The organism is Empedobacter sp. UBA1574, assembly GCF_002322895.1.
Taxonomy (GTDB): Bacteria; Bacteroidota; Bacteroidia; order Flavobacteriales; family Weeksellaceae; genus Empedobacter; species Empedobacter falsenii_B.
In genome coordinates this window covers 133,038-190,708 of sequence record NZ_DCOI01000018.1, presented here as the reverse complement: position 1 = coordinate 190,708, position 57,671 = coordinate 133,038, and the positions used below count along the sequence as shown (strand labels likewise).

53 protein-coding genes and 5 tRNA genes (2 of these 58 cut by a window edge) are annotated in these 57,671 nt (G+C 32.2%); 29 read left to right on the top strand and 29 right to left on the bottom strand.

Annotation, left to right across the window (positions count from 1 at the left end; translation table 11 throughout):
- The 4 genes in view from B3578_RS04900 to leuB are tightly spaced (at most 12 nt apart) and all read left to right on the top strand, a layout consistent with a single transcriptional unit that may run on beyond the window.
- Nucleotides 1-396, top strand: the end of a protein-coding gene (locus B3578_RS04900) for a 2-isopropylmalate synthase (protein WP_221855341.1). Its footprint begins 780 nt before the window's first position; only the last 396 of its 1,176 coding nucleotides appear in the window; its start codon lies off the left edge, out of view; it ends in the stop codon at nucleotides 394-396.
- Nucleotides 393-1,778, top strand: a complete 1,386-nt coding sequence (leuC, locus tag B3578_RS04895; protein WP_291047151.1) for a 3-isopropylmalate dehydratase large subunit — start codon at nucleotides 393-395, stop codon at nucleotides 1,776-1,778. Before B3578_RS04900 ends, leuC begins: the two co-directional genes overlap by 4 nt.
- 12 nt (nucleotides 1,779-1,790) lie before the next feature.
- Complete coding sequence (gene leuD, locus B3578_RS04890) at nucleotides 1,791-2,393, top strand: 3-isopropylmalate dehydratase small subunit (protein WP_219034380.1); 603 nt, start codon at nucleotides 1,791-1,793, stop codon at nucleotides 2,391-2,393.
- Nucleotides 2,380-3,504, top strand: coding sequence for a 3-isopropylmalate dehydrogenase (leuB, locus tag B3578_RS04885; protein ID WP_286494786.1), 1,125 nt, complete (start codon nucleotides 2,380-2,382; stop codon nucleotides 3,502-3,504). The genes leuD and leuB overlap by 14 nt, the downstream gene beginning before the upstream one ends.
- 82 nt (nucleotides 3,505-3,586) lie before the next feature.
- Here the strand turns inward: leuB and groL are convergent, their stop codons facing one another.
- The 9 genes from groL to miaB all read right to left on the bottom strand — a co-directional run bounded on the left by groL (nucleotide 3,587) and on the right by miaB (nucleotide 13,625).
- Complete coding sequence (groL, locus tag B3578_RS04880) at nucleotides 3,587-5,212, bottom strand: chaperonin GroEL (RefSeq protein ID WP_125349630.1); 1,626 nt, start codon at nucleotides 5,210-5,212, stop codon at nucleotides 3,587-3,589.
- 103 nt (nucleotides 5,213-5,315) lie between these two features.
- On the bottom strand, nucleotides 5,316-5,594 hold the full coding sequence (locus B3578_RS04875) for a co-chaperone GroES (protein WP_125349629.1): 279 nt from the start codon (nucleotides 5,592-5,594) through the stop codon (nucleotides 5,316-5,318).
- 155 nt (nucleotides 5,595-5,749) lie between these two features.
- Nucleotides 5,750-8,068, bottom strand: coding sequence for a zinc-dependent metalloprotease (locus tag B3578_RS04870; RefSeq protein ID WP_291047150.1), 2,319 nt, complete (start codon nucleotides 8,066-8,068; stop codon nucleotides 5,750-5,752).
- A gap of 2 nt (nucleotides 8,069-8,070) precedes the next feature.
- Entirely contained in the window at nucleotides 8,071-8,496 is a 426-nt protein-coding gene (locus tag B3578_RS04865; RefSeq protein WP_125349627.1) for a hypothetical protein, read from the bottom strand.
- Nucleotides 8,497-8,587: 91 nt separating this feature from the next.
- Nucleotides 8,588-8,938 (bottom strand): preprotein translocase subunit SecG, encoded by a 351-nt coding sequence (secG, locus tag B3578_RS04860; protein WP_038332909.1) that lies wholly within the window; start codon nucleotides 8,936-8,938, stop codon nucleotides 8,588-8,590.
- 4 nt (nucleotides 8,939-8,942) lie between these two features.
- The gene (locus B3578_RS04855) at nucleotides 8,943-10,154 is read right to left on the bottom strand and encodes a tetratricopeptide repeat protein (protein WP_219034382.1); all 1,212 of its coding nucleotides are present in this window, start codon (nucleotides 10,152-10,154) and stop codon (nucleotides 8,943-8,945) included.
- Between the two features lie 23 nt (nucleotides 10,155-10,177).
- On the bottom strand, nucleotides 10,178-10,687 hold the full coding sequence (locus B3578_RS04850; protein ID WP_125349625.1) for an LptE family protein: 510 nt from the start codon (nucleotides 10,685-10,687) through the stop codon (nucleotides 10,178-10,180).
- A gap of 1 nt (nucleotide 10,688) precedes the next feature.
- Nucleotides 10,689-11,960 (bottom strand): sigma-54 interaction domain-containing protein, encoded by a 1,272-nt coding sequence (locus B3578_RS04845; RefSeq protein WP_291047149.1) that lies wholly within the window; start codon nucleotides 11,958-11,960, stop codon nucleotides 10,689-10,691.
- 219 nt (nucleotides 11,961-12,179) lie between these two features.
- Entirely contained in the window at nucleotides 12,180-13,625 is a 1,446-nt protein-coding gene (gene miaB, locus B3578_RS04840; protein WP_125349623.1) for a tRNA (N6-isopentenyl adenosine(37)-C2)-methylthiotransferase MiaB, read from the bottom strand.
- Nucleotides 13,626-13,747: 122 nt separating this feature from the next.
- Between miaB and B3578_RS04835 the strand changes: the two genes are divergently transcribed.
- The 9 genes from B3578_RS04835 to B3578_RS04795 all read left to right on the top strand — a co-directional run bounded on the left by B3578_RS04835 (nucleotide 13,748) and on the right by B3578_RS04795 (nucleotide 25,001).
- Complete coding sequence (locus B3578_RS04835) at nucleotides 13,748-14,542, top strand: hypothetical protein (RefSeq protein ID WP_125349622.1); 795 nt, start codon at nucleotides 13,748-13,750, stop codon at nucleotides 14,540-14,542.
- Nucleotides 14,543-14,627: 85 nt separating this feature from the next.
- A complete protein-coding gene (topA, locus tag B3578_RS04830; RefSeq protein WP_125349621.1) occupies nucleotides 14,628-17,162 on the top strand; it encodes a type I DNA topoisomerase in 2,535 nt (844 codons plus the stop codon).
- 2 nt (nucleotides 17,163-17,164) lie between these two features.
- Complete coding sequence (locus B3578_RS04825) at nucleotides 17,165-18,316, top strand: arginase family protein (protein ID WP_291047148.1); 1,152 nt, start codon at nucleotides 17,165-17,167, stop codon at nucleotides 18,314-18,316.
- 108 nt (nucleotides 18,317-18,424) lie between these two features.
- Nucleotides 18,425-19,864 carry a gliding motility lipoprotein GldK gene (gene gldK, locus B3578_RS04820; protein ID WP_185144160.1) on the top strand — a complete coding sequence of 480 codons (1,440 nt, stop codon included), beginning with the start codon at nucleotides 18,425-18,427 and terminating at the stop codon, nucleotides 19,862-19,864.
- Between the two features lie 36 nt (nucleotides 19,865-19,900).
- On the top strand, nucleotides 19,901-20,572 hold the full coding sequence (gene gldL / locus B3578_RS04815) for a gliding motility protein GldL (protein WP_125349619.1): 672 nt from the start codon (nucleotides 19,901-19,903) through the stop codon (nucleotides 20,570-20,572).
- 51 nt (nucleotides 20,573-20,623) lie between these two features.
- Nucleotides 20,624-22,192 carry a GldM family protein gene (locus B3578_RS04810; protein WP_219034384.1) on the top strand — a complete coding sequence of 523 codons (1,569 nt, stop codon included), beginning with the start codon at nucleotides 20,624-20,626 and terminating at the stop codon, nucleotides 22,190-22,192.
- A 23-nt stretch (nucleotides 22,193-22,215) separates the two neighbouring features.
- On the top strand, nucleotides 22,216-23,118 hold the full coding sequence (gene gldN, locus B3578_RS04805) for a gliding motility protein GldN (protein WP_257468103.1): 903 nt from the start codon (nucleotides 22,216-22,218) through the stop codon (nucleotides 23,116-23,118).
- Between the two features lie 351 nt (nucleotides 23,119-23,469).
- Complete coding sequence (locus B3578_RS04800) at nucleotides 23,470-24,528, top strand: NAD(P)/FAD-dependent oxidoreductase (RefSeq protein WP_291047147.1); 1,059 nt, start codon at nucleotides 23,470-23,472, stop codon at nucleotides 24,526-24,528.
- An 11-nt stretch (nucleotides 24,529-24,539) separates the two neighbouring features.
- A complete protein-coding gene (locus B3578_RS04795; protein WP_115001691.1) occupies nucleotides 24,540-25,001 on the top strand; it encodes a hypothetical protein in 462 nt (153 codons plus the stop codon).
- Between the two features lie 6 nt (nucleotides 25,002-25,007).
- Here the strand turns inward: B3578_RS04795 and B3578_RS04790 are convergent, their stop codons facing one another.
- Nucleotides 25,008-25,229 (bottom strand): hypothetical protein, encoded by a 222-nt coding sequence (locus B3578_RS04790; protein WP_115001689.1) that lies wholly within the window; start codon nucleotides 25,227-25,229, stop codon nucleotides 25,008-25,010.
- A gap of 18 nt (nucleotides 25,230-25,247) precedes the next feature.
- On the bottom strand, nucleotides 25,248-25,568 hold the full coding sequence (locus tag B3578_RS04785; protein ID WP_115002126.1) for a hypothetical protein: 321 nt from the start codon (nucleotides 25,566-25,568) through the stop codon (nucleotides 25,248-25,250).
- Between the two features lie 107 nt (nucleotides 25,569-25,675).
- On the opposite strand from B3578_RS04785, the gene B3578_RS04780 reads away from it, so the two are divergent.
- The 4 genes from B3578_RS04780 to B3578_RS04765 all read left to right on the top strand — a co-directional run bounded on the left by B3578_RS04780 (nucleotide 25,676) and on the right by B3578_RS04765 (nucleotide 28,496).
- Nucleotides 25,676-27,592 (top strand): ABC-F family ATP-binding cassette domain-containing protein, encoded by a 1,917-nt coding sequence (locus B3578_RS04780; RefSeq protein ID WP_180905128.1) that lies wholly within the window; start codon nucleotides 25,676-25,678, stop codon nucleotides 27,590-27,592.
- A gap of 74 nt (nucleotides 27,593-27,666) precedes the next feature.
- The gene (locus B3578_RS04775) at nucleotides 27,667-28,146 is read left to right on the top strand and encodes a DNA-deoxyinosine glycosylase (protein WP_115001685.1); all 480 of its coding nucleotides are present in this window, start codon (nucleotides 27,667-27,669) and stop codon (nucleotides 28,144-28,146) included.
- 169 nt (nucleotides 28,147-28,315) lie between these two features.
- Nucleotides 28,316-28,388, top strand: a tRNA-Gly gene (locus B3578_RS04770).
- Nucleotides 28,389-28,412: 24 nt separating this feature from the next.
- A tRNA-Leu gene (locus tag B3578_RS04765) sits at nucleotides 28,413-28,496 on the top strand.
- Between the two features lie 123 nt (nucleotides 28,497-28,619).
- Here B3578_RS04765 and rho read toward each other — a convergent pair.
- The gene (gene rho, locus B3578_RS04760) at nucleotides 28,620-30,257 is read right to left on the bottom strand and encodes a transcription termination factor Rho (protein WP_115001683.1); all 1,638 of its coding nucleotides are present in this window, start codon (nucleotides 30,255-30,257) and stop codon (nucleotides 28,620-28,622) included.
- A gap of 175 nt (nucleotides 30,258-30,432) precedes the next feature.
- On the opposite strand from rho, the gene B3578_RS04755 reads away from it, so the two are divergent.
- From B3578_RS04755 to B3578_RS04740, 4 genes are all read left to right on the top strand, one after another.
- Nucleotides 30,433-30,846: a DUF4293 domain-containing protein gene (locus B3578_RS04755; RefSeq protein WP_038332961.1), complete on the top strand. Its 414-nt coding sequence runs from the start codon at nucleotides 30,433-30,435 to the stop codon at nucleotides 30,844-30,846.
- A gap of 262 nt (nucleotides 30,847-31,108) precedes the next feature.
- On the top strand, nucleotides 31,109-33,295 hold the full coding sequence (locus tag B3578_RS04750) for a glutamine synthetase III (RefSeq protein WP_291047146.1): 2,187 nt from the start codon (nucleotides 31,109-31,111) through the stop codon (nucleotides 33,293-33,295).
- Nucleotides 33,296-33,401: 106 nt separating this feature from the next.
- Entirely contained in the window at nucleotides 33,402-34,493 is a 1,092-nt protein-coding gene (gene prfA, locus B3578_RS04745; protein ID WP_115001678.1) for a peptide chain release factor 1, read from the top strand.
- Between the two features lie 89 nt (nucleotides 34,494-34,582).
- Nucleotides 34,583-35,233: a phosphoribosylanthranilate isomerase gene (locus B3578_RS04740; protein ID WP_291047145.1), complete on the top strand. Its 651-nt coding sequence runs from the start codon at nucleotides 34,583-34,585 to the stop codon at nucleotides 35,231-35,233.
- A 49-nt stretch (nucleotides 35,234-35,282) separates the two neighbouring features.
- Here the strand turns inward: B3578_RS04740 and B3578_RS04735 are convergent, their stop codons facing one another.
- Entirely contained in the window at nucleotides 35,283-35,693 is a 411-nt protein-coding gene (locus tag B3578_RS04735) for a hypothetical protein (protein WP_286494769.1), read from the bottom strand.
- A 29-nt stretch (nucleotides 35,694-35,722) separates the two neighbouring features.
- Nucleotides 35,723-36,202, bottom strand: a complete 480-nt coding sequence (locus B3578_RS04730; protein WP_291047144.1) for a WapI family immunity protein — start codon at nucleotides 36,200-36,202, stop codon at nucleotides 35,723-35,725.
- Nucleotides 36,203-36,554: 352 nt separating this feature from the next.
- Here B3578_RS04730 and B3578_RS04725 point away from each other — a divergent pair, with 352 nt between their 5' ends.
- Nucleotides 36,555-37,238: a DUF6261 family protein gene (locus tag B3578_RS04725; RefSeq protein ID WP_286494767.1), complete on the top strand. Its 684-nt coding sequence runs from the start codon at nucleotides 36,555-36,557 to the stop codon at nucleotides 37,236-37,238.
- 149 nt (nucleotides 37,239-37,387) lie between these two features.
- Nucleotides 37,388-38,494, top strand: a complete 1,107-nt coding sequence (locus B3578_RS04720; protein ID WP_221854136.1) for a TlpA disulfide reductase family protein — start codon at nucleotides 37,388-37,390, stop codon at nucleotides 38,492-38,494.
- A gap of 74 nt (nucleotides 38,495-38,568) precedes the next feature.
- Here B3578_RS04720 and B3578_RS04715 read toward each other — a convergent pair whose 3' ends face one another.
- Genes B3578_RS04715 through B3578_RS04700 form a run of 4 tightly spaced genes read right to left on the bottom strand, consistent with a single transcriptional unit; the run spans nucleotide 38,569 to nucleotide 43,281 of the window.
- Nucleotides 38,569-40,140, bottom strand: a complete 1,572-nt coding sequence (locus tag B3578_RS04715; protein ID WP_219033731.1) for a DHA2 family efflux MFS transporter permease subunit — start codon at nucleotides 40,138-40,140, stop codon at nucleotides 38,569-38,571.
- Nucleotides 40,141-40,161: 21 nt separating this feature from the next.
- The gene (locus tag B3578_RS04710; protein ID WP_038332984.1) at nucleotides 40,162-41,355 is read right to left on the bottom strand and encodes an HlyD family secretion protein; all 1,194 of its coding nucleotides are present in this window, start codon (nucleotides 41,353-41,355) and stop codon (nucleotides 40,162-40,164) included.
- An 11-nt stretch (nucleotides 41,356-41,366) separates the two neighbouring features.
- Entirely contained in the window at nucleotides 41,367-42,662 is a 1,296-nt protein-coding gene (locus B3578_RS04705; protein ID WP_286494765.1) for a TolC family protein, read from the bottom strand.
- Nucleotides 42,652-43,281, bottom strand: a complete 630-nt coding sequence (locus B3578_RS04700; RefSeq protein WP_280062831.1) for a TetR/AcrR family transcriptional regulator — start codon at nucleotides 43,279-43,281, stop codon at nucleotides 42,652-42,654. Before B3578_RS04700 ends, B3578_RS04705 begins: the two co-directional genes overlap by 11 nt.
- A 105-nt stretch (nucleotides 43,282-43,386) precedes the next feature.
- Between B3578_RS04700 and B3578_RS04695 the strand changes: the two genes are divergently transcribed.
- From B3578_RS04695 to B3578_RS04685, 3 genes are all read left to right on the top strand, one after another.
- A complete protein-coding gene (locus B3578_RS04695) occupies nucleotides 43,387-44,658 on the top strand; it encodes a DUF2851 family protein (protein WP_125349609.1) in 1,272 nt (423 codons plus the stop codon).
- Nucleotides 44,659-44,880, top strand: coding sequence for a PspC family transcriptional regulator (locus B3578_RS04690; RefSeq protein ID WP_125349608.1), 222 nt, complete (start codon nucleotides 44,659-44,661; stop codon nucleotides 44,878-44,880).
- A 133-nt stretch (nucleotides 44,881-45,013) separates the two neighbouring features.
- Entirely contained in the window at nucleotides 45,014-46,213 is a 1,200-nt protein-coding gene (locus B3578_RS04685) for a helix-hairpin-helix domain-containing protein (protein ID WP_286494764.1), read from the top strand.
- An 85-nt stretch (nucleotides 46,214-46,298) separates the two neighbouring features.
- Here B3578_RS04685 and B3578_RS04680 read toward each other — a convergent pair whose 3' ends face one another.
- The 6 genes from B3578_RS04680 to B3578_RS04655 all read right to left on the bottom strand — a co-directional run bounded on the left by B3578_RS04680 (nucleotide 46,299) and on the right by B3578_RS04655 (nucleotide 54,675).
- Nucleotides 46,299-49,211: a M16 family metallopeptidase gene (locus B3578_RS04680; protein ID WP_291047143.1), complete on the bottom strand. Its 2,913-nt coding sequence runs from the start codon at nucleotides 49,209-49,211 to the stop codon at nucleotides 46,299-46,301.
- A 71-nt stretch (nucleotides 49,212-49,282) separates the two neighbouring features.
- Entirely contained in the window at nucleotides 49,283-49,660 is a 378-nt protein-coding gene (gene crcB, locus B3578_RS04675) for a fluoride efflux transporter CrcB (RefSeq protein WP_125349605.1), read from the bottom strand.
- Nucleotides 49,660-49,866 carry a hypothetical protein gene (locus tag B3578_RS04670; protein ID WP_125349604.1) on the bottom strand — a complete coding sequence of 69 codons (207 nt, stop codon included), beginning with the start codon at nucleotides 49,864-49,866 and terminating at the stop codon, nucleotides 49,660-49,662. The genes crcB and B3578_RS04670 overlap by 1 nt, the downstream gene beginning before the upstream one ends.
- Before the next feature lie 70 nt (nucleotides 49,867-49,936).
- Complete coding sequence (locus B3578_RS04665) at nucleotides 49,937-51,505, bottom strand: NAD(P)/FAD-dependent oxidoreductase (protein WP_291047142.1); 1,569 nt, start codon at nucleotides 51,503-51,505, stop codon at nucleotides 49,937-49,939.
- Nucleotides 51,506-51,618: 113 nt separating this feature from the next.
- Nucleotides 51,619-52,812: an aminopeptidase C gene (locus B3578_RS04660; protein ID WP_221854144.1), complete on the bottom strand. Its 1,194-nt coding sequence runs from the start codon at nucleotides 52,810-52,812 to the stop codon at nucleotides 51,619-51,621.
- Nucleotides 52,813-53,046: 234 nt separating this feature from the next.
- Complete coding sequence (locus B3578_RS04655) at nucleotides 53,047-54,675, bottom strand: hypothetical protein (protein WP_291047141.1); 1,629 nt, start codon at nucleotides 54,673-54,675, stop codon at nucleotides 53,047-53,049.
- A gap of 108 nt (nucleotides 54,676-54,783) precedes the next feature.
- Between B3578_RS04655 and B3578_RS04650 the strand changes: the two genes are divergently transcribed.
- On the top strand, nucleotides 54,784-55,095 hold the full coding sequence (locus B3578_RS04650) for a DUF3817 domain-containing protein (protein ID WP_125350851.1): 312 nt from the start codon (nucleotides 54,784-54,786) through the stop codon (nucleotides 55,093-55,095).
- A gap of 119 nt (nucleotides 55,096-55,214) precedes the next feature.
- Here the strand turns inward: B3578_RS04650 and B3578_RS04645 are convergent.
- The 3 genes from B3578_RS04645 to B3578_RS04635 all read right to left on the bottom strand — a co-directional run bounded on the left by B3578_RS04645 (nucleotide 55,215) and on the right by B3578_RS04635 (nucleotide 55,502).
- Nucleotides 55,215-55,287: transfer RNA gene (locus tag B3578_RS04645), tRNA-Gly, on the bottom strand.
- Between the two features lie 26 nt (nucleotides 55,288-55,313).
- Nucleotides 55,314-55,397 (bottom strand) — tRNA-Leu (locus tag B3578_RS04640).
- Between the two features lie 32 nt (nucleotides 55,398-55,429).
- Nucleotides 55,430-55,502 (bottom strand) — tRNA-Gly (locus B3578_RS04635).
- Nucleotides 55,503-55,644: 142 nt separating this feature from the next.
- Here B3578_RS04635 and B3578_RS04630 point away from each other — a divergent pair.
- On the top strand, nucleotides 55,645-56,019 hold the full coding sequence (locus B3578_RS04630; protein WP_125350484.1) for a hypothetical protein: 375 nt from the start codon (nucleotides 55,645-55,647) through the stop codon (nucleotides 56,017-56,019).
- 3 nt (nucleotides 56,020-56,022) lie between these two features.
- Nucleotides 56,023-56,739, top strand: coding sequence for a DUF2071 domain-containing protein (locus B3578_RS04625; RefSeq protein ID WP_291047140.1), 717 nt, complete (start codon nucleotides 56,023-56,025; stop codon nucleotides 56,737-56,739).
- 1 nt (nucleotide 56,740) lies between these two features.
- On the opposite strand, the gene cobC is transcribed toward B3578_RS04625, so the two are convergent.
- Nucleotides 56,741-57,301 (bottom strand): alpha-ribazole phosphatase, encoded by a 561-nt coding sequence (cobC, locus tag B3578_RS04620; protein ID WP_291047139.1) that lies wholly within the window; start codon nucleotides 57,299-57,301, stop codon nucleotides 56,741-56,743.
- Nucleotides 57,286-57,671, bottom strand: the 3' end of a protein-coding gene (locus tag B3578_RS04615; RefSeq protein ID WP_221854148.1) for an adenosylcobinamide-GDP ribazoletransferase. It continues 391 nt past the right edge of the window; 386 of the gene's 777 nt are visible here — the last part of the coding sequence; its start codon lies off the right edge, out of view — the gene reads right to left on this strand; the stop codon is at nucleotides 57,286-57,288. The genes cobC and B3578_RS04615 overlap by 16 nt, the downstream gene beginning before the upstream one ends.

The following is a 57,671-nucleotide window of genomic DNA, read 5'->3' as shown; positions in this document are numbered from 1 at the left end:
ATCAATGCTCAAATGTTAACAGAATTAAGTCAATTAACTTCTGAAACAATGGGAATGATGGTTCAACCAAACAAAGCAATTGTAGGATCGAATGCTTTTGCGCACAGTTCTGGAATTCATCAAGATGGTGTGATTAAAAACCGTGAAACATACGAAATTATCAATCCAGCAGATGTTGGAGTTAATGAATCCTCTATTATTTTGACAGCTCGTAGCGGGCGTTCGGCGTTAGCTTATCGTCTAAAAGATATCGGTTTCGATACATCTAAAAATGAATTAGATATTTTATATGAACAATTTTTAGAAATTGCAGATTTGAAGAAAGAAGTTGTTCGTGAAGATTTACTTGGATTAATGCATCAGTTTAATCAAACATCACAGAGAAAATTCGCATGAGAACATTATTCGATAAAGTGTGGGATGCCCATGTTGTCAGCCAAGTAGAAAATGGACCACAAGTGATTTATATTGATAAACATTTAATTCACGAAGTAACAAGTCCACAAGCTTTTGCAGAATTAGAAGCGAGAAATATTCCAATTTTTCGACCAAATCAAATTGTTGCAACTGCGGATCACAATGTACCAACGATTAATCAAGATAAGCCAGTTCGAGATCCATTATCAAAACAACAATTAGAGCAATTAGCGATTAATTGCGAAAAAAATAATATTACTTTTTATGGTTTAGGTCATCCGTATCAAGGAATTGTTCACATTATTGCGCCAGAATTGGGTGTTACGCAACCAGGAATGAGCATGGTTTGTGGCGATAGTCACACATCTACGCATGGAGCTTTTGGAGCAATTGCTTTCGGAATTGGAACAAGTCAAGTTGCACAGGTTTTTGCTAGTCAATGTTTGTTGATGAATAAACCAAAATCGATGCGAATTACAGTTAATGGAAAACTGAATCCAAATGTTCAACCAAAAGATGTGATTTTATATATCATTTCTAAAGTGGGAACAAATGCAGGAACTGGTTATTTCTGTGAATACGCTGGAGATGTTTTCGAGAATATGTCGATGGAAGGTCGAATGACAGTTTGTAATATGTCGATAGAAATGGGCGCTCGTGGTGGAATGATTGCACCAGATGAAACAACTTTTGCTTATTTAAAAGATAAACCATTTGCACCGAAAGGAGAAGATTGGGAGCAAAAAGTAGCATATTGGAAAACTTTACCAAGTGATACTGATGCAATTTTTGATGAAGAAATAGAATTTGACGCTGCGGATATTTATCCAATGATTACGTTTGGTACGAATCCAGGAATGGGAATTTCGGTGAAAGATATCATTCCATCAAAAGATTCATTAAGCGATAATGAAAAAGAATCGTTTGAAAAAGCGTTGAAATATATGGGATTCCAAGATAATCAATCGATTATCAATCATCCAATTGATTATGTGTTTATCGGAAGTTGTACCAATGCGAGAATCGAAGATTTGCGTGAAGTGGCAAATTATGTAAAAGGAAAACAGCGCAATGAAAATGTAACAGCGTGGATTGTTCCAGGATCGAAACAAGTAGAAAAACAAGCGATAGAAGAGGGTTTGGATAAAATTTTTGAAGCCTCTGGATTCAGATTGCGCGAACCAGGTTGTTCGGCTTGTTTGGCGATGAACGACGATAAAGTTCCAGAAGGAAAATATTGTGTTTCGACTTCGAATAGAAATTTTGAAGGACGTCAAGGTCCAAATTCTCGTACATTATTAGCAAGTCCTTTGATTGCTGCTGCTGCTGCAATTCACGGAAAAATTGTTGATATCAATTAAAATTTACTCAAAATGGATTCAATCAATCAATTAAAATCATCGGCTGTTCCGATTAAAATAGAAAATATAGATACCGATCAAATTATTCCAGCTCGTTTTTTGAAAGCGATTAGTAGAGAAGGTTTTGGAGATAATTTATTCAGAGATTGGCGATTTAATCAAGATAATCAATCAATTGATAATTTCCCGCTGAATGATTCAAAATATGCTGGAAAAATATTAGTTGCAGGTAAAAATTTTGGTTGTGGAAGTAGCCGAGAACACGCTGCTTGGGCAATCAAAGATTACGGATTTGATGTGGTAATTAGTAGTTATTTTGCAGATATTTTCAAAGGAAATGCATTGAATAACGGAATTTTACCAATCGTTGTTTCAGATGAAATTTTAAATCAAATCTTTGAGATCATCGATCAAAATCCTTCAACAGAATTTGAAGTTAATTTAGAAAATCAAACCTTAAAAATTCAAGATCAAACCATCAACTTTGATGTTGATTCTTATAAAAAAATCTGTTTATTAAATGGATATGATGACATTGATTTTTTAATCAGTCAAAAAGATAAAATAGAAACTTACGAACAAAACCATAAATCTTTACAACATGAAAACGCATAAAATTGCAGTACTTTCTGGCGATGGAATAGGACCAGAAGTCGTTTCGGAAACAATAAAAGTTCTGAAAGTCGTTGAACAAATTTTTAAATATAATTTCGAATTTGAGGAAGCTTTGATTGGTGCAATTGCGATTGACGAAACGGGAAATCCTTTGCCTGATGCGACATTGCAATTATGTAAAGATGCAGATGCGGTTTTGTTTGGTTCTATTGGTGATCCAAAATATGACAATAATCCGAACGCTAAAGTTCGTCCCGAACAAGGTTTGTTAAAGCTAAGAAAGGAACTTGGTTTATTTGCAAATATCCGTCCAATCAAGGCTTACGAATCTTTGTTGGGGAAAAGTCCATTGAAACGTTCGCACATCGAAGGAACAGATATGGTTATTTTTCGTGAATTGATTAATGGAATTTATTTCGGAGAAAAATTTACAGCACAAGATGGTTCTCATGCGTATGATACGTGTTCGTACAACAGAAAAGACATTGAGCAAATTACACATTTAGCTTTTCAGGAAGCAATGAAGCGTCGCAAAAAAGTAACGTTGGTAGACAAGGCAAATGTGTTGGATACCTCTCGTTTATGGCGAAAAGTTGCGATGGATATTAGCCAAAAATATCCTGAAGTTGAATTAGATTTCTTGTTTGTTGATAACGCAGCGATGCAATTAATTATCAATCCAAAACAATTTGATGTGATTTTGACAGAGAATATGTTTGGTGATATTATTTCGGACGAAGGAAGTGTAATTGGAGGAAGTATAGGTTTGTTGCCTTCGGCTTCTATTGGTACAGAAAATGCATTGTTCGAGCCTATTCATGGTTCGTATCCACAAGCAAAAGGAAAAGGAATTGCAAATCCGATGGCTTCTATTTTGAGTGCCGCAATGATGTTGCGTTATTTGGGATTGGAAGAAGGAGCAAAAGCAATAGAAAATGCGGTGGGAAATGCGATTAATAATTTGATTGTAACTTCAGATTTAGATGAAACGAGCGATTATTCGACGTCTGTTGTAGCAAATTATATTGCGAAGATATTATTGAGCGATCATGATCATCATTCATATTTTAATTTTGAAAATGTATTGATGGGGAAATCGACGATTATATAGTTTTTATTATTTATGACTTAATGAAAAAGCCATTCAGAGTTCTGAATGGCTTTTTCTATTGTATATTTTTATGAGTTGATGATTACATCATTCCTGGCATTCCACCTCCCATTGGTGGCATAGCTGGCTCATCTTTTTTAATTTCTGTAACAACCGCCTCAGTAGTAATTAACATACCTGCAACAGAAGCAGCGTTTTCTAATGCAACACGAGCGACTTTAGTTGGATCAATAACTCCAGCCTCGATCATGTTTACATATTCGTCAGTTTTTGCATTGTATCCGAAATCTCCATTTCCTTCTTTTACTTTTGCAACAACTACAGAACCTTCACCACCAGCGTTGTGAACGATTTGGCGTAATGGTTCTTCAACTGCACGCGTTACTATTTTAACACCTGTAGCTTCGTCAGCATTTGTAGTATCGATTGTTAAGTTAGATAAAGCTCTAACAAAAGCAACACCACCACCAGCAACGATACCTTCTTCTACAGCAGCACGAGTTGCGTGTAAAGCATCATCAACACGGTCTTTAATTTCTTTCATTTCAACCTCTGAAGCAGCACCAACGTATAATACAGCAACACCTCCAGCTAATTTAGCTAAACGCTCTTGTAATTTTTCGCGGTCATAGTCAGAAGTAGTTGTTTCTACTTGTGCTTTAATTTGGTTAACACGAGATTTGATTTGCTCTGCATCACCAGCACCATTAACAATAGTTGTATTGTCTTTGTCGATAACTACTCTTTCAGCAGTACCTAACATTTCTAAAGTAGCAGTTTCTAACGTAATTCCTTGCTCTTCAGAAATAACTGTACCTCCTGTTAAGATTGCTATATCTTGTAACATCGCTTTTCTACGATCTCCAAATCCTGGTGCTTTAACAGCAGCAATTTTTAAAGAACCTCTTAAACGGTTCACTACTAAAGTAGCTAAAGCTTGACCTTCAACTTCTTCAGAAATAATTAAGAATGGACGTCCTGATTGAGCAACTGGTTCTAATAAAGGTAAGATTTCTTGTAAGTTAGAGATTTTTTTCTCACATAATAAGATGTAAGGATTCTCTAATTCAGCAATCATTTTATCTGCGTTTGTAACGAAGTAAGGAGATTGATATCCACGATCGAATTGCATTCCCTCTACAACGTCAACGTAAGTTTCTGTTCCTTTTGCTTCTTCAACAGTAATTACTCCTTCTTTTCCAACTTTAGAAAAAGCTTCTGCGATTAATGATCCAATAGTATCATCGTTATTTGCAGAGATAGAAGCAACTTGTTTAATTTTTTCTGATGAATCACCAACTTCTTGAGATTGCTCTCTTAAGTTAGCAACGATTCCAGAAACAGCTTTATCAATACCACGTTTTAAGTCCATTGGGTTCGCACCTGCAGCAACGTTTTTCAAACCTTCGCGAACGATAGCTTGAGCTAAAACTGTAGCAGTTGTAGTACCATCACCTGCAACGTCGTTTGTTTTAGAAGCAACTTCTTTTACCATTTGAGCACCTAAGTTTTCGATTGGATCTTCCAATTCGATTTCTTTTGCTACAGAAACTCCGTCTTTTGTTACATGTGGAGCACCGAAAGATTTTTCTAAAACTACGTTACGACCTTTTGGTCCTAATGTTACTTTAACTGCATTTGCTAATGCATCAACACCTCTTTTTAAAGCGTCTCTTGATTCAATGTCGAATTTAATATCTTTTGCCATTTTTTTTATAAGTTTTGTTGTCTTAAGTCTTAAGTCGAATATAATTAAAAATAAAAAAATAAGTTACTTTGTACTTAATACATTTTACTAATTACAACTAAATTTAGATGATTGCCAAAATATCAGCTTCACGCATGATTAAATAGTCCTTTCCTTCTAATTTTAATTCAGTTCCTGAATATTTTCCGTAAAGAACTTTGTCTCCAATTGCAACAGTTATTGGTTCATCTTTTTTACCATTACCAACTGCTACAACGATTCCTTCTTGAGGTTTCTCTTTTGCTGAATCTGGGATAATAATTCCTGATGCTGTTTTAGTTTCTGCAGGAGCAGGCTCAATAACCACTCGATCTGCTAATGGTTTAATGTTTAATTGTGACATATTTGTATTTTTATTTTAATAATTGATGGTTTTAAATAAACGAAAAACGTGCCAACACACAATTTCTGCCATTATGGATAAGTTAATTTCACTCCTTAAAACAAAAATGCCAAGTTGTATGACAACTTGGCATTTAAAGTGATTTTTATGAATAATTATTTTTTGATAATCACTTTTTTCGTGAATTGTTCGTTACCTGCTTCAATCGAAACAATGTAAACACCATTTGATAAACTAGATAAATTAACTTGTTGAGATTTCGAAGAATTCAATTTGTTTGAGTAAACTGTTCTTCCTGCTAAATCTGTCACCGTAATTTTACCTGTTGTAAATGAGTTTGTAAAATCTAAATTGATTATTCCATTTGAAGGATTTGGAGAAATCGTACCTAAATCTTTTCCTTTTATATCATTTGTAGTTAAAGAACTTTCTATAGAAAAATCAGTAGAGTTAACAGCTAAGAAAACGTTATCAATAGCTTTAATCATAATTCTCGCTTTATTAGTAATTCCTAATCCTGCAGGAACTGTGAATGTATAAGAACCGTTGTTCGGAACTGATTCAGCTAAAACATAATCAAATGTTTTTCCTCCATCAACCGATAATAAAATTTTTACATTTTGTGTGTCAATACCGTTTGCATCAGTTCCTGCAACATTCCAAGTAATTGTAGCAGTGTTATCTTGTTTCCAATTTTCTGCAATTGATTGCGAAGTCACTTTGAATGGACCAAAATTTAGAAAGTTTAACTGAACATTTTGTCGAGCGGTTAATCCAACTTCAGAATTATTGTCACGAACTGTTACAGAGAAATTCATTGTACGAGGAACTGAAGGAATGACTTCCCAATTGTTTTTATCGTAATTTGAAACGTTTGACAGATATAGATTTGTTTGAAATACTAATTCATTTGAAATAATTTTTTCTAAACGAGGAAAATAGCGAATTCCAACTTTTTGTGGAGAGAATGATCTGAAATTTGGGCCTTGAGAATTAGAGGAAATAGGAGGAAGTGATTTAATAGAAGTTTCAGAAACTTCAGGATTCATCTGCTCCCAAGAATATGTTAATTGATCATTATTTGAGTCAGTGGCTAATGTTTCTAAAGCAAATGCAGTTGAAATTGGAATGTTATATTTTGTTTTCAAGTTAGAAGCTATAATAGGTGCAGCATTAGTTGTTGTAACGAATTGTCCACAATTCACATAATTTAGCACTTTTGCCATTTCTTCTAAACTTTTTGTATGGAAATATGCATCACTTTGATTTTGTACGTTTGGTGAACAGATACCAGTGTAAGCCATAATTGTAGAACCACTTCCAGGTTCAACAGAACTGTTAAGTGTACGATTACAATTGTTGTTTTGTGTATGGTAGGCACCTAATTGATGACCAATTTCGTGGGCAGTATAATCAATATCAAAAGCATCCCCAATAGGAACTATTGTACCAGTCACTCCTCCTGCTTTTGCTCTATCATTACAAACTGCTGGCGTATTGGCTAATCCATTTGAATTATTATCATTCACTTGAAAAAATAAATGACCAATATCGTAGTTAGCAACTCCAATAACATTATTTGTAACAGTAATATTTTCCTCAAGATTGTAATTTGCTGCAGAATTAGAATTAATATTAGGGTCTTGGAAAGAATCAGAATCAATAAAAAATAATTGATCAGTATTTGGAATTAATTCTAAAAAAACACCAACATCATTTTTTAAAACGCCATTAATTCGTGTGAGTGATAAATTGACTGCAGCTAATATTGACGCTTTCTTTTGAGCTTCTGTACCAGATGATAAATTAGCTTGTTTGATTACAAAATCTGAATACTCAGTCGTTGTTGTAATGGCTAATCTAAATTTTCTTAAACTTCCATTTTGAGTTGCTGTTCGAGAAGATTGTTTAATAGTTTCAAAATTCAAATTATCTATCCCAAGAGCACTTTCAGAAGGTTCTGTAGCACATTTGAAAGAATTTGTATTAACTAAATCTTTTTTATCATACACAATATATGACGCTTTATTTTTGGTGTAAGCGTCTATTAACACTGTTTTATTGCCGTTTGAAACTAAACCATACAAACCAAATTGAGGAGATAAACTAAAATTGATTTTCTCTGTCAAATCATTTGTATTGTATCCAGAAAAAGATTTTATATCTGGGTATTTAGTTTGTAATTCAGGAGATAAATTTGAGGTTTCTACAATACGATATGTATTAAACTTTCCGTTCTCAGTTGGAAATTTTAATAAAAAATTTTGTTGATTCGTATTGTTTAAATAGTTCACCAAATTATCATAAGCTAAGTCTAATTTAACCGATTTAGTTGGTATATGTGCTCTTGGATTTAATTGCTCTTTAGAAATATTTCCTTTCGCATTGGTAGTTTTCCAAAAGTTTTGTTGAGCAAATAAGTTTGTGCTAAATGCAAGACAAATAAGTAAATATTTAGATGTATATTTTTCCATTTTTATTTAGTTTTTACTAAAATCTTCTCTACAGATTTAGGTACAATCATCATCAATAAATTTGAAGAATCTTGTGTTTGATTAATTCCTTTTATAGGTGTTAAATGTAAATTATAAATCTTTTCATTACCAGTAATAGAATCAATATTATATGAATTAATATGTTTTTGAGGAATCAAAATTATTTGATTTTGTTCATAATCAATAACGAAACGAGGTAATGATTTATTGTAATCTTTTGGTAATGTGGCATACATGTTGTTTAATTCAGTTTCATTTTTGAAGAAATGTGTTCCTGATAATTCATATTGCGCAGAAAAAGTTGTGAGTAATTGATAATTTTCTTTTGGAATTTTCTGATATACTTTTTGACCAACACAGCTTATAAAAGTAAGTAAGATGGTTATAAATGAAACGAATGTTTTCATAATTTAGGTTTTGATAAATTTAAAGATAATATTAATCAATCAACAAAAAAAGCCTCACAATTTGTGAGGCTTGTATATTTTCTTATCAAAATTACTTCGCTGGTTGAGCTGGTAATTGATTTTGACTTGCTCCGTTTGCAGCAGGTTGCGTTGGTAAATTATTAGCTGGTGCCGTAACATTTGGCTTAATTGGTTTTATCGCATTTGGATTTTCATGCGAAGCACTTGCTCCAATAATCAATACGATTACAGCGATAAATAATCCCCAAGTTGTGTTGTCTAAGAATTTATTCGTTCTTTGAACTCCAAACATTTGGCTTCCTCCGCCACCTCCGAAAGTAGAAGATAATCCTCCTCCTTTAGGGTTTTGAGATAATACGATTAGTACTAATAATACACATAAAATCATGATAATAATCATGAAAAACTGAAATAGTCCCATTTTATTATTTAGAGTTTTTTAAATTTTCAATTTCTTTAATTCGATTTGCAAATAAACTATTTTTTTCTGGATATTTCAAAATTAATATCTTATAAGCTTTAATTGCCTTATCATATTTTTTTTGCTCAATATAAATTTGAGCCAAAGTTTCGGTCATCAAATCCGAATATTCTTCCGTATTCTGAACGAAATTTGATGGTGTGTTAACTGGTGTAATATCCGTTTTTTTCATCGGAACGATTTTCGGATTTTTTTCCAAAAAGTCATCAATCAACTTATATTTTATTTCTCTTTCTGCAATTTCTTGCTCTTCCTCAATCTCTTGTTGAGTTTTTGATTGAGAAGGAACTTTCTTCAACCAATCCGAAAAAGAGAACGTCGAATCATCCGAATTATTTTCAATGATTTCTACTTTTTCTTCAATCGTTTCAGGTTCAGATTCTTCAATTACCTCCGCATTTTCAGACAATCCTTCTATAATTTCTTCTTCCTGATTATCTTCAATTGTTTCAATTACCTGCTGAGGTTCAGATTCAATAATTTCAATTCCAGAAGTTTGTTGAACAGCATTTTCGATATCATTCTCAGAAGTTAAATTTTCTTCTTTCGAATTATTTTCTACCACAACTTTATTCGTGATTTCAGCAACTTCGTTCAATTCTTCATCCGAAATAATATCAACAACATGATCTGTTCTCAATTCAGATTCTTCTGTATCATTTTCGATCATTTCGTCTACAATATCTTCATTGATTTCTTCTGAATTAGTTTCAGAAACAACTTCAATTTCTTGGTTTAATTCTTCTTCTTTTTCTTCAATGATTTCATCAATAACTTCAACTGTTTCGTTATTGTTTTCGATGATTTCAGAAGTAGAATTTTCTAAAATTGGTTCAGAAATAATTTCGTTTTCAACTAATTCTTCCATTATTTCTTCTTCCATTTCAGGAGAAATAGTTTCAGTTTTTGTTTGAATTTCTTTTTGAATTGGTTCTGAATTGATGTAATGATACAAATCGACACGATTGCTACTGTGAATTGAAGTTTTGTTCAAATAATCCTCAAAAGAAGGATGATTTTCCTTTTTTAAACCATAAAGTAATAAAGCGCGCAATGTGTAGAAATACGGATATTTTTCTACCTCTTTTTTAAGAAGTGGAATGTCCGATTTCTCAACTTCGTACGGATGTGCTACTAAATATTCAATTCTGGTCATTGCTCAAATATAAGGTTATTTTTTTACCAATCCATCGCAATAGACGCAAAAACTTGGTCGCGAATATCATCAATAATTAAAGGAACAATTGACGATTCTACAGCGCTTAACATTGCATTTCCGTCATATAATTGGAAAGCAGAAAATGTTCTGTCATAACTTTTTGATTCGTCTTTATTGTTGATGTATCGAACTTTTACATAAATCGTCAAACGGTTTTTTGCCGCAATATCATTTGATTGAATTGCTTCTGGAACAACATCGTATCCCGTAATTTCACCTTCGATAATTAAGTCAGAATTTTCATTCGAATTTAACTTTAACTTCGTTCTACTTCTAAAAATATCTTGAATCGCAATCGTTAAATCTTGACTCAAAGTAGGATTTTGTTGAGGTGCGTAATTCGGAAAAGTTGCCACATAAATTGTGTTCCAATCTGGTTGAATTGCTGCTCCCGAAAGTGAATATTTTATACATCCTGTTAAACTAAAAATAGCAAAAATACTAAGGACGAATAGTTTTATTTTGTTCATATTACAAATGATATTGTTTGATTTTTCGGTACAATGTTCGCTCAGAAATTCCCAATTCGTCAGACGCCATTTTACGTTTTCCTTTGTGTTTTTCCAACGCCAATTTTATCATTTCCTTTTCATTATCTTGCAACGAAAGAGATTCTGGTTCTTCGATTGGACTTACATCATATACATCGTTCGAATAATCGTATTGCGATTGTTGATAATTTGGTGTAATTGGAGCAGATTTCGTTGGAACCAAATTATATTGACTTGGCACAAAATCTTCTTCTGGTTCGTTTTGATCTTGATAAACGCGCTGAATCAATTCTTGTGTATTGCCATTAAAATCTTCAACATCTTTGTGTTTGATTAAATCTAATGTTAAAGCACGTAAATCGTTCAAATCTTTTTTCATGTCCAATAAAACTTTGAACAATAATTCACGTTCCATAAAATCAGAAGAACTTCCATCTTTCGATTTATTTGTTACCGTCAACATTGTTGAATTATTGGGTAATAATTCCATGATTTTTTCTAACGAAATCACACGGTCTTTTTCCACAACAGAAACTTGTTCAGCAAAATTTCTTAATTGACGCACATTTCCCGGCCAAGGATAATTCGCAATATAATTTTGGGCTTCTGGAGAAAGCTCAATATGCGGCATTCTGTATTTATTTGCAAAATCTGAAGCAAATTTTCGGAACAATAAATTAATATCTTCCTTACGCTCGCGCAAAGCAGGAATATCAATTTGAACTGTATTTAATCGATAATATAAATCTTCACGAAATTTACCTTTTTCAACAGCTTCTTTCAATTTTACATTCGTTGCAGCAACAACACGAACATTTGTTTTTTGAAGTTCCGAAGAACCAACTTTCATAAATTCACCCGACTCTAAAATACGCAATAAACGCACTTGTGTAGCTAAAGGCAATTCACCAACTTCATCTAAGAAAATAGTTCCACCATCTGCTACTTCAAAATAACCTTTACGTGTTTGTGTAGCGCCTGTAAAAGCACCTTTTTCGTGTCCAAATAATTCAGAATCGATTGTTCCTTCTGGAATCGCACCACAGTTCACTGCAATATAATTGTTGTGTTTGCGTGCAGATTGATTGTGAATAATTTTCGGAATAAATTCTTTACCTACACCACTTTCTCCGATAACAAGAACAGAAATGTCTGTAGGTGCAACCTGAATCGCCTTTTCTAAAGCACGATTCAAGGCTATATTATTTCCAATGATTCCAAAACGTTGTTTGATAGTTTGTAAAGAATCCATTTTTTTATTTTTTAGGTTTTTGAAAAATGATCTATCAAATTTCAATTATTGTCTTATTAAAACCGTCATTTCGAGTAAAATTCTTTAGAATTTTGTATCGAGAAAAAGGTTTTAAACTATTAAAATTCTATTCTCGATACAATTTTTAATCATTTCATTTATAAAAATCACTCGAATTGACGAATTTTATTTTTAGTATACAATTGACGGATTGATTGTTTATCCTTCTATCATTTCACCAATCAAAGTAGCCGTTGTACAGCTATTTGCTTTTACGTTTACAAAATCTCCTATTTTAGTTCCTTCTACTTTAGGGAAAACTAAAACCGCGTTTTGTGTATTACGTCCGTACCAGAAATTTTCGTCACGTTTAGAGTTTCCTTCAATCAAAACTTCATGAGTTTTTCCAACATAACTATTCATACGCTCTGCAGAGTGTTTTTGTTGCATTTCGATGATTTCTTGTAAACGACGTTTTTTATCTTCTGGTAAAACATCATCAGGCATTTTTTTGTGCGCTGGCGTTCCTGGACGCTCAGAATAAGCGAACATATAACCGAAATCATATTTCACATATTCCATTAACGATAATGTATCTTGATGTTCTTCTTCTGTTTCGCCACAGAAACCTGCAATCATATCGTGAGATAAAGCACAATCTGGAACGATACGTCGAATTTTATCAATCAATTCGAAATATTCTTCACGAGTATGTTGACGATTCATACGTGCTAAGACAGTAGTAGAACCCGATTGAACAGGTAAGTGAATGTATTTACAAATATTTTTGTGTTTCGCCATCATTTGCAATACGCCTTCTTCCATATCTTGTGGATTAGAAGTTGAAAAACGTAAACGAATGTTAGGAAACTGCGTAGCAACCATGTCTAATAATTGAGCAAAATCTACAGCAGTCGCTTTCTGAATATCAGTTGCATTTTTGAAATCTTTTTTTGGTCCTCCACCATACCATAAATATGAATCGACATTTTGACCTAAAAGTGTAATTTCTTTGTAACCAGATTCTGCTAATTCTTTACATTCATTCAAGATTGAGTGAGGATCACGAGAACGCTCACGACCACGCGTAAAAGGAACAACACAGAATGTACACATGTTATCACAGCCACGAGTAATCGTAACAAAGGCTGTAACGCCATTTCCACCTAAACGAACAGGAGAAATTTCGGCATATGTTTCTTCTTTTGATAATTGTACGTTTACCGCATCACGACCATCTTCTACATCGTTGATTAAGTTTGGTAAATCGCGGTAAGCATCTGGTCCTACAACGATATCTACTAAATGTTCTTCTTCTAAGAATTTATGTTTCAAACGTTCCGCCATACAACCTAAAACTCCAATTTTAAGACTTGGATTTTGTTTTTTGATTGCGTTTAAAGTTCCTAAACGTTTACGAACTGTTTGTTCCGCTTTTTCACGAATAGAACAAGTGTTTAAAAGAATTAAATCTGCTTCGTCAACTTTTTGAGTGGTTTGATAACCTTCGTTATTTAGAATAGATGCAACAATTTCACTATCCGAGAAATTCATTTGACATCCGTAACTTTCTAAGAATAATTTCTTTGTTGCATTACGAGTAGGAGCAGTCATCAAAGCCTCTCCTTGTCTTGCTTCATCTATATGTTTTTCTTCTGTATGCATTCTAAAATGGATATTTTATCGTGCAAAAATAATAAATCTATGTGACATATTGGCAGTAAAATTTTCTTTTGCATTTTATTAACATTTTGTAGATTTGAGGAAATCTAAAAAAATATAAAACTATGGATGATAGAATTAGACAAAGAATAGAAGAAATTAAACAACGAGGAGTAAATATAAACGTTGGCGATATTTTTTCAAAATCATGGGAAATTTTTTCAGGAATCGCTTTATATGCAATTCTTGCAATTGTAATAACATTCGCAATTAGTTTCATGATTAATTTCTTCTTAGGATTAATCATTTCAGCACCAACTATGGTTATTAATGATCCATCTGATTTAAATGAAGTGTTTGCAGAAGCATCATCTCCTTTAGCGTGGGTGAGTAATATTGTTAGTATTGTAGTTGCAGCAGCTTTAGCACCGATTACAGTAAGTATTTTGACAATGGCTAAAAAATTTAATAAACATCAAAATCCTGATTTTTCAGATTTGTTTGTTCATTATAAAGATGGAAAATTTGGTGTGATTTTTACAACATATTTAGCTGTTCAATTTTTAGGATTCATAGGTATTTTATTATGTATTGTACCTGGATTTATTTTCTATGTTACATCAATACTAGCAATTCCTTTTGTATTGTTTACAAGTTTTACTACAACGGAAGCTATAAAATCAAGTGTAAGTATTTTATTTAAAAACTTCGGATCAGCATTTGTTTTTTGTTTGGCTTGTTTTGGAGTTGCAATTTTAGGCGTACTTGCTTGTGGAGTTGGATTATTAGTAGCAATGCCTCTAATTTATATTGCTACATATGTTTTATATGAAACAGTTATAGGAACAGAAGACAATGAACAATCAGAAATAGACCAAATAGGAACAGATATTTACAAGGATAATCCTTACATGAAATAGACAAAATTATGAAGCAGTTGAAAATCATTTTTGGCTGCTTCATTTTTTTGTTATTAATTTTGCAGAAATTTTTTAAGAAAACAATATGTCTAAAAATCTCGTTATTGTTGAGTCCCCAGCAAAAGCTAAAACCATTCAAGGTTTTTTAGGTGATGATTTTATCGTGGAATCAAGTTTTGGTCACGTGGTCGATTTACCAAAGAAAGGAATGGGAATCGAAATCGAGAATCATTATAAGCCAATATACGAAGTAACACCTGATAAAAAGGAGGTTGTAAGTAAACTGAAAAAATTGTCTTCGAAAGCCCAAACAATTTGGTTAGCATCCGATGAGGACCGCGAAGGAGAAGCAATTTCTTGGCATTTGTATCACGTTCTTGGATTAGAAAAGAAAGATACAAAACGTATTGTTTTTAATGAAATTACAAAAAAAGCGATTCAACGTGCGGTAGAAAATCCACGTCAAATTGATGAGAATTTGGTTGATGCACAACAAGCTCGTCGTGTTTTGGACAGATTAGTTGGTTTCGAAATGTCGCCAATTTTATGGAAAAAAATCAAACCAGGCTTATCTGCAGGTCGTGTTCAATCAGTTTCTGTTCGATTAATTGTTGAACGTGAAAAAGAAATTCAAAATTTTGTTCCAGTTTCGTCATATAAATTCATTGCAATTTTCGAAACAAATGAGGGAAGAACATTAAAAGCAGTTTTAACAAAAGAATTTTCTACGTTAAAAGAAGCCGAAGATTTCTTAGAAACATGTGTTGGAGCAGATTTTAAAGTAAATGATTTACAAAAGAAACCAGCAAAGCGTACACCTTCAGCACCATTTACAACATCAACTTTGCAACAAGAAGCATCTCGTAAATTAGGTTTTTCAGTTTCAAGAACGATGCGTGTCGCACAACAATTATACGAATCTGGACATATCACATATATGAGAACAGATAGTGTGAATTTGTCTGATGATGCATTAACAGCAGTAAAAGCTGAGATAGAATCTGCTTACGGAAACAAATATGTTGAGATAAGAAAATATAAAAACAAAAATTCATCTGCACAAGAAGCGCACGAAGCGATTCGTCCAACGCATTTCGAAAATCATTCAATAAATGCAGACGATTCTATGCGAAAATTGTACGAATTAATTTGGAAACGTACAGTTGCTTCTCAAATGGCAAATGCAGAATTGGAACGAACTATTATTGATATTGATAACAACAAAAACAACTTTATTTTCCAAGCGAAAGGAGAAGTAATTGTGTTTGATGGTTTCTTAAAAGTATATCAAGAATCGTTTGACGACGAAGATGCTGATGATGATAAAGTATTATTACCAAGTGTAAAAGTAAATGAGCAATTGAAAGCAGATGAAATAAACGGTACTGAACGTTTTTCTCGTCCTTCGGCTCGTTATACAGAAGCATCTTTGGTAAAAAAATTAGAAGAATTAGGAATTGGTCGTCCATCAACTTATGCGCCAACGATTTCTACAATCCAGAATAGAGGCTATGTGGAAGTTGGGGAATTGGATGGTCAAGAACGAAAATATAATACCTTAACGCTAATCGATAATCAAATCAAAAAAGTTCAACAAAAAGAAATTTTTGGAGCTGATCGTCGCAAATTAATGCCAACTGATATCGGAATTGTGGTAAATGATTTCTTGGTTGATTATTTTACGAATGTGATGGATTACGATTTTACAGCGCGTGTCGAAAATAGTTTTGATGATATTGCGGAAGGTAAATTGAATTGGACAAAAATGATTGATGAATTTTATACGAAATTTCATCATGTTGTAGAAGATGTTCAAGAAAATGCTGATCGTGCAACTGGAGAACGCGAATTAGGAATTGATCCTGTATCGGGTAAAAAAGTGCATGCACGTATTGGACGTTTTGGGCCAATGATTCAGATTGGTGAAGCAGAAGATGAAGAAAAACCTCGCTTTGCAAGTCTTCAAAAACATCAATCTATTCATAATATTACCTTAGAAGAGGCAATGAAATTGTTCGAATTACCAAAAACTTTAGGTGAGTATAAAGCGCACGAAGTAGAAGTGAATATTGGACGTTTTGGACCTTATGTGAAATTTGATGATAAATATATTTCGATTCCGAAAGAGGAAGATCCAATGGATTTATCATTTGATCGTGCAGTAGAATTAATCGAAGAAAAATTAAAAGCTGATGCACCGATTGCACAATACGAAGGGTATGATGTAACAAAAGGAAAAGGACGTTTTGGACCATTTATCAAATGGAATGAATGGTTTATTAATGTTCCGAAAAAATACGATTTCGATCATTTATCTCAAGCTGATATTATCGAATTGATTGAAGATAAAAAACGTAAAGAATCTGAACGTGTTGTTCGCGAATGGTCAGAACAGGAAATTCGATTAGAGAAAGCGCGTTGGGGACGTTATAATTTGATTCAAGGAAAAATAAAAGTTGAGTTATCGAAAGAGACGAATCCAGAAGCGTTGACTTTGGCTGAGGTTGAAAAATTAATAGAAGCTGCGAAACCTAAAAAGAAAGCAGTGACTAAAAAAGCGCCTGCAAAAAAGACAACTGCGAAGAAAACGACAACTAAAAAAACAACGACTAAAAAGTAATAATGTACAACGACTTTTTAAAACCCGTTTCTGAAGAATTACAAGATTTTGCTAAATCTTGTAATTCTTTTGCGTTAGGACAAGCTATAAAATTTCGCGAAGATGTTATCGAAAGCGATGAAAAATCGAACGATAAAATTGCGATTATTGGTGTGACAGAATCTCGTTCGAAACAAAAAGATTTGATCGAAGATGTAGATTTTAGCCTTGTTCGTACACAATTGTACGAATTGCAAATGGGAAATTGGTCGATAGATTTGTACGATTTTGGCGATGTTGTTTATTATGATGATAAAGCCGAAACCGAAAAAGTTTTTAGAGAAGTTACCAACGGATTAATTCGTGATGGATATGTTGTTGTTATTTTGGGTGGAAACCCAAGTTTAGGTTATCAACAATATCGTGCTTATGACGAAATTGTTGATAAAGTTTATTACTTAACAATCGATCATAAATTACGATTAGGAAAAGATGAAGCACAAACAACAGAAAATAATTATTTAACAAAAATTATTTCGAATGAGCCTTTCAATTTATTGGATTATACGAATATCGGTTTTCAAACGTATTTTGTTGCTCAAGAAAAATTAGATTTGTTAGATCAGTTAAATTTTGATGCTGTTCGTTTGGGTGTGATTTCTGAAAATGTAAAAGAAATAGAACCTTATTCGAGAGATGCAAATGCGGCTTTGCTTAATTTATCGAGTTTACAAGGTTCGGATTTCTCTTCTTCAAAAAATATGACGCCAAATGGATTTACTTCACGAGAAATTTGTGCGTTAACAAGATATTTAGGTTTCAGCAATAAATTGACTTCACTTTACGTTTGTGATTATATCGAGAATTATAAAAAATTAGATCATCTATTAATTTCGCAGATGATTTGGTATTTTATTGATGGAAAAAATCACCGTCCAGAGATAAAAAGTTTTGACGATACACAATATTTTGAAAAAATTTTTGTTCCTACAGAAGGATACAATTATATTTTTTACCGAAATGTATTAACCAATCAATTGTGGATAGAAGTTGATAACACTGTTGATGGAGAGCGAAAATTTGAAATTATTCCGTGTTCAGAAAAAGATTATGAGCAAGCCTTGAATGGAGAAATACCGAATAGGTGGTGGAAATATTTCAAAAAATTTTATTAAAAAATAAAGAACAATTTTAAAAATCAATTAATAAATTGCCTTAATTTGTAGCCTTATTAATTGAGAACTAAAAGTATAAAACCTGTATAAAAATAAATCTATAACAGAATGAATAGAATTTTGGTAAGTGCATTGTTGCTATCTCTTTCTTTATCATCATGTAAAATGTTGAAGAACAGAGGGAGTAGTGATAGAAATGATGGACAAATAGTTTCGAAAACATCTTCGGCTTGGACGCCAGTTCGTCCAAAAGGAATGGTTCCGATTCCGAGTGGATCGTTTGTTTTAGGACAAACCGATTACGATTTTACAAAAACAAATGATGCTCCAGTAAAAACGGTTACTGTTACAGGTTTCTTTATGGATGATACAGAGATTACAAACTCTGAGTATCAGTATTTTGTAAATTATGTAAAAGATTCTATCGCTCGTACTGCTTTGGCAAACAAGGCAGAAACTTTAGGTTTTGACCCTATGAATCCAAATAATGGAGCAGGAGGTATTGGTGATTATGCATATATTTCTGGTTCACAAGATGGACAAGGGACGCCATATGATGAATATATTAAAAACAGTAATACAGGTCGTGATGGTCAATCTTTAGATGGTAAGAAATTAAATTGGAAACAGCGTTTGGAGTGGGATAAATACAAATATCCAGATGTAGATTATGCTGAGGTTATGGAAGGATTATATTATCCTCCAGAAGAGCGTATGAATGGAGAAAGACGTATTGATACGCGTAAATTAAACTATTCTTATGTGACAGTTGATCAAACTGCTGCAGCAAAAAAACGTGGTACTTTCCGTGTAGATTTTCGTAAAGAATTTAGTTTAAACATTTATCCTGATACAACAGTTTGGGTAAGAGATTTCAACTATTCGTACAATGATCCAATGCACCAAGACTATTTTTGGCATAAAGCTTATGCAAATTATCCTGTTGTAGGTGTTAACTGGAATCAAGCAACAGCTTTTTGTGATTTCCGCACAAGATATCATAACACAGCATTGAATAATAAAAAGAAAAGAGGAAGTCAAGTAAAAGTTATTAGTTACCGTTTACCAACAGAAATTGAGTGGGAATACGCAGCGAAAGGTGGTTTAGAAAATGCACCTTATCCTTGGGGAGGTCCTTATTTAACAGATGATAGAGGTTGTTATCTAGCGAACTTCAAACCAAAACGTGGAGATTATTTAGAAATCAACGATGGCAAGAAAACTGGTTACATGTATACGGCTCCTATAAAAACATTCCGTGCGAATGGATATGGTCTTTATGACATGGCTGGTAACGTAGCTGAATGGACAAGTTCTCCGTATAACAGATCATCTTATACAATGTCTTCATCACTTAATCCGTCAATTACAATGTCTGGAGAAGTAAATAGAAGTGTAAGAGGAGGATCTTGGAAAGATGTTGGATATTTATTAATGACTTCAGCAAGAGATTGGGAACACAAAGATTCTGCAAGAAGTTTCATCGGATTCCGTACAGTTCAATCTTTCCCAGAAGGATCAAAAGTAAATTTTAGAAAAACCAAATAACCTAATTAATAAAACAATTTAATAAAAAGCACTCTTATGGCAGTACAAGCTTCAAAACAAGAACGTCTTACAAATTTTTTGTATAATTTCTTTGCCGCAGTAGTAATTATCGGGGCATTATGTAAAATTACGCACACGAATTTAGGACCAATATCAGCCAATTTAATCTTAACAATCGGATTAGTAGCTGAAGCATTCGTCTTCTTTTATTCAGCATTTTTCGATAAACCTCAAGGAAGCTATGAATGGGAAAAAGCTTATCCAGAATTATTAAATGGAGAACCAGTACAAAGAAAAACTGCTGCTGTTGCAACTGCAGGAAATAATTTAACTGCTGAGTTAGACAAAGTATTAGCAGATGCAAAATTAGATAAAGAAGTTTTCGAAAGATTACGTGGTTCTTTAGATAAATTTGGTTCAGCTGTTAACGAATTAAACACAACAACATCAGCTGTCGCTTCAACAGAACAATATAGCAACGAAATTGCAAAAGCATCAACTAACATCAGCCAATTAAATGCTGTATATGCTGAGCAAATTGTAAATAGCCAAAAACAAGTAGAATTAAATAAACAATTTATCGAAGAAATGCAAAAATCTTCAGGTAGTTCAGAGCAATTCTTGAAAGAAATGCAAGAGCTTTCTGCTAACATTAATGCATTAAACAAAGTATACGGAGGTATGCTTTCTGCAATGAAAAACAACTAATACATTGCTCCGATAAATTAAACTAATTATTCATTAATTCTATAAATTATTATGGCAGGAGGTGGTAGACTAACCGGACGTCAGAAGATGATTAACCTGATGTATCTCGTGTTCATTGCAATGATGGCTTTGAACGTGGATCGTGAGGTGTTGAGATCTTTCGAAACGATAAATACTTCTTTAGAGTCAACAACGACTTTAACGAAAACAAATAACGATACCTTCTATGGTCAAATTGATCTAAAAGCGAAGGATGATCCAACTTATGCAAAAACTCAAGCTGAGGCTGCAGAAGTTAAAAAGCAAACAAATGATTTTGTTGCTTATATCGATGGATTGAAAAAAGAATTAGCTGGTGCTGATTTTATTTCTGGATCAGAAGATACAGATTACAATGCATTGTCTAATACAGAGCCTGTTGTATCTTTATTCTTTAAAGGAAAAGGAGGTGACAAAGGAAATGAGAAAGCACAAGAGTTTACAAACAAAATTGATGGTTTCAGAAATTTCTTAATGACTTTTGCAAAACAAAGTCCTGATGCTAAAAATGCGGAAGCTCGTATCAACGAATTTTTTGGAACAACTCCAAAATCGAAGAAACAAAGTTGGATGCAAGAAAAATTCTATGATCAACCAATGGTTGCTTCTTTAACGAATTTATCGAAAATGCAAATGGATGCTCGTACAGAAGAAGGTAACTTAGTGAGAGCATTATTATCTGGTAAATTAGAAGAAAAAATCGAATTGGATGCTTTCCAAGGTTTATTCTTATCTCCAGGTGTTGTTAAAGTCGGAGATGAAGCTGTTCTTAATGTAGTTTTAGGAGCTTACGATAATTCAATCAAAGGTTCTGTTTCTACAAGTGTTGGTTCTGCTACTGTTGTTGATGGTAAAGCATCTATTAAGCTGAATACATCTGCAGTTGGTATGCATCAATTAACAGGTAACATTACATACGTATCGAATGGAAAAACGAAAACGGTAGCCATAGCACCTTCAACTTATCAAGTTGTTGCACAAACATTAGATAAAAAAGCTGCTGAGATTATTGAAAAAGATCCAACAGGAGGTTCTATTGTTGCAGATAATTTACGTGTAGTTTATCGTGGAGTATCTAATCCAATTTCAGCAACAATTAACGGTGCAAACGGACCTGTTAGTTTAAGTGCTTCTTCTGGAAGTCCTTCTGGAGCGGGAGCTAACAAATGGAATTATACGCCTGGAGGAGGAAACGAAGTGGTGTTTACGGCATCTGCAAGAGCAAGTTCTGGTAAAACATTATCAGTTCGTGAAACATTCCGTATCAAACCAGTTCCACCAGCACGTGGTGTTATTTTAGGAAATACAAGTCCAGCTATTCCAGATAATGGAATTGCAGCGCAAACAATTCGTGTAGATTGGCCAGATTTCTTATTCCCAATTTCAGGTGAAGTAACATCTTTCAATGTTAAAGTTCCTGGTCAGGCAACGGCTCGTGTTTCTGGAAATAAAATGTCAGGAGCAGCTGGAGTTATTTCGAAAGCGAAAAAAGGTGATATTATTGGTGTTTTCGATATTAAATATCGTACAAATTCAGGAGCAACTGGAGAAGCATCATCTATCGCAATTCAAGTACAATAATTTAAAAAGTAAAAATTTAAAATATGAAGTATCTTTTGTTTGGTTTAATGAGTTTTTTCTCAACTCTTACAATGGCGCAAAATGTTCTTAACGCTGTTTCGCCAGAACAGTTAAGAAAAGACCGCGAAAATAAAACAAGAGTTGATGAAGCTGGAGATACAGTAAGTACGGCTCAAGATCCTATGAAATATGGTTTTATCGAAGATAAAGATGTTTTATGGTCGAAAGTTGTATGGGAAGTAATTGATTTGAATGAGCGTCTAAATCAACCTTATTATAGATCTGGTGATGAGTTAGTGCAAAATTCTAAATCATTATACGATGTATTGGTTGACGGAGTTCGTAGCAAAAAGATTAGAGAAGTTTACGATGATGAGTACTTTCAAACTAAAATGAGTTATGAGCAAATTATGGCTCGTAATGAGAAGAAAGATACACAGCAGTATTACTACGATATGAAAGCTGCTGGAGAAACTCCTGACGAAGCTGCTATTTTTAATTATAAAATTAAATCTGACGATATCAAAATGGTAAAAACGAAAGGTCTTTGGTATATCGACCGTCGTTTAGGAGAATTAAAATATCGTTTGTTAGGTTTAGCAATTATGGGGCCTGATGCGCAATCGTTAGGAACAGAATTTGCTGACGGAGCTTACGTAGATTTATTTTGGATTTGGTATCCTGATGCTCGTAATGTTTTGGTGAATGCAACAGTATTTAATCCAAGTAATTCAAATTCGGCAATTACATACGATGAGATGTTAAATGCACGCAGATTTAGTTCTGTTATTTATAAAGCTCAAACAATGTATGGAACGAAAATGATTGATGATTACATTCCAAATGATGCGAAAGGTCAATTAGAAGAACATCATAAAATTAGAAATTCTATTATTCAGTCAGAAGCTGATATGTGGAATTACTAATCAGAATACAATAAAAAAACTCCAATCATTTGATTGGAGTTTTTTTTATTTAAATTAGGTCGATTAAAAACATAATGATGAAAAGTATTATTTTACTACAACACTATTTGTTTCAATTAATAGTTTTGGACAAGCAAAAACTCTTTCTAATTCTATTAAAAAATCAACAACTAAATTAGACGAAAGCGAAAAAAGAATCACCTTAAGAGACTTTGTAGAGAATATCTATATTAATGCTCTAAATACTTTTGAAGGAGAAAAAATAGTTTAATTTTTCTACAATGTTTTTTTTCAGAATTTAGTTAATCCTTAAAATCTAAAATAGATACCTTTGTAAGCAAATTTTAGAAATTGAAAAAAGTAGAATATATCATCGTTGGTCAAGGTGTTGCAGGGAGTTGTATGGCGATGAAATTGTTGCAGGAAAAGAAATCTTTTGTGGTGATTGATAATCATTTTCACAAAGCATCGGCGATTGCTGCTGGAATTTTTAATCCTGTTGTGCTAAAACGTATTTCAATTGTTTGGAATGCGACAAAACAAATTGAAAGATTGCGCGAAGTTTTTGGTGATTTCGAACAATTATTAAACAAAAAATATATCTACAATTTTCCAGTTTATAGAATTTTTAATGACGAACAAGAGAAAAAAACGTGGTTGAAAAAAGCGACAACTCATCCAGATTTGATTGATTATTTAGCAACTGATACAGAACAATTGAATGATTTTTCTTCAATAAATTCTCCGATAGGTTCTGGCGAAGTTTTGCATACAGGCCGTGTTGATTTGACAAATCTTTTGGCTGATTTTAAAAATTATTTAGTCAAAAATGATTTGTTTCTTGATGAAACTTTTGATTTTAATGAATTAAAATTAGAGGATAATCAAACGAGCTATAAAAAAATCGAAGCAACTAAAATAATTTTTGCCGAAGGTTATAATATTTTGAACAATCCTTATTTCAAAAATTTACCTATAATTGGTGTAAAAGGCGAAGTGTTGAGAATTAAAACAGAAGCTAATTTACCTGAAGCAGTTGTGAAAGGAAAAGAATTTTTGATGCCTTTAGAAAATAATCAATATTTTGTAGGCGCAACTTACGATCGTGATCATGTGAATTATGAAAATACTGAGGATGCAAAACAATATTTGGTTGAAGGTGTTCAGAATTTTTTTAAAGATGATTTTGAAGTTGTGGAACAACATGCGTCAATTCGTCCAACGGTTGTGGATCGTCGTCCAATTATAGGAGCGCATCCAACGCATCAACAATTGATTTGTCTAAATGGAATGGGAACGCGTGGGACAATGTTAGCGCCTGTGATGGTGGATGATTTGTACGATTTTTTAGAAAATAATCAACTAATTGACAAAGAAGCGAACATTGCACGTTTCTATGATCGATTTTAAACCTATTTTGAATGAAAAAATTTGACATAAAAATATTTGCAATTCAACTTGTAGCAAGCGTTTTGTTATTTTTAGGAATTCAACAATTTTACGTCTTGGCTGAATTAGATTTGATTGAATTAATTCATTCAATGGGAAAAGATAATTTTGCCTTTTTGGTTAGAAAAAGTGACGAATTCGGAATCAGCGAAAAACTGAAACATTTAGCTACAATGAAAACAATTTTGAGTTTTGTAGGTATTGTTTTGGCGTATATTTTATGTTCAGTAATTAATCATAAACGCAATTACGATTGGAAAATGTCTGTAATTATAGTAGTATTGTGTTTTTTAGTTTTTCAATTCAGATTAATGAACCTTCCAATTAATTTTATTGCAACCAAAAATCTCGCATTGGCTTATTTTGTGCCAGCAACTTTTTCGATTTTAATCAGTTTTGTATTGTATTTTTTGAGTTATCGTTTAAAACCTTAAAAAAAATCAATGCAAAATTCTACAATTAGCATTAATATTTTTAGCTTCTTTTATAAAAGTTAAAGCTAATTGTTCATCGTTAACATCAATTGTTATTGAATGTCCATCTAATAATTTGTCAACATTACTTTTAGCAACTTTTAATGATATTTTTAGTAAGTCAATTTGTAGATGTGTTAAAGTGACTTTTTGAAATCCTTCATTCCAGCCATCAAATATTATCTTCATAAGTGATTTTAAATATTGTTAAAAATAGAAATGAATACTTGTTTTAAGTTCTAATGCTTTATGAAATATATTAATAATATTTTCACATTCAGGATATGTTTTCTTCAATTGATTATAAGTGTTTTCAATTAAAACTAAATTATTAATTTTTTCGTCTTCATAATCGTCAATTATTGAATTACAAGTTTGATTAATTAAATCAAAAACACCTTTCTTCCATAAAATATTAAATTCTGATTCATTTAACCTAATTTCGATTAATTCGTTTGGAGAAGCTGTATCATAATCTAATTTTAATTCAGCTTCTTTATTAATAGGAACAATAATAATTTTACTCATAATCATTAATTGAAAGGTGATTGTTATTTTTAAAACACTTTCACAATATACTACTTATAGTTTTGAGATAAGTTTTCATCTAACAAAAAACATTGTATTTTTGCAAAATGTTATTAGTACAAAATTTAGGAGTTTATTTTGCGGGTAGATATTTATTCGAAAACGTTTCGTTCCGCATCAACAAAGGAAACCGTGTTGGTTTGGTAGGGAAAAATGGAGCAGGAAAATCTACTTTGCTTAAAATTTTAGCCAAAAGTCAGCAATCTTCAGAAGGTGAAGTTGTTTACGAAGGCGACGTTACAATCGGATATTTATCGCAAGATATTGATTTTGTACAAGGAAGAACGGTTTGGCAAGAAGCGGATTCTGCTTTTGAGCAATTGGTTGAAATTCAAGAACGTATTGATTTTGTAAACAAAGAATTAGCTGAAAGAACAGATTACGAATCGGACGAATATGGAAAATTAATTGAAGATATTTCTCATTTAACAGAACGTTTCGGACTTTTAGGTGGTTACACAAAAGATGCTGAAATCGAACAAATTTTAATTGGTTTAGGATTCAAAAATTCAGATTTTCATCGCCCAACAGAAGAATTTTCTGGAGGTTGGAGAATGCGAATTGAATTGGCAAAACTATTGTTGCAAAAACATGATGTAATGCTTTTAGATGAGCCTACCAACCATTTGGATATCGATTCGATTGTTTGGTTAGAAGATTTCTTGAAAGATTATCCTGGAGCTGTTGTGTTGGTTTCGCACGACCGTCAATTTTTGGATAACGTAACTAATCGTACAATCGAAATTGCAAATCGCCACATTTCTGATTTTAAAGCGAATTATACGCGTTATTTAGAATTGCGTGAAGATCGTCGCGAAAAATTAGAGCAAGCACAGAAGAATCAAGAGCAAATGATTAAGCACACGGAAGATTTAATTTCAAAATTCCGTGCAAAAGCTAATAAAGCTTCGATGGCGCAATCATTAATCAAAAAATTAGATAAAATAGAACGCATCGAAATTGAAAATGATGATGTAACGAAAATGAATATCCGTTTTGTGGATGCTGTTCAGCCAGGTAAAATTATTTTCGAGTTAGATGATGTAGGTGTTGCTTTTGGTGATCATCAAGTTTTTGATCATGTTTCTTTTTATGTTAATCGAGGAGAAAAAGTAGCTTTTGTTGGTCAAAATGGTCAAGGAAAAACGACTTTATCGCGTGCGATTATCAACGAACAAGAGCATTCAGGCAAAATAAAACATGGACATAATGTAGAAATCGGATATTTTGCCCAAAATCAAGCACATGTTTTGAATGATAAATTAACGGTTTTAGAAGAAGCAGAAAATTCTGCAACAGAAGAAACACGTAAACATGTTCGCGATTATTTAGGTGCATTTATGTTTGGTGGTGATGCTGTTGAGAAAAAAGTTTCGGTTCTTTCGGGAGGTGAGCGAAATCGTTTGGCGTTGTGTAAATTATTGTTACGTCCATTCAATGTATTAATCATGGATGAGCCAACGAACCACTTGGATATTGTATCAAAAGAATTGTTGAAAAAAGCTTTACAAAAATATTCTGGAACTTTGATTTTAGTATCTCATGACCGTGAATTTTTAGAAGGTTTAGTAGATAAAGTGTTCGATTTCCGTAATGGTCAAGTGAAAGAATATCTTTCTGGAATTGATGATTATTTGGCGCAAATAAAAGCGGGAAGTTTCCGTGAAGTGGAGAAAGGAAATAGTTTGGCTGCACGAAAAGAAGAGAAACCGATTGAGGTTAAAATAGAACAAGCGAAAAGAGTTTTATCTTTTGAGGAAGAGAAAGAGCAAAAACGTCTTAAAAATAGATTGTCAAGAATAGAAACGGAGATTTCTGATTTAGAGACGAAGATTGCCGATTTAGAAAATAAGTTGCATGCAGGTTCGCAAACGCAACAAGAATTAGATAAATACTCGAATCTGAAAAATGATTTAGACAAAAAAATGTTAGAGTGGGAGGAGGTTTCTGAACAAATTATCTAATGATAGAAATAGAAAAAAAAGTGCTACAAACTGTAGCACTTTTTTTGTACATTATATTTTTAGAATAAAACAAAATGCATAAACAATCATTTGCTGCAATTATATCAGAACTACCAAAAACATTAATTCTTGGCTCTTTACCTGGTGATTTATCGTTAGAAGTCAATCAATATTATGGACATCCGCGTAATCGATTTTGGAAAATGATGTTTGAGATTTTTGAGACAGAATTTTCAGAAGATTATGAAATAAGAAAACAACTTATTTTACAGAATAAGTTTGCGCTTTGGGATGTTGCACATTCTGCTGACAGAAAGGGAAGCATGGATGTGGATATGAAAAATGTTTTGCCAAATCAGATTGATGAATTGTTGAATGAATATCCTACAATTGATAAAATAATTTTCAATGGAAAGAAATCAGAACAATTATTTTGGAAATATTTTGATGAAAAAACATCTATTGAGTATATTTCTTTGCCAAGTACAAGTCCAGCTAATGCTCAATTTTCTTACGAACGATTGCTTAAAATCTGGAAAAATGCAATTATTTAAGATGAATTTTTAATGTTCAAAATAATTTAATCAAAAAAAAGTAAAATTATTTTAGTACTTAAAAATATTATGATGAGAAACTTAGCTTTTAATGTAAAATAATTATGAAAAAAATGTTTCCTAAAAGTTTTGTAATTAAAAAAGCTGTTCTATATTTGCACTCACAATCGCGGGAATAGCTCAATTGGTAGAGCGTCAGCCTTCCAAGCTGAATGTTGCGGGTTCGAGTCCCGTTTCCCGCTCTAACTTCTTTCTTAGAAGTGGATGCCTTGGTGGTGGAATTGGTAGACACGCAGGACTTAAAATCCTGTGTCCATTAGGACGTGCGGGTTCAAGTCCCGCCTGAGGTACAACAAAGCTCAAGAATTTATTTTCTTGAGCTTTTTTTGTTATATATTTTTTTCATAAAATAGATTTAAAAAAAACCACCTAAACAACTTTAGATGGTTTTTAAAATTATAAGTTGTAATAAATTACTTATTCATTGAGATTAAAAACTCTTCGTTAGAGCGTGTATGTTTGATACGATCGTGTAAGAATTCCATCGCTTCTACAGGATTCATATCCGATAAATGGTTGCGAAGAACCCACATTAATTGTTGTGTTTTGTCGTCTAATAACAAATCGTCTTTACGCGTAGAAGAACTTACTAAGTCAATTGCAGGGAAAATACGTTTGTTCGAAATCTTACGATCCAATTGTAACTCCATATTACCTGTTCCTTTAAATTCTTCGAAAATAACTTCATCCATTTTAGAACCTGTATCAATCAATGCAGTTGCAATAATTGTTAAAGAACCTCCATTTTCGATGTTACGAGCAGCTCCAAAGAAACGTTTTGGTTTGTGTAATGCATTTGCATCAACACCACCCGATAACACTTTACCAGAAGCTGGCGAAACTGTATTGTAAGCACGAGCCAAACGCGTAATAGAATCTAAAAGAATCACAACATCGTGTCCACATTCTACCATACGTTTTGCCTTCTCTAAAACGATATTTGCAACTTTTACATGGCGATTTGCTTCCTCATCAAACGTAGATGCAATAACCTCTCCGTTTACCGAACGTTTCATATCTGTTACCTCTTCCGGACGCTCATCGATTAATAAAACAATCAAATAAACTTCTGGATGATTTTGCGCAATTCCATTCGCAATATCTTTCAATAACGTTGTTTTACCCGTTTTTGGTGGCGCCACAATCATCCCACGTTGACCTTTACCTATTGGTGTAAATAAGTCAATTACGCGATTTGATAAAGATTTAGAATTACTTAAATTGAATTTCTCGTTAGGGAAAAGTGGAGTTAAATGCTCAAAAGCGATACGATCACGTACATAATCTGGCGTACGACCGTTGATTTCTTTAATTTTGATTAAAGGAAAATATTTTTCACCTTCTTTTGGAGGACGAACCTCTCCTGTAATTGTATCTCCCGTTTTTAATCCAAATAATCTAATTTGAGATTGAGAAACATACACATCATCAGGCGAAGACAAATAATTAAAATCAGAAGAACGTAAAAAACCATAATTATTATCTGGTAAAATCTCTAAAACACCTTCAGTTTCAATAATTCCGTCAAATTCATAATTCGCAGCGCGATATTTATTTTTTTGATTTTGATTATTGTGGTGATTATTTTGTTGAGATTGATCGTTTTGATTACGATTATCAGATTGATTATTTTTCTTCTGATTATTTTGATTATTCTTTTTCAGATCTTGGCTTTTGTTCGCTCGTTCCTGAAATTTATTAACGCGAGGATTATTTTCTTCCTTTTTTTCTGTTTCGGTAGAAGTATTTTCAACTTTTTCAGTTTTTACTTCTTCTGCAACAGCCTCTTTTTGTTGAACTTCTCCTTCCGAATTTTGAACTCGTTTGCGTTTCGGTTTCTTATCTTCTGTAGGTAGATTTTCAGCTTTATCTTTTTTAGCAGGTTTTGTTTCAGCTTTTTCTTCAACCTTTGGTTGGCTGTTGATAAAACCTAAAACTGCGTCTAACAATTCGCCTTTTTTTAATTTCTTATACCCATCGATTTTCAGTTGCTCTGCAACTTGTTGTAAATCTGGTAATTTGAATGATTTTAATTCTTCGATATCAAACATAATCCTATAATGAAGGTATTAATGTGTTTATATTTTTTTTATTCAATAAAGTAATTGGGAATCATAACAATAGAATTGTTATAAAGCGTATAAATTTGAGATTTATTAATGCAATAGTACGAATAATTATAAAAACTCAAAAAGTTTTTTTACATTTGTATTCGAAATTTAAGAAATGATTCAAAGAAAGCAAAGTATATATTTATTCTTAAGTGGAATAATTTCGAGTATATTCGCCATGAATTTTGATAAGCTGTTTGATATTCCATTAAATTGGTTACAAAATCCGGAGAAAGGAGATTACATTTTTTCGTTAGCCTTTTTCTCATCAGCTTTAATTTCATTTTTAACCATTATGTTTTTCAAAAAACGTAAGTTACAGATTAGCTTAGGATGGTTAAACATTATTTTGAATGTTTTATTAATTGGTTCTTTTGTATATTGTCTATTAACATTACCTGGAGAAGGAAATTCTGAGAAAGGTATTTGGGCATTAGTTCCTTTAGCTTCGATTGTGCTTCTGTCAATTGCCAATCGTTTGATTAAGAAGGATGATGATCTTGTAAAATCAGTAGACCGTTTCAGATAGACCAAAAACTTTTTATATTATGAGTGTCTAAAAGCAGTTTCAAGCAATTGAAACTGCTTTTTTCGTTTAAATAAGTTTATTCGAATGTTAAATAAAAATTAATTTTACACTGATGTTTTGAAAATCTAAACTAAAATAAAGGGGTATTGAATTTATTTGTAATGAAATTATAATTTAACCCCTAAAAAAATAGGGGTGTTTTTATTTTATGTTTAATTTTTATTTATTTTTGCATCATAAAACAACACAAAGTAATTTTCTTATGACATCATTTCGTTTTGAAGCACTAAAAGCCGCAAGCAATCGCAAACCGGTAGCTGTTCCTGAATTAGGGAAAAAATCAGAAATTTTTGGAAGCAATGTTTTCAATGACAAAGCAATGCGTCAACATTTAACTTCAGAAGCTTATAAAGCCGTTCGTTCTGCAATGGATTATGGTACTAAAATCGACCGTAAAATGGCAGATTTTGTTGCTTTAGGAATGAAAGAATGGGCGATGAGCAAAGGTGTAACACATTATACACACTGGTTTCAGCCATTAACAGGAACAACAGCAGAAAAACATGATGCTTTTTTCGAAACTTCATTTGATGGAGCAGATCCTGTAGAAAAATTTAGTGGATCATTATTAGTTCAACAAGAGCCAGATGCATCTTCTTTTCCAAATGGAGGAATTCGTAATACATTCGAAGCACGTGGATATACAGCTTGGGATCCAACCTCACCAGCATTTATTTTTGGAACAACTTTATGCATTCCGACAGTATTTGTTTCGTACACAGGAGAAGCTCTAGATAATAAAACACCTTTGTTAAGAGCGCTTTTATCAATTGATGAAGCAGCTACAGAAGTAGCGAAGTTCTTCGATAAAAATGTGAAGAAAGTAACTCCGACTTTAGGTTGGGAACAAGAATATTTTTTAATTGATGATGCTTTAGCGGCTTCTCGTCCAGATATTTTACAAACTGGTAGAACGTTGTTAGGACATGTTTCTGCAAAAGGTCAACAATTAGAAGATCATTATTTTGGTTCGATTCCTACGCGTGTTTTAAATTATATGCGCGATTTAGAAAACGAATGTATGTTGTTGGGAATTCCTGTAAAAACTCGTCACAACGAAGTAGCACCTAATCAATTTGAGTTAGCGCCAATTTTCGAGGAAACGAATTTAGCAGTTGACCACAACTCATTGTTAATGGATGTGATGCAAAAAGTTGGTGAGCGTCATCATTTTAAAGTATTATTCCACGAAAAACCATTCAAAGGAGTTAACGGATCTGGAAAACACAATAACTGGTCGTTAGCAACAGATACTGGAGTTAATTTATTAGCGCCAGGAAAAACACCAAACAGCAATTTACAGTTTTTAACGTTCTTTATTAATACCATCAAAGCAGTTTCAATTTATGAGGAATTGTTACGTGCTTCTATCGCTTCTGCTTCTAATGACCACCGTTTAGGAGCGAATGAAGCGCCACCAGCAATTATTTCGATCTTTATTGGTCAACAATTGACAAAAGTATTGGAAGAATTAGAAGGTGTTTCGACAGGGAAATTATCTCCTGAAGAAAAAACTGATTTAAAATTAAACGTTGTTGGAAAAATTCCAGATGTTTTATTAGACAATACAGATAGAAACAGAACTTCTCCATTTGCTTTTACAGGAAATAAATTCGAGTTCCGTGCTGTAGGATCGACTGCAAACTGTGCAAATGCAATGACAACGTTGAATGCAATTGTAGCAAAACAATTGATCGATTTCAAAAAAGAAGTTGATGCGTTGATTGAAACAGGTTTGAAAAAAGATGAAGCAATTTTCAATGTTTTACGTGAATATATTAAAGAAACAAAGAATATATTATTCGAAGGTGACGGATACAGCAAAGAATGGGAAGAAGAAGCGGCTCGTAGAGGATTGTCAAATCACAAAACAACTCCATCTGCTTTAAAAGCAAAAGTTTCTCAAAAATCATTGGATTTATTCTCGGAACTTAATGTAATGAACAACACAGAAGTTGAAGCGCGTTACGAAATCGAATTAGAAGATTACATCAAGAAAATTCAGATTGAAGGTCGTGTTTTAGGTGATATTGTGAGAAATCATATTATTCCGACAGCTTTCAAATATCAAAACATATTGATCAAAAACATTAAAGGATTCAAAGATATTTTTGGAGATGATTATGAAGAATATGCAGGCGAGCAATTAATTATTTTGAAGAAAATTTCGATGCATGTAAACGAATTAAACGCAAAATTGCACTTAATGATGGATGCACGTAAAGAAGCAAATGTGGTTGAATCTTTAGAAGAAAGAGCACATGCTTATTGTAACAAAGTAAAACCATATTATGATGAAATTCGTTACCATGCTGATAAGTTAGAATTAATGGTCGATAACGAATTCTGGGTTTTAACAAAATACAGAGAATTATTATTTACGAGATAATATTTTTAACAATAAATTACAAAACCGATGAGAAATCATCGGTTTTTTTTATTCAAATTTTCTGAATCCCTTGAGTTATTGTATCTTTGCAATCCAATAAAAGTATATGGCAGATTTAGGTCTATTAGATAAATTAAGAGCAATCAAACAACGTTTCGATGAGGTGGCAGATTTAATCATCCAACCAGATATCGTAACAGATCAAACTCGTTATGCGAAATTAAACAAAGAATATTCTGATTTGAAAGACTTTGTTGAAATGCAAAAACAATACGAAAACTTAATCAATGTAATTGAGGAAGCAGACGAAATTATTCAAGATGGTTCTGATGCTGAAATGGTTGAGTTAGCTAAAATAGAAAAAGACGAAGCAATCAATGCGATTCCACCTTTAGAGGAAGAAATCAAAATGATGTTGATTCCAAAAGATCCAGAAGATGAGAAAAACATCATTGTCGAGTTACGTTCTGGAACAGGAGGAGATGAGGCAGCGATTTTCGTAGAAGATATTTACCGTATGTATTCGATGTATTTCAAAGAAAAAGGATGGAAACACGAAGTATTAAATACTTCTGAAGCATCTGGAAAAGGATACAAAGAGTTGGTAATGCAAGTAGAAGGAAATGCAGTGTACGGAACAATGAAATACGAATCAGGTGTTCACCGTGTACAACGTGTTCCTGAAACAGAATCGCAAGGACGTGTGCATACATCGGCGATTACGGTTGCGGTTTTACCAGAAGCAGAGGAGGTTGATGTAGTGATTAATCCAGCAGATTTGGAGTATCAAACAGCTCGTTCATCTGGTGCGGGAGGACAAAATGTAAATAAAGTTGAAACGAAAGTTCAATTAACGCACAAACCTTCTGGAATTGTAATTGTTTGTCAAGAAGCGCGTTCTCAACATAAGAACCGTGAAAAAGCCTTACAATTATTACGTACAAAATTGTATGAAATCGAGTTCGAGAAAAAACATTCAGAACGTTCTGCTCAACGTAAATCATTAGTTTCGACTGGTGACCGTTCTGCTAAAATTCGTACATACAACTATCCGCAAGGACGTGTAACAGATCACCGTATCAACAAATCAATTTATAATTTGGATAACTTTATGAATGGAGATATTCAAGAAATGATTGATGCATTGAAAATGGCAGAAAATGCAGAAAAATTAAAAGGTTCGGAAGAAGATTTCTAAAATCAATTCTAAATCTTAGACCATACAAAACACTTCAAGAAATTGAGGTGTTTTTTTATATATTTATAGTATTAAGAATAAAACAAATGATGAAAACAAGAGTTAAAATTTGTTGTATTAGTAGCAAAGAAGAAGCACAACAAGCGATAAAATATGGAGCGAGTGGATTAGGTTTAGTTGGTAATATGCCAAGCGGACCAGGTATTATTGGTGATGATTTAATCAAAGATATTACACAAATTATCCCGCCAACATTAGCTTCGTTTTTATTAACAAGTGAAACAACAGCAGAAACAATTATTCAACATTATAAAAAAGTTTATACGAATACAATTCAGTTAGTTGATGAGCTGAAAAACGAAGAATATCAAATTTTGAGAAACGAATTACCTTGGGTAAAATTGGTACAAGTGATTCATGTAATTGATGAAAATTCGGTAACTGAAGCGATAGAGAAATCTCAGTTTGTAGATGCTATTTTATTAGATAGCGGAAATCCTAACTTACAAGTAAAAGAACTGGGAGGGACAGGGCGCACGCACAATTGGGCGATTAGCAAAAAAATTAGAGAAGAAATTAACATTCCTCTATTTTTGGCTGGCGGTCTTCATCCTGATAATATTCGTGAAGCGATTGATGTTGTTCAGCCTTTTGGCGTAGATATTTGTAGCGGTGTAAGAACTGATGGAAAATTAGACGAAAAGAAATTAGACGCTTTTTTTAGAGCGGTTAATGGTTAGAAAAATAAAATCCTTGTCAAAGTTTTGAATCTTGACAAGGATTTTTTTTCTAATTTTCTTTGTCGCTTGAGTCTAAAAGGAATTTGTAAACCGTTTTATCTCCATTACTAGTTATTCTTATAATATTGATAGTATCTTTTCTTTTTTTACTATGGAATTTAATATCTCCAATTCTCAAATTGTAAAATCTCATTGAATCGGATAAATCATTATGATTTAATAATTTTCTTTCATTTAATTTTTTTAAGCTCGATGATTGAATATAAATTGAATCATTTGGATTTACATTTCCTATTTTAATCTGTTTGATTAAGTACGTACAAAATACATTTAATTTTAAATCATTTTTGTCAGAAATTTCTTTATATGAGTGAGAATGTGGAGCTCCTGTAATTGCTAAAAAGCAAGAGTTTAAAGTTAAAATAATTAAAATAAAGAAAAGAAAATTGAATATTTTCATATTAGAATACTGTTTAGTCTTATTTTTTATTATAATACATCGTATTTATTAGATATATTAAAATCACCAATTATTGGAAATGCTTTGGTAATTTGATTGAGTTGGTTAATTATATCTTTAAGAAAAGTTTGGTCAAAATCAATATCAAAAGTTAGATTCGCAGAATATATACCCGATTTATCATTACACTCAATACTTGCTCTTAATTTACCAGAACCATCTCCTGAAATATCAATTTTACAATATTCTTCTAAATCAGAAAATATTACTTTTCCATCTAATTTATTATATAAAATTGCGAGCTTTTGTTTAAAATCTTCAAAAGTTATTGTTAGAATTTCAGCTGAATATTTACCTTGAAATGCTCCTCCTTTAACCTCAATATAACAATTAATCCAATTATTATCATAATCAATTTCTGAGTTATAGTTTATTAGATTTTTTGTCGAAATTCTTATAAAATTTCCTTGACTTTTTATTTCAAAAAATAGATTTTCTGTTGAGTTCATTCAGTGTAATGTTTGGAAAGCTTGTATATAACTAATTTCTTGTAAATATAATTGTTTCTAAAATTACATTCGTCTAAAACAAGTCTGTTTGTAATAAACGTAAGATTACATTCATCTAAAACAAGTCTGTTTATAATAAATGTAAGGTTACATTCATCTAAAACAAGTCTGTTTGTAATAAATGTAAGGTTACATTCATCTAAAACAAGTCTGTTTGTAATAAATGTAAGATTACATTCATCTAAAACAAGTTTGTTTGTAATATCTGTAAGGTTATATTGATTAATAATATATTGACTATATTTATAAAACATTAAAAATAAATGAATTATAAACACTTAATTAACCTGTTATGAAAATTAATTTACAAAAATTATCGACAAAAAATCTGGCGACATTAGCGCAGCGAACTATCAACTCTTCTCAAGCCGGAAATTACACCATTGTAGAGAACCACCCTTTGTTGCTGTCGCTTATTGCGAGTTATCAAAACTACGACACGGTATACACAAAGTTGACCTATAGCGGAAAAGGAAAAGAGGTGGCGACAGCGGATAAAGAGAGAGATGTTGCATTTAGTAACATGAAGGCTTTCTTGAATGGTTATCGTAAATTGACTTCTGTCGCGAACTATCAAGATGCGGAAGCTTTGTACAAAGTTTTCCAAATGTTTGGACTGGATTTAGACAGATTGAGTTATTCTGCCGAAACAGCTCAATTGAAGAAGCTTATCGAAGAATTAGAAAAGCCAGATAATACATTGCGTATTATTAACTTATCGCTTGTATCAGCTTTTGATGATTTGAAAACAAAACATACCGATTTTGAGATATTATTTGCGCAACAAGCAGAGGCTAATGCAGATCTTCGTCAAATATCGAGTGCGTCATCTTCTCGAAAAGAATTGGAACAAGTACTGCGATCTTACCTCAATCTAATTACAGCAATGAAAGATGTACCGGATTGGTCTAATTTGTACCACGATTTGAACGAGATTGTAAAAGCAGCAAGAAATAGTGTGTTGCCTGCAAGTTGAACAAGTAAACAAACGAGCCGAAATTGTAAAAATACTAAACGTTAATTATTGAATAATAAAACCTCCACCCAAATTGCTTGGGTGGAGGTTTTTTTGAGATGATTTTTCGAAATATTTAATTAGATTTATAAATAATTAACTACATAATAATGACTAAACTATTAACACTAATTATCTTATTTGTTTTTACAAACTTATTTGCTCAAAAACAATTTACTATTTCTGGAAAACTTGATGGATTTGATGAAAATGCATTGGTCAAAATAAGTATTAATAATGCTCCTATTGATAGTGTCGTATTAGTTAAAGGGGGTTATAAATTAGAAGGAAAATTAAAAGAGGTTCCATCTTCGGTTTATATTACAGTCAAAAATGGAAAAGATTATCATTCTGCACTTCTTTTTATTGGTAATGAAAAAATTACACTAAATGCCACAAAAAAAGATTTTCCTTATGATGTAAAAACTTCTGGATCTGAGTATGACGAGATGAGGTATAAATATGCTCAGTTTGATAAAGATTATACGATAAAACGACGAGAATTTTTAACTGATATGATGTCGCTTCGTGAACAAAATAAATGGAATGATAGTTTACAAAAAGCATACTGGGGTAAAGTAGAACCTTATGGTAAAATAACTGCATTAGATAATGAATTTGCAAAGAATAGTCTTCAATTTTATCAAGATAATATAAATTCATACTATACACTTTCATTAGTTAATTCATACAAGACAGAATTGTCAAAAGAAGTTTTAATTGATTTGATGAATAAGTTAGAATCTAAATATAAAAAATCAGCCTATTACAAATCTATCATGACAGATATTAATACAGAAAAGTTAAATATTGGCGACAGTTATATAGATTTTATGGCGTATAATCAATCAAATAAAAAAGTTAATTTTTCAGATTATTTCAAAGGAAAATATGTGTTATTAGATTTTACAACTTTTTATTGTGGATTCTCTTTAGAATCTATTCCTGTTTTAGATCAAATAAAGACTAATAATCGTGATAAGTTAGAAATTGTAAGTTTCTATGTAGATAAAGAAGAAATTGGTTATAAAAACTTTCTTTTAAAACATGCAGAAGATTGGATTTCGCTTTGGGATAAAGAAGGTAGAACAGGAGGTACTTATACAAAATACAAGATTATCGGTACACCAACTTTTTATCTTTTTAATCCAGAAGGAAAACTTATTCTAGCAGATTTTGGATTAGATGAAAAGAAAATTACAGAATCAATCAAATAAAAAAAATCCATCCCAATAAATTGAGATAGATTTTACATTTATAAAAAACTGAAAATTAAAATAATTATTCTTTTTTAATGTCCTGCACTGATTACTTTACCTGCTCCTTTTTTGATAAAGAACAGAATAAATGGAATACAGATTAGGAAAACTACACCCAAATACAAGAAAACATCCATATAAGTTAACACAGTTGCTTGTTTGGTAACTTGTAAATCGAGTAGGTTATAGGCTTTATTTAATGCTTCATTTGGGGCAAAACCTTTACTAATGAAGCTCATTTGTAAATTCTGAATATGTTTTTGTACATCAAAATCGGATGTATCAAGATGCGAAACTAAATTTGTTCGGTGTCCAACTGTCCAACGAGAAATAAATGTTGTAATAATCGCGATACCAAAAGATCCTCCTAACTGACGCATCATTCCTGTAAAGGCAGCTCCTTCACCAATTTGTTGCCCTCTCAAACTTGAAAGTGAAAGTGTGGTAACAGGTACAAATAATAATCCCAATCCAACTCCACGAACAATTAATGGCCAAAAGAAATGCTCGGAACCTGTGTCTGGTGTTAAGATTTTGTATGACCAAAAACTGTAACAGAAAAAGATAAAGAATCCTCCTGCAACCATGTATTTTGGTGGTACACCTTTTTGTAACATTGTTGCGATGATTGGCATCATGAATGCAGTCATCAACGACGAAGGAATTAATAATAAACCTGCATCAGTTGCAGTCCATCCTAAGATTGATTGTGTATAAATTGGAATAATGAATGTCGATCCATATAATCCAAATCCTAAGATGAAGGATAAAATAGTACCAACTGCTAAGTTGCTATCTTTCAGTACACGTAAATTTACAATTGGATGTTTGAAAACTAATTCTCGCCAAACAAATAAAATGAATCCGAAGAAACTTGCGATACTCAAGGTTACAATTGTCGAATCTGAGAACCAGTCGTCTTGTTGTCCGTGTTCTAATACATATTGTAACGATCCAACTGCAATGGCTAACAAAATAATTCCCAAGAAATCGACTTGACTTAGTTTTGATTTCTCTGCATATTTTGGGCTACGAACAAATGATATCGTTAACAATACGGCAATAATCCCGATCGGAATATTGATGTAAAATATATATGGCCAAGACCAATTATCAATAATATAACCTCCTAAAGGCGGACCAAGCGTAGGACCAACAATAACTCCCATTCCATAAATTGCCTGCGCTAAACCACGCTTTTCGGGTGGATAACTTTCGGTAATGATGGTTTGCGAAGTTACCAACAGTGCTCCACCACCAAGTCCTTGAATAAATCGGAACAAGATAATTTCCCACAACGTTGTTGCATTTCCACAAAGAAATGAGGCAACTGTAAAAATGATAATCGAAGCCGCAAAATAATTGCGTCGTCCAAATTGTTGCGACAACCAGCTGGTCATCGGTACTACAATTACATTGGCAATTGCGTAAGCGGTAACCACCCACGCAATATCAGTTAAAGAGACACCCAAACTACCTTTCATGTCATTCATCGCAACGTTAACAATTGTTGTGTCAACAATCTCTAACAATGCACACATGATGGCGGTAATGGTGATGATTACACGTCTTGCACCATATTCAACTAAATTATTTTCTTCCATAATTTTTCTGAATAGGTGTTATTACTTTGCAGAAGTATTCGATTTTAAAAGAATATCAGCTTCCACGTTCATACCTGGACGAATCATTTTCAACATTTCGTCTTTTTGATCGATAAATTCGATTTTAATAGGAAGACGTTGAACTGTTTTTACGAAGTTACCAGACGCATTATCTGGAGGTAATAACGCAAATTTAGCACCAGTTGCAGGAGATAAAGACGTTACTTTCGCTTTGAATTCGTGGTTTGGATATGCATCTACTTTGATGATGGCTTCTTGTCCAACTCTAATTTTTTCTAATTGAGTTTCTTTGTAATTTGCCACAACCCAAATATTATTTGTAGTCACAATATTAAACAAAGATTGACCAGCTTGAACCAATTGTCCTGGTTGTAAATTAATTTTAGAAACTTGTCCATCTTCAGCTGCAATTACATACGTATAAGACAAATATAATTTTGCATTATCGATGTTTGTTTTGCTTTGACCTATTGCTGCTTCCGCTACTTTTATTTGTGCTTTTGAAGCATCAGCTTGCGCTTTCGAAGTGTTCACTTGTTTTGCTGTAGCTTGCGCTTGTTTTGCTGTAGAAGCTAATTGAGCACGAGAAACACCTAATTGTTCTTGTACAATTCGCAATTGCTTTTCAGCTGTTTCTTTTGCTGCTAAAGCTTGCTCGTATTGTTGTTTTGTGATCGATTGATTTTGGTATAATTTATTGTAACGATCAAAATCATTTTTCGTTCTCCAAACTTGTACTTTTGCTGCTTCTACATTTGCTTGAGCTGTATTAACACTTGCTTGAGCTGTTTCGATTGTTGTATTTGCTGCAACAGCACCAGCTTCTGTCACTCCAATTGCTGCACCAGCTTGAGAAACACCTGCGTGAGCAACTCCTAATTGACCTTCTGCTTGTAATAGAGCATCTTGCGATTGTTGCAATTTCAAGGCAAATTCAGATCCGTCCAAAACAACTAATGTATCACCTTTGTGAACCATTTGGTTATCTTCTACTAAAATCTTCTGAATGTATCCTGAAACTTTAGGTATAACAGGTGTTATTTTTGATTCAATTTGTGCATCATCAGTAATTTCGTGCGCTTGTCCGTGTAAATATTTATAAACTCCATATCCACCTCCAAGGATGATTAATGCTCCTAAAACGATGATAAATTTTGAATTTATTTTTTTCTTTTCTTGATTATTTTCTTCCATATCGAGAGGTGTTATTGTACGTTTTCTAATAAAATTCCTGTAGTATAGTAATATTCGTAGATCGCTAATTGTTCGTCAGCATCTCCGACAACTTGATTGATTTTTGCTTGCAATTGTTGTACATCTGCTTCTAATAAATCGTCTGTATCAGCCAATCCGTTGTCATTTTTATCTTTTACAATTCTGTAGTTTTCGTTCGCTTGTTCTACAGCTTCTTTGTAAACATTATTTTTCTTTTTTGCTAAATCATACTTTTGAAAAGCTTCGTTCATTTCAACTTTAGCTTTATCAATTGTCGTTTCTTTTTGCATCTCATTTTCTAATTTCTGAGCTTTTGCAATTTCAACTTCTGCTTTATTTTTATACAAAGAAGATAAATCATATTTCAATCCAACACCAACATTTGTTGCATTTGTAACCGAAGCAACTTTATCAATATCCATCGCAATATATCCAGCTGAAACCGCTAATTGAGGGTAATAAGCTGCTTTCGCAATTTTGATTTGACTATCAGCAATCTGATTTTTTACATCATATGATTTAACATCTGTACGATTGACGTAATCTTGAGAATTTTGATTGATGGTTTTCAAGGTTTCTACATTATCAACATGAACGATTTTACTTTCGTCTTGTCCAGTCAATAAATTCAATCGGTAATTAATGTTTTTGTATTGCGTTTCGGCTTCATCAATTGCAACTTGCACATTCGATGCTTGTAATTTTGCTCTCAACAAATCATTTCTCGCGATGATTCCGTTATCCAAAAAGTTTTGAAAATCTTTCACACGTTGATTTGCTCTCACTAAGTTTTCATTCAAAACATCGATAGAACGTTGCGTTTTGTACAATCCAAAATATAAATTAATAGCTTGCCAAACCACATTTTCTTTTGTTGCTTCGATTTGTAAGTTTGATAAATCAACCATCAATTCACTGCTTTTGATTGCATTTTTAATTTTAAATCCAGCAAAAACAGGGACAGAAGCACTTGCTTGTCCTAATAATAATTGGCTCGGTTCAACTCCCATTCCTCCACCAGAAGATTGCATCGGAAGTTTGATGTCTACATTTGTTGTCGTAAACAAATGCATGTATTGTCCACTCAACGAAATGTCTGGTAAACGATTGTTTTTCGCGCTTTGTACTTTATACTCACTTGTATTTTTAGCAGCTTCGGCAACTTTCACAGATTTGTTGTTCTGCAAACTTTGTTGAATAACTTCCTGCAAAGAAACGTTGGTTTCCTGCGCATGAGCGAAAGTAGCAACAACTAAACAAATCGGTAAGAAAATTTTATTTTTCATCGTATAGTAAAATTGCTTTTAAAGAATCTATTAAATAAGGGTAATATTCTTCGTGAATATGTTCTGTAAACTCTTCATGAGAAGATAATCCCCATTGTTTCATATATGTTTTTTCGTTCAAAATCAAATAAGATGTTCCACCAATAACTACCATTACAACAGCTTCGGCAGGAGCTTTTCTTTTAAAAACGCCTTCAGAATATCCTTCACTAATAATATTTGTGATATATTCTAAATTTTTTGTTTTTAAGTCATTGACTTTACAATCAATTTCTAAAATTGAATCTCTTTTCGAATATTCTCTTGCCATAATTCGATGAAATTCAGGTTTATCCAAAATTCTATTCAAATAAGCTTTTAGGATTGACTGTAACTTTTCAAATGGAGAAAGTGTAGAATTTTGTGAAATTGAGGCCAATGATTCATTGAAAGTTGTGATACGCCAACTAAATAAATTCTCGACCAATTTATCTTTTGATCCAAAATAATAGCTAATCATCGCAATATTAATGTTTGCTTCTTTTGCAATTTCTCGAACACTTGCAGCATCAATTCCTCGTCTTCCAAAAACTCGTTCAGCCGCGCCCAAAATTTCTATTTGCTTCTCACTTAATTTCATCTTATAAAAATTGAACGCGCAAAGTTAAACAAACGTTTAATTAATTTAAAAAAAATAAGTATTTATTTTAATGATTTTTTATAATTCATTGATTAACTTTTGTCTATGAAAGAAATTTTTCTACATCATATTTGGAAATTGAATCAATTTTCACATCAAAGCTTACAAACTTTTCATGGAGATTTCATTGAAATTGTGAAAGTTGGAAAGTTAAACCATCATGCTGGGCCAGATTTTTTGGAAGCAGAAATCATCATTGGCGATAAATTGTGGATTGGAAGTGTCGAAATGCATGTCAATTCTTCGGATTGGAATTTTCATCAACATTCGAATGATTTATCGTATCAAAATGTGATTTTGCATGTTGTATGGAATCACGATTGTGAAGTTGATATTTTGCGTCAACGTAATGTACAAACTTTGATTTTACAAGATTTTGTAAAACCGGAAATTGTTTTTAATTATCAAAATATTATTAATTCTAAGTTGGATAAAATTTATTGTGAAGAATTTTTAGATTCAATTGATTTGAAGCAATTTTCTTTTTGGTTTGAACGAATTTTAATCGAACGTTTCGAAGAAAAAACAAACGATATTGTACAAATTTTAGAACACAATAATTCCAATTGGGAAGAAACATTGTTCAAAAGTTTGGCAAAGAATTTTGGATTAAAAGTTAATGTAGAAACTTTTGAGATTTGGGCAAATTCTTTTCCGTTCAAAGTTTTGCAAAAAATACAATTTAATGCCCAAAAAGTTGAAGCCTTGTTTTTTGGACAAGCCAGTTTTTTAGAAGAAAACTATGAGAATGATTATTCTAAGCAATTAAAAAACGAATATCAATTCCTGAAAAATAAATATCAATTAGAATCAATTGAAAATAGTTTGTTCCGATTTTCGAAAATGCGACCAATTGGTTTTCCGACGATTCGTTTGGCGCAATTAGCATCGATTTATGTGAATTATCAAAGTTTGTTTTCTGAAATTATTCAGCCAAAAAATTTGAAAGAATTTTATAAAATCTTCGAAAATTTGGAATTAAATTCTTTTTGGGAAACGCATTATACATTTAAGAACGAATCAAAATTTCAACTCAAAAATCTTTCAAAAGATAAAATAAATAATTTGCTCATCAATTCTATTATTCCGATTCGTTATGCTTTTGAGCGACAAAAAGATGAGGTAGAAATTGATTTTTATTTGGATTTATTAAATGAAATGGAAGCGGAAAATAACTCGATTTTAGATGAATTTGAACGAATTGGTTTTGAAAATAAAACCGCAAAAGATTCTCAACAATTAATTCAACTTAAAAAAAGATATTGCTCCGAAAAAAAATGTTTAAATTGCGCTATCGGACAACAAATTTTACGTTAAATGAAAGATCAAATTAGGAATTTTACTGAAACAGAATGGTTTAATGTGATTTCGCGATTTGCAGACAAATTGGGAATTCGCGTTGCAAAATTACGTTTGATTTTCATTTATTTAACCTTTGCAACTTTCGGTTTAACCTTTATTGGTTATTTTATTATGTTATTCTTTTTTTGGGTAAAAGATTGTTTTGTTATCAAACGAAAATCGGTTTTTGATTTGTAAAAAATATTTACAAATACTTAAAACCTTTTATTAATTTTAGATTTCTTAATTTGTTAAATATTTGATGGTTATGTCGTTTTCGATATCGTGAGTGTTTGATAAGGATATTATTTTCACTTCTTTTCCAACCAAGATGAAATATTTAAAAAAATCTACTTTTTACCTGAATAAATCGCAAAGATTTGGCTTGTATTTATTATTTGTTTTGATTTTGTTATTTGAGATTTTTCAACATATTTCAGTTGAAAAAGAAACATATCAATTATCAGAAGCAGATAAAGCTTTGCTAGCAAATTATCAAAAAACTCCGAAAAATTATACATTTAATTCTACTTCAAATAAACAAGTAAAAGATTCAATCAAACCCTTTAACCCAAACGAATTATCTTTAGAAGATTGGATGAATTTAGGGTTTTCGGAACGTCAAGCCGAAGTCATTTTGAAATATAAAGGAATTGTTGGCGGAGAATTTACATCGAAAGAACAGCTTAAGAAATGTTATGTTATCGATGAAGGAAAGTATAATGAATTAGCTCCTTTTGTTCTTTTACCAGAACAATCTAAATCGAGTTTTATAGATTATTCATCACCAAAAACTAAAATAGTTTACAAAAATTTCAATCCAAATGATTTGCCACAACAAGGCTGGGAAAAACTTGGTTTTTCGCCAAAACAGGCAGAAATAATCATGAAATATAAACAGATTGTTGGAGGAAAGTTTACCTCGAAAGAGCAATTGAGGAAATGTTTTGTGATTGATGATGCGAAATATGCAGAGATGAAAACGTATATTTTGTTACCAGAAAAATCAAAGGAAGATGAAAAAAATGAGAAAAAACAAAGTGGCAAAAAGATTCAATATGTAAAATTTAATCCAAATAGTTATTCTGAAAATGATTGGCAAAAAATAGGTTTTTCGTCTAAACAAGCTGCTTCAATTATGAAATATAAAAATATTTTGGGAGGTCAGTTTAAATCGAAAGAACAATTGAAAAAATGTTATATGATTTCGGATGAAAAATATGCAGAAATGGAATCTTATATTGATTTACCTGAAAATGTAATTTATAAAGCTGAGCAGCCAAAAGTTGAACAGTCAAAAAGTGAAGATAAAGTAGCAGAAAAAATAGAAATAAAAGGTAAGTTTAATCCAAATAATTTGAGTCATGAGGATTGGATAAAACTCGGTTTCACAGAGAAACAAGTAAATACGATTCTTAATTTTAAACGTTCGTTAGGTGGGAGTTTTAAAGATGCAAAAACATTGAAAAGATGTTATGCGATAAGTGAAGAAAAGTTTAGGGAAATTGAGCCTTATTTGGTTTTTGAGTGATTATTCATTCATAGGTTAGTTTTAAAAAATAAACGCGTTATAGGATTTCCTAAACGCGTTTATTGGTTTTTATAATTTCTGATTATTAGTAGTTAAACAGCTCTTCTAACGTTAATTCTTTTACTTGTCCAAGTTTTTCAACAGATGGCCAATCTAAGTTTTCTTTCTTACCAATTAAACCAACATTGAAGTTTTGACCTTTGATATGTTTTTGGAAAAATTGATCCAATTGTTCTAATGTTAATTTAGATGTTTGATCGTAAATATCTTTATTGATATCATAATTTAGACCTTTATCTTGTAATGATAACCAATAAAAGAACACATTTGCTTTTGTATAACGACTTGTAGCGATTTGCTTAAGTGCTGCTTGTTTAGAATTATTGAATTGATTTTCTGCTTTTGGCATATTATTCATTAATTCTTTCATTGCGTCAACAGCTTGTGGCAATTTGTTTGCTTGTGTTCCAATTACAGCTCTTACATAATTGTAATTATCTTTTTTATTTGCATTAATGTAATAAGAACCAGCAGAATAAGCCAATGATTTAGACTCGCGAATTTCTTGGAAAACGATAGATGACAAACCTCCACCAAAATACTCATTGAAAATTCCTGTAGATGTCAACAAAGTTGGATCATATTTAGTATCACGAGCAAAGAAATTAATTTCCGCTTGTACCATATCGTAAGGAGCAAAATATACTTTGCCATCTGTAGCTGGTTGTGGATATTCTTTTTTCTTAGGATAATCTAAATTTTTCCCGAAATTATGATTTTGTTCAATTGCTTTTTTCGTTTCCGCTTCATTATTTCCGTAATAGAAAATTTGGTGCTTGTAATTAAAGAAATCTTTGATGATTTGCGTTAATTCTTTTGGATCAATAGCTTTCAAATCAGCTTCAGAAATAATATCTCTCGAGCGATTATTTGGTCCATATTGCGCATAAGTGTTCAACAAAGAAGAAATCACGTTTTTGTTCTTTTTTGAATTTTCTCTTGATTTCAAGATTGTTTTCACATATTCTTGGTAAGATTCATTATTTGCAACGGCATCACTTAAAAGATGTTCAAATAATTTGATTCCGCTTGTTAAGTTCTTTTGTAAACCTGTGATATAAACAGAAGTTCTTTCTGTACCAGGATTAACTCCATAATCAACACCAATTTTATAAAACTCTTTTTTCAAGTTTTCTGGCGAATATTTGGACGTTCCTAAATAATTTAAGTAATTAATCGCTAAACCAAGCTTTTTGTTATTGTCTGATCCCATATCCGCGATATAGTAAACAGAGCTAATATCGTTTGTCTTGTTCTGAATCGAAGTGAATTTTGCATTCTTGATTTTACTTTCGTTCAATTCTTTTTTGAAGTCAACAAAAACTGGTTTAATCTCACTTGATTTAATCTTCATGAAATCTTTGTACCAAGTAGATTCAGCATCACGATTCAATTGAATTGGCGTAATTCCAGGATTCGAAACACGTACCAAATCCTTGTTTTCACCTTGACGTTTGTAAACAATTACATAATTATTCGTATAATTATTCTTTGCAAAGTCCATTAGTTCTTGCTTTGTTACACGACCCATATCATCGTATTGATCGACAACTTCTGCCCAAGGAACATCATTGATATATGATTTGTACAAACTTGCTGCTAAAGAACGAGTATTTTCCCAGCTTTTCATACGAGATTTTCTTAAATCATTTACAACTGCTTCTATCATCCAATCATCAAATTCCCCTTTTTTGATTTTTTCAATCTGAGCAATTAATAAATCACGTACTTCTTCTAAACTTTGTCCCTGTTTTGGAGATCCAGAAAAAGAATGCATACCATAATCTCTAAAGAAAGAAGAAGAGCTTCCTGCTCCTAATGTTTTTTGCTGTTGATTGATATTTAAGTCGATTAATCCAGCTGTAGAATTACTTAAAATATAATCAATTAATGTTACATATTTTGCATCAGAACTTTTTGCTCCGTTAAAACGGTAAGCAAACTGAACACGTTCCGAAGATGGACTAAAAACTTCGCTTGTTACAATTGTTTTAATCGGCTCTTCTTTTGCAACATATTGTGCAGGAGCTGCTTTTGTAGCATAATTTCCAAAATATTTGTCAATCATTGGAACAGCCGTATCAAAATCGAAATCACCAATCAACATCACAGCCATATTGCTCGCTACATAATATTTATCGAAATAATTATGAATTGCAACCATTGATGGATTTTTTAAATGTTCTGAAGTTCCAATAGTTGTTTGTGTTCCGTAATGCGATTTTGGAAACAATGTTTCCATCATTTTATAAAAAACTAAACGTCCATCATTGTCTTGTGAACGATTAAATTCTTCGTAAACGGCTTCTAATTCAGTATGAAAAAGACGTAAAGTTAATTCACTAAAGCGCTCAGATTCTACTGTTAACCATTTCTCTAATTCATTATTCGGAATATTATTATGATAAATTGTTTCTTCTAAAGATGTATGTGCATTAGTTCCTGATGCTCCCAAAGATGAAATTAATTTATCGTATTCGTTTGCCACAGCATATTTGGATGCTTCTTGCGAAACTTGATCAATTTTTTTATAGATTTCTACTTTTTTTGCAGGATCTTTTTCTGCTTTGTGCTGTTCGTATAAATCTGAAATTTGTTGGATCAAAGGTTTTTCAACAGCCCAATTTTGTGTTCCAATTTTAGAAGTTCCTTTAAAAACCATATGCTCTAAGTAGTGAGCCAAACCAGTATTGTCTTCTGGATCGTTGTTAGAACCTGTTTTTACAGCTATATGAGTTTGGATTCTTGGTTCGTCTTTTATTTGAGCCAAATAGATTTTCAAACCATTTTTTAGCGTATAAATTCTTGTATTCGAAGGATCATTTTCTACCATTTCGTAGGTATATCCTTTATTGTCAGTTTTTTTCACTGTTTTTAATTGTGCGTGAGTAAATACAGAACCAAAAATGATTCCGCAGATCAAAATAGATTTCCTCATGTATTAATTTTTTAAGTTGCTTAAAAGTAATACATTAAAACGAATAAGAGAAAACTATTTTCGATATAGAGTTATTTTGTTAATCTAAAACCAATCATTGTAAAGAGTAAACCAATGAGTACACTCAAAAAAATATAAATAATTGGTGTGATGTAATTTTGTTGTTGAATTAAGTTGAAATTTTCATACGAAAAACTTGAAAATGTCGTGAAACCTCCACAAAATCCAGTTATCAGTAAAAAATTGAAATAGGTATTTCCTAAACCATTTTTGATTGAATATCCATATAAAGTGCCAATCAAAAAACAACCGATAATATTTGTCAAAAACGTAGCAAATGGAAAAGGTTGTGAATAATATTTTCCGATTCCGTACGAAATTAAAAATCTTGCAACACTACCAAAAGCGCCACCTAAACCGACAAATAGTATAGATTTTAAGAGATTCATTAAATTCTATTAACAATTTTAATTAAAGCTAAAAATAGTAAAATGATGAATGAAATAATTCCTAAAAAGAATAAACCTAATCCAAAATAAGCAATTGTAATTGTTCCAATATTCCAACCGATTAAGTTGATTGAATAACCTATCAAAATCAGTACTACTGAAATCAATAAAAATTTGAAATTATTTACTTTTTCTAAATTCATCATTCCTAAAGATGTGAAGCTAAAACAAGTTCAGCTTGACATCTGTATTTTATTTTGAGTATTAAATATAAAACTATTTTCCGATAAAATTCTTCACAGCAATTGCAACTTTTGCTCCGTCCATTGCGGCAGAAATAATTCCACCAGCGTAACCAGCTCCTTCAGCGCAAGGAAATAAACCAGCAACTTGCGTATGTTCTAAGGTTTCTTCATTTCTCGGAATACGAACAGGCGAAGAAGTTCTTGATTCTGTTGCCACAATATTTGCATTTTCGGTATAGTAACCATTCATTTTTTTACCAAATGTTTGGAAACCTAATTTCAAAGATTGATGAACTTCTTTTGGTAAAACTTCGCTCAATAAACCTGATGTTAAACCTGGTAAATACGAGCAATCATTTAATGAATTGGATAATTTCCCTGAAACAAAATCAGTCATTCGTTGTGCGGGAGCTTTTAATTTACCTTCACCAACTTGCCACGCTTTTTGCTCGACCATTTGTTGAAACTTCATTCCACCCAAAGGTCCAGTAAAACCATATTTAGCAAAATCTTTTTCATCAACTGTTACAACCATTCCCGAGTTTGCAAAGAATCCGTCACGTTTAGAAGGTGACCAACCATTTACTACCAATTCTCCTTCGTCTGTAGATGCGGGCGCGATAATTCCACCGGGACACATACAAAAAGAGAAAACGCCGCGACCTGCTTCTTGAGAAACTAATGAATACGAGGCTGGCGGAAGAAATTCGTTGCGTTCTGTTCCGATTGGACAATGATATTGAGCAGAATCAATCAAACTTTGGTGATGTTCTACACGAACGCCTAATGCAAAAGGTTTTGCTTCGATTAAAACTTTCTTTTCATCTAACATTCTGAAAATATCACGAGCCGAATGTCCCGTTGCTAAGATCAAAGAAGAAGTTTTAATTTTTTTATCATGATTAATTTCAATTCCTTTGATTTGATTATTCTCGATGATAATATCCGTTAGTTTTGTATCAAACCAAACTTCACCACCACATTCGATAATTGCTTCGCGCATGTTGGCGATAATCCCAGGTAACTTATTTGTTCCGATATGTGGATGCGCTTCTTGTAAAATACGCTCTGTTGCACCGAAATGGACAAACCATTGCAATGATTTCAGAATGTTTCCACGTTTTGTAGAACGCGTATATAATTTTCCGTCCGAATAAGTTCCAGCGCCACCTTCGCCATAACAATAGTTTGATTCAGGATTTACTTTTCCTTCTTTATTCATTGCTGCTAAATCACGACGACGATCACGAACAGTTTTACCACGCTCGATGATAATTGGTTTTAGACCTTGTTCTATTAATTCTAACGCAGCAAATAATCCAGCAGGACCAGCACCAGCAATATAAACTTCGTGTTTGTTTTCTACATTTTGAAGATTTGGATGAAACTCGAAAGCATCAGAGAATTCTTCATTTACAAAAACATTGACTTGTAATTGGGAAATAATATTTCGGCTTCGTGCATCTAAAGAGCGACGAATAATTTGGTAAGCATTGATATTCTCTGGTTTTGTTTTAACAGCAGATGCTAAACGTTGTTTCAGAAGTTTCTCGTTTGCAGCTTCTGTAGGAGATATGCGTATTGTTACATTTTGAGGCATATTTATTGACTAAAAATTAGACTGCAAAAGTACATCAAACCATTTGAAATATTCGTTTTTAAACAAAAAAAGCTGTCTCATAAGACAGCTTTTCATTATTATATAAATTAAGATTATAATCCTAATTTTTTCAACGTTTGTTTTTGAACACCGTTTTTATGAACTAAAATATTTGTTGTTTTGTACTGAACAAAAGCTTTTGTTACATAAAGATATCCTTCGTAATCGTTAGTTAAACCCCAAGAGTTTTTCACGATGTAGTAATCTTTTCCGTTTTGATCTTTTGCAATACCAACAATGTGCATTCCGTGGTCATCAGTCGTTTGGTAATCATCAAAAGCAGCCTGACGCATATCTTCTGTAATTACTTTTTCTGGTTTTGGACCTTTGAACATATCTGCTTTTTGTTGCGCATTCATATCTGCAAAATCAACTTCTGGTACATACGCTACACCATTTTTCCAGCTAAATCCTTTTTCAGAAACGTCTGTTGCCCAAGCAACTGTAAATCCGTTTTTCAAAGCATAATCAATGTTATCAGTCATCTCTGTCATCGGAACATTGTAGAAAGATTCGTACGCCCAGTTATCAGGAATCGCTAATACAAACGGTTTGTAATAGTCGTGATCTTTAAAAGATGTAATCGCAACATAATCGTTTGGATTAATTCCTACCACTTGATCAGCAAATGTACGTGGTGTGTATTTTTTTCCGTTGTATGTGAATTCTTTTGGATATTCTCCTAAATAGCTATCCAAAACAGCTGTATAGGCTTTCTCCCAGTTTGGAGTTAATTTACCATTTGGATTTGCAACAACCGCTTTCAAAACTCCTTCTTGAATTGCAGCCATTTCACCAAATTGATTTGTTTTTGTTCCGTAATTCAAACCTGTGTAAGTTTCAGTTGGAACAGCTCCGTATTTTTTGATTGTATTCAAAACATCATAGAAAGAACCTCCGTCACCTAAAGTTGTTGCACCGTGCATGCGAACATATTGTTTTCCTTTCTCAACATATGTATTTCTCGCATTGAAAATTGGAGACAATTGAATAGGTTGTTTTCCCATTCTTAACATTTCTGATTCGAAGAAAGAATTTCCTGAATATGACCAACAAGTTCCTGATGAACCTTGGTTTTCTACTGGAGTTTTAGCTAAATTGATAACGTCAGTAAATTTGAAAGCTTCTTTACTATTTTCACTAACATTTTTGTTCAAAGAATTAACTAAATTGTCTTGTGCAGACACCAATTGAGCTGAAGCTAAAAATAAAGCTGAAGCTAAAACTGGATAAAAAATTTTACGCATTTTTAAATTTATTTTGTGTGAGTATTTTATAAGTAGCTAATTTCACGAAAATGTTAACAATAAACCTATAAAAATTTAAAGTTTTTTTAATAAAAATTCTTAGTATTCATTCACACAGTACGTTTGGTAAATTAAAACAGACTTGTTTGTGATAAAAGTTTCTTTACGGACATTACAAACAGATATGATTTAAATAAATGTAGGTTACAGATAAATAAACTTTGTAATGTTTTTTTAAAACTGGCTTAATATCCCAAAGTGGATTTTAGATTCTTTAAAATCGAATGAAGTTTCGTCTGTTTTACCAACTGCATAACTCAAATTGAAAATTCCCATTTTAGTTAAAAAAGAAATTCCAGTTCCTAAACTTAACAAAGACGTATTCAGATTTGCGCGTTTGTTATCTATAAAACCATAATCGGCGAAAAGTCCAATATAGAATGCTTCGCTTGGAACAAAACGATAATCTGCACTCAAAAATCCGTACATATTTGTTGTAATACTTTCTTCGTTAAAACCTCTAAAACTTCCGAAACCACCAATTCTGTACAATTCGTTTTCGGAGAAATCATCGTCTTTCGTGAGCAAACCTCTAAATTCTGCACCAGCTTTTAAGAAATGTTTTTTGGACAATTCGAATAAACGAAATGTTTTTAGACCAACTTCAATTTGATTGACGGTTTTATTTTCCAAATCTTCTGTCCACGAAAAATTCTTTTCCTTTTTACGAATCGAATTTACCACAACATTCAACATAGATTTTCCTTCCATCAAACGAAAAGGATGTTTCAGGAAATAGTGATAACTCAAACCAAAACCAATTTTCGAATAATCGTCGTAGCTCGATTTTAGATAGGAATCATCTTCCAACAAAAAGTTAGACGATTGTATAATTCCGCTTACACCAATATTCGAGTTGAGGTTGAGTTGATAAAATAATCGCTCCGAAAAATCTAAATTCACAAAAACAGAATCTTGTTTGAAAAGCTTGAAATTCGTTTCCGAACCAATCGCAGATTTGAACAAATAAGGTACTTTAACACCAATATTCAACGACGTATTTTTATTTGCTGTTCCAATCCAATTTAACCTGATTTCTTCCAAACTATTGAACACGTTGTTCAACGAAAGTTGTACATTTCCGTTCAATCTAAAATCGCCGTTATCATCTGTTCCAAAACCTAAAACACCATCAAAATAATTTGAATTTACTTTGCGAGGATACAAATATAAAATCGTAGAATCAGGCTTAAATAAAGTTTGTGGTAATTGCGCTTCTGCAATATAATTGGTTTGTTGCATTAATGTCGAAATTGTTGCCAACTTCTGTTCATTGTATACTTCGCCAGTTTTTATATTGAGTCCATGACGCAAATAACCTTTGGATAATTTTTCGTAACCAACCAATTTTACACCATCTATTGTTCGCTGATTTCCTTTGTCTAAAACCAATTCAATTTTCTGTTCATTTTGTTCAAAACCATTTGGAACAAGTTTTATTTGCGCAAACGGATAACCTTGATTAGTGTTGGTTGTTGCTATTTTATTTAGAATAGAATCTAAATTATTTGTTGGGAAATAATTATTTTTATTTTCGAACAATTCATTGTTTTTCACCCAAATTGTTTGGTACAATTTTCCTTTATTTAGATAAACTTTTTCATTTTTTATCGAATCAATCGTCAAAGTATAATAACCTGTTTTTTGAAGCGAATCTAAAGATGAATCAAGATTTTTGCTTTCGAAATCTTTTGTATACGATTTTGTATCATCATTATACCGTAAAAAATGATATGTTTTTTCTTGTCCAAAAAGAAAAATAGTTTGGATAAAAAAGAAGAATATGTAGCCTAAAAATCGCATTGTTGCTTATAATAACGTGTAAAATAGATGTTAAGTATTTGTTTTACTGATATCTATTAGTGTTCATGTGGAAATTAAAAATTATTTTTGACTTCAAATTTAAGATGAATGTTGAAATTATTTAAAATTACTGGATATTTAGAAGCTATTTCTGCGATAGTTTTGTTTTTTATCGCAATGCCAATGAAATATATTTGGGAAGATCCTACATGGGTAACACACGCAGGACGCGTACACGGAGGATTGTTTATAGCTTATATTATATTGGTTTATTTATTGAAAGAAAAATACAATTGGTCTTGGAAAATTTTTATGATCTTTTTTATCGCAGCAGTTATTCCTGGAGGAACAATTTGGGCGGAAAAAAGATTAATCGAAGGCAAAAAATATAAACAAATGTTGGCTGAAGAAGCGAAATAAGACAACGATTAGATAAAAAAGTAAAAACCTTAAACGTGATTGTTTGAGGTTTTTTTATGTTTTAGGAATCAAATTTTTCTAAATAAAAAAAGCCGAAGATTAATCTTCGGCTTTTACAGAGCGGGAAACGAGACTCGAACTCGCAACATTCAGCTTGGAAGGCTGACGCTCTACCAATTGAGCTATTCCCGCGTAAATTTTCAAATCAAATTAAAAAGTACCTCAGGCGGGACTTGAACCCGCACGTCCTAATGGACACAGGATTTTAAGTCCTGCGTGTCTACCAATTCCACCACCAAGGCAAAATTTGATTTTTGAATTTAATATTTCAAAGAGCGGGAAACGAGACTCGAACTCGCAACATTCAGCTTGGAAGGCTGACGCTCTACCAATTGAGCTATTCCCGCGTTGTGAGTGCAAATATAAGGTCATTAATATTACTTTTGCAAGTGTTTTTCGAATAAATTTTACAACTTTTTTCTAATAAATTAATTTTGAAATATTTGACTTGTTGATTTTTTTTGAGAAATTAGGGAATTGAATTATTTTATGGAGAAATTATTTATTTTTTGTGGTGTTTTTCTTCTTGTGATGAGTTGTAATTCTAAGAAAAAGTTTGAATCAGATAAATGGATTCCTTTTGAGGAAGGAGTTTACGGACAAAATTATCGTTATAAGATGTTGGATGATTTGGTTAATAATGTTTTAAAATTTGATTCATATAATTCAAATGGAACTTCAAAAAATGAGGTTTATAAATTGATTGGTAAGCCTGATGAAATTTTAGATAAAATGGAGGTTTATTTAATTCAAGAAAAAATTGGTAAAATTGATCAAAATGGAGAAATTAAACTTTATTTAAAATATAGTGATAATTTGACGTTGAATTATTGGAAAATACAAGAAACAACTTACAAAGAATAAATTATGAAAATCCCTACAATTTATGGTATTATAGAACGTAGAATGTTAATCAATTTTTGTGTAGAATCACACTATATTGAGACGATTTTACCTCAACCTTTTCGTCCAAAATTGTACAAAGGAAAAGCAATTGCTGGAATCTGTTTGATTCGATTAAAAGATATAAAACCAAAAGGTTTACCTGATTTTGTAGGAGTGAATTCTGAAAATGCAGCGCATCGAATCGCGGTTGAATGGGAAGAAAATGGTGTGACAAAAGAAGGTGTATATATCCCGATGAGAGATACTTCTCTAAAATTGAATACGCTTGTTGGTGGTCGAGTTTTTCCTGGGAAACATTATTTTGCGAAGTTTAATGTTATAGAAGAAAACGATAATTATCATTTAGATTTCACGAGTTCTGACGATACACGAATTGAAATTGATGCAAAAAAATCTGTTGAATTTAATTCGAATTCGATTTTCGAAACGTTGAATGAAGTTTCAAAATTCTTCGAGAATGGTTCAGATGGATATTCTCCGAATGGAAATAATTTTGAAGGTTTAAAACTCGAAACCTATAATTGTGAAGTAGAATCTTTGGAAGTTTTACATGTGAAATCAAGTTTTTTTGAAAATGAAACAATCTTTCTAAAAGGTTCTGTTCAGTTTGATAACGCAATTCTGATGACCAATATCGAACATGAATGGAAGTCGTTAGAAAAGATAAAATGTTTGTAGTTTATTCTTTGCTCAAAATAAAATCTTCCTCATTTGTTTTTCCTAAATTAAACTGAAACATTTCACCATAATTTATAGGTATTTTGAATGCATTTTTGATTGGTATTTGCAACAAATAACACCACATCAAACGGATGATTCCGCCATGTGTAACAATCAGCACTTTTTCGTGTTGAGTATTTCGTAATTCGTCCATAAAATTAAAAAGTCTTTCTGATATTTCTTGCATCGATTCACCATTTGGTGTTTTAGTTTCGACAAAATCGGCGTACCAAGGTTCTATTTCTAACGAAGGAATTTCGTTCCACGATTTCATTTCCCAATCTCCAAAATTGAATTCTTTTAATCGTTCATCAAAAATAATTTCATTCGAGAAAGTTTCTGCTAATCGTTGACAGCGACTCAGTGGACTTGAAAAAATTATCTCAAAGTCGTTTTCGATCTTAGTATGAATTTGTACTACTTCTTGATGAAAAGTATCAGCTAATTCCACATCAGTTTGTCCGTAACAAACCGATGAAGGAACATTAACTTTTGTATGTCGAATTACAGAAACTTGCATAGAATTAAAACGCCAAGATAAAACAAAACTTCGGTAACTTGTTGCACAGTTCCCAAGCAATCGCCTGTATATCCACCAATATATTTTTTGAAATACCAGCCCAAATAAACTTTTCCTATGTAACAAAGTGGTAATATCAACAAGAATTTCCATTCGCCAAAAACAATAAAAGGCACAAGACAGAAAAGAAAACTAATGATAAGATTTTTTATTGGAAGTGCTTTATTTGCCATCGGTTTTGATTTACTTTTGTCGATATCTGTCACATATTCGTGTGTATAAATCATCATTCCAGAAAAAAAGCGACTAACCGAATGTGCTGCAATCAAGCTGAAAATTATCAACCAAAAATTATTTTCTGCAATATGTT

Coding starts and splice junctions, on each gene's coding strand:
- leuC (WP_291047151.1), top strand. CDS start 393: ATGAGAACATTATTCGATAAAGTGTGGGATGCCCATGTTGTCAGCCAA.
- leuD (WP_219034380.1), top strand. CDS start 1,791: ATGGATTCAATCAATCAATTAAAATCATCGGCTGTTCCGATTAAAATA.
- leuB (WP_286494786.1), top strand. CDS start 2,380: ATGAAAACGCATAAAATTGCAGTACTTTCTGGCGATGGAATAGGACCA.
- groL (WP_125349630.1), bottom strand. CDS start 5,212: ATGGCAAAAGATATTAAATTCGACATTGAATCAAGAGACGCTTTAAAA.
- B3578_RS04875 (WP_125349629.1), bottom strand. CDS start 5,594: ATGTCACAATTAAACATTAAACCATTAGCAGATCGAGTGGTTATTGAG.
- B3578_RS04870 (WP_291047150.1), bottom strand. CDS start 8,068: ATGGAAAAATATACATCTAAATATTTACTTATTTGTCTTGCATTTAGC.
- B3578_RS04865 (WP_125349627.1), bottom strand. CDS start 8,496: ATGAAAACATTCGTTTCATTTATAACCATCTTACTTACTTTTATAAGC.
- secG (WP_038332909.1), bottom strand. CDS start 8,938: ATGGGACTATTTCAGTTTTTCATGATTATTATCATGATTTTATGTGTA.
- B3578_RS04855 (WP_219034382.1), bottom strand. CDS start 10,154: ATGACCAGAATTGAATATTTAGTAGCACATCCGTACGAAGTTGAGAAA.
- B3578_RS04850 (WP_125349625.1), bottom strand. CDS start 10,687: ATGAACAAAATAAAACTATTCGTCCTTAGTATTTTTGCTATTTTTAGT.
- B3578_RS04845 (WP_291047149.1), bottom strand. CDS start 11,960: ATGGATTCTTTACAAACTATCAAACAACGTTTTGGAATCATTGGAAAT.
- miaB (WP_125349623.1), bottom strand. CDS start 13,625: ATGCATACAGAAGAAAAACATATAGATGAAGCAAGACAAGGAGAGGCT.
- B3578_RS04835 (WP_125349622.1), top strand. CDS start 13,748: ATGGATGATAGAATTAGACAAAGAATAGAAGAAATTAAACAACGAGGA.
- topA (WP_125349621.1), top strand. CDS start 14,628: ATGTCTAAAAATCTCGTTATTGTTGAGTCCCCAGCAAAAGCTAAAACC.
- B3578_RS04825 (WP_291047148.1), top strand. CDS start 17,165: ATGTACAACGACTTTTTAAAACCCGTTTCTGAAGAATTACAAGATTTT.
- gldK (WP_185144160.1), top strand. CDS start 18,425: ATGAATAGAATTTTGGTAAGTGCATTGTTGCTATCTCTTTCTTTATCA.
- gldL (WP_125349619.1), top strand. CDS start 19,901: ATGGCAGTACAAGCTTCAAAACAAGAACGTCTTACAAATTTTTTGTAT.
- B3578_RS04810 (WP_219034384.1), top strand. CDS start 20,624: ATGGCAGGAGGTGGTAGACTAACCGGACGTCAGAAGATGATTAACCTG.
- gldN (WP_257468103.1), top strand. CDS start 22,216: ATGAAGTATCTTTTGTTTGGTTTAATGAGTTTTTTCTCAACTCTTACA.
- B3578_RS04795 (WP_115001691.1), top strand. CDS start 24,540: ATGAAAAAATTTGACATAAAAATATTTGCAATTCAACTTGTAGCAAGC.
- B3578_RS04790 (WP_115001689.1), bottom strand. CDS start 25,229: ATGAAGATAATATTTGATGGCTGGAATGAAGGATTTCAAAAAGTCACT.
- B3578_RS04785 (WP_115002126.1), bottom strand. CDS start 25,568: ATGAGTAAAATTATTATTGTTCCTATTAATAAAGAAGCTGAATTAAAA.
- B3578_RS04780 (WP_180905128.1), top strand. CDS start 25,676: ATGTTATTAGTACAAAATTTAGGAGTTTATTTTGCGGGTAGATATTTA.
- B3578_RS04775 (WP_115001685.1), top strand. CDS start 27,667: ATGCATAAACAATCATTTGCTGCAATTATATCAGAACTACCAAAAACA.
- rho (WP_115001683.1), bottom strand. CDS start 30,257: ATGTTTGATATCGAAGAATTAAAATCATTCAAATTACCAGATTTACAA.
- B3578_RS04755 (WP_038332961.1), top strand. CDS start 30,433: ATGATTCAAAGAAAGCAAAGTATATATTTATTCTTAAGTGGAATAATT.
- B3578_RS04750 (WP_291047146.1), top strand. CDS start 31,109: ATGACATCATTTCGTTTTGAAGCACTAAAAGCCGCAAGCAATCGCAAA.
- prfA (WP_115001678.1), top strand. CDS start 33,402: ATGGCAGATTTAGGTCTATTAGATAAATTAAGAGCAATCAAACAACGT.
- B3578_RS04740 (WP_291047145.1), top strand. CDS start 34,583: ATGAAAACAAGAGTTAAAATTTGTTGTATTAGTAGCAAAGAAGAAGCA.
- B3578_RS04735 (WP_286494769.1), bottom strand. CDS start 35,693: ATGAAAATATTCAATTTTCTTTTCTTTATTTTAATTATTTTAACTTTA.
- B3578_RS04730 (WP_291047144.1), bottom strand. CDS start 36,202: ATGAACTCAACAGAAAATCTATTTTTTGAAATAAAAAGTCAAGGAAAT.
- B3578_RS04725 (WP_286494767.1), top strand. CDS start 36,555: ATGAAAATTAATTTACAAAAATTATCGACAAAAAATCTGGCGACATTA.
- B3578_RS04720 (WP_221854136.1), top strand. CDS start 37,388: ATGACTAAACTATTAACACTAATTATCTTATTTGTTTTTACAAACTTA.
- B3578_RS04715 (WP_219033731.1), bottom strand. CDS start 40,140: ATGGAAGAAAATAATTTAGTTGAATATGGTGCAAGACGTGTAATCATC.
- B3578_RS04710 (WP_038332984.1), bottom strand. CDS start 41,355: ATGGAAGAAAATAATCAAGAAAAGAAAAAAATAAATTCAAAATTTATC.
- B3578_RS04705 (WP_286494765.1), bottom strand. CDS start 42,662: ATGAAAAATAAAATTTTCTTACCGATTTGTTTAGTTGTTGCTACTTTC.
- B3578_RS04700 (WP_280062831.1), bottom strand. CDS start 43,281: ATGAAATTAAGTGAGAAGCAAATAGAAATTTTGGGCGCGGCTGAACGA.
- B3578_RS04695 (WP_125349609.1), top strand. CDS start 43,387: ATGAAAGAAATTTTTCTACATCATATTTGGAAATTGAATCAATTTTCA.
- B3578_RS04690 (WP_125349608.1), top strand. CDS start 44,659: ATGAAAGATCAAATTAGGAATTTTACTGAAACAGAATGGTTTAATGTG.
- B3578_RS04685 (WP_286494764.1), top strand. CDS start 45,014: ATGAAATATTTAAAAAAATCTACTTTTTACCTGAATAAATCGCAAAGA.
- B3578_RS04680 (WP_291047143.1), bottom strand. CDS start 49,211: ATGAGGAAATCTATTTTGATCTGCGGAATCATTTTTGGTTCTGTATTT.
- crcB (WP_125349605.1), bottom strand. CDS start 49,660: ATGAATCTCTTAAAATCTATACTATTTGTCGGTTTAGGTGGCGCTTTT.
- B3578_RS04670 (WP_125349604.1), bottom strand. CDS start 49,866: ATGATGAATTTAGAAAAAGTAAATAATTTCAAATTTTTATTGATTTCA.
- B3578_RS04665 (WP_291047142.1), bottom strand. CDS start 51,505: ATGCCTCAAAATGTAACAATACGCATATCTCCTACAGAAGCTGCAAAC.
- B3578_RS04660 (WP_221854144.1), bottom strand. CDS start 52,812: ATGCGTAAAATTTTTTATCCAGTTTTAGCTTCAGCTTTATTTTTAGCT.
- B3578_RS04655 (WP_291047141.1), bottom strand. CDS start 54,675: ATGCGATTTTTAGGCTACATATTCTTCTTTTTTATCCAAACTATTTTT.
- B3578_RS04650 (WP_125350851.1), top strand. CDS start 54,784: ATGTTGAAATTATTTAAAATTACTGGATATTTAGAAGCTATTTCTGCG.
- B3578_RS04630 (WP_125350484.1), top strand. CDS start 55,645: ATGGAGAAATTATTTATTTTTTGTGGTGTTTTTCTTCTTGTGATGAGT.
- B3578_RS04625 (WP_291047140.1), top strand. CDS start 56,023: ATGAAAATCCCTACAATTTATGGTATTATAGAACGTAGAATGTTAATC.
- cobC (WP_291047139.1), bottom strand. CDS start 57,301: ATGCAAGTTTCTGTAATTCGACATACAAAAGTTAATGTTCCTTCATCG.